Origin of the sequence: Asanoa sp. NPDC049573, from assembly GCF_040676615.1 — a bacterium.
Taxonomy (GTDB): domain Bacteria; phylum Actinomycetota; class Actinomycetes; order Mycobacteriales; family Micromonosporaceae; genus Asanoa.
Genome location: NZ_JBFAPI010000001.1, coordinates 119,850 through 175,673 on the forward strand (window position 1 = coordinate 119,850; position 55,824 = coordinate 175,673).

Genomic DNA, 55,824 nt, shown 5'->3' on the forward strand with positions numbered 1-55,824 from the left:
TTGAGCCGGCCCGACATCACCTCTCTCGGGCCGGCTCCTCCATCAGGCACGACGGTCGCGTCAACCCCACGCAGGTGCGGCCGGGCGCTCATGGCCCCGGCCGCACTGCCTTGACTGAGGGATCTCCCGGGAGAACCTGTTGCAATTCAACGAACTGATCCATGGTTTCCCGGTGCTTACGGTCACCGGGTTGACCCAGGGCGCGATCTACGCCCTGATCGCGCTGGGATACACGCTCGTCTACGGCGTGCTCCGCCTGATCAACTTCGCACACTCCGACGTCTTCATGATCGGCACGTTCGGTGCCATCTGGACCTGGTCGGCGTTCGGCTTCGACGCCAGCTCCGGACGCCCCTCGCTCGGTGAGGCCGCCGGCCTGATCATCCTGGCGATCGTGGTGGCCGCGCTCCTCTGTGGCTTCTTCGCGATGCTCGTGGAAGTGACCGCGTACCGGCCCTTGCGGGCCCGGAACGCGCCACCCCTCGCCTTCCTGATCACCGCCATCGGAGCGTCCTTCGTGCTCTCCGAAGGCATGGGTGCCTTCACCAACCGCCGCCAGTTCGGTGTGCCGGCGATGCTGCCCACCGACCCGATCGCCAAGATCGGTTCGTGGTCGATCACACCGTTGCAGCTCACCACGCTGGCGGTCGCGATCATCGCGATGCTCGGGCTCGACTGGTTCGTCCAGCGCACCCGCTTCGGCCGAGGCATCCGGGCGGTGGCGCAGGACGCGAACACCTCCGCCCTCATGGGCGTCAACAAGAACCGCGTCATCCTGCTGGTCTTCCTGATCGGCGGCCTGATGGCCGGCGTGGCGGCGGTGCTGTCCGACATGAAGGCGGCGAGCACCCGGTTCAACGTCGGCTTCCTGATCGGCCTCAAGGCGTTCGCCGCCGCCGTGCTCGGCGGCATCGGCAACCTGCGCGGCGCTGCCCTCGGCGGGATCCTGCTCGGGCTGGTGGAAAACTACGGCTCGGCATTGTTCGGCACGAACTTCCGCGACTTCATCGGGTTCCTCGTGCTGATCCTGCTTCTGATGTTCCGCCCGACCGGCCTGTTGGGCGAGTCGCTCGGGAGGGCCCGCGCATGACCGACCTCCGCACCCGCTGGCGCGACTTCCGCCATGGCATGAGCCAGCGCTGGGACCGCCAGCCCAAGGCGACCAAGATCGGTCTGATCCTGGTCTTCGTGGTCTTCCTCTACGCCTTGCCGGAGAAGGGCTTCTACGAATACCTGGGCCTGCCCCTGGGCGAATACATCCCGCTCTACACCACGCGCAACGACATGGCGACGGTGCTGTTCCAGTGTGGCTACTACATCCTGCTGGCACTGGGCCTCAACATCGTCGTCGGCTACGCCGGCCTGCTCGACCTCGGCTTCTTCGGCTTCTTCGCCGTCGGCGCCTACACGGTCGCGACGTTGACCTCGCCGACGAGCAAGATCTTCACGGAATACAACTGGCTCGACAGCCCGTGGCCCTGGCTGGTCGCGCTGCCGCTGGCGATCGCGCTCTCACTGCTGGCCGGGGTCATACTCGGCTGGCCGGTGCTGAGATTGCGCGGTGACTACCTGGCGATCGTGACGCTCGGGTTCGCCGAGATGATCCGGATCGTCGCGCAGCAGAACGACTGGATCTTCAACGGCGACCGGGGCATCTCCCAGATCGCTCACCCGCCGGGATCCAGCGGCGGCAAACCGATCTTCGCGTTCGACGCCAAGCCATACTACTGGCTGGTGCTGACCGTCATCATCGCGATGGTCTTCCTGATCCGGAACCTGGTCCGCAGCCGGGTCGGCCGGGCCTGGGTGGCCATCCGCGAAGACGAGGACGCGGCCGAGCTGATGGGTGTGCCGACCTACAAGTTCAAGCTCTGGGCGTTCGCGATGGGCGCCGGCATCGGCGGCTTCTCCGGCGCGCTCTGGGCGGGCCAGGCCAACTTCGTCAACTCCTCGACGTTCCGGCTGGAGCAGTCGATCCTGGTGCTCGCCGCGGTGCTGCTCGGCGGTGCCGGCAACATCTTCGGTGCGATCCTGGGCGGCTTCCTGGTCATCTACGTCCCGGAATGGCTGCGTTCGGTCGGCGACGTGTTCGGCCTGCCGGAGCAGGTGCGCATCGCCGGCGAGCCCTACGACGTCAGCGCGACCAACCTGCGCTACCTGTTCTTCGGCATCATCCTCATCGTGATCATGATTTTCCGACCACAGGGGTTGTGGCCCAACCGGCGGCGTGCCGCCGAGCTCAAGGACCGCGAGAAGGAGGCGATGGTCGGTGTCTGAGACGTCTCCCGAGCCACAGGACGCCAGCGAGCGCGACGTCACCAGCGAGCGCGACGCCGCGCCCGACGCCCGCACGATGGTGGGTGTGCCGCCCGAGCCGCCGACCGGCACGTTCACGCCACTGCAGACGCCGGTTGATCCGGCCGGCCGCCGGGCGCTGCTCGAGGTCGACAACGTGACGCTGCGCTTCGGCGGTGTGGTCGCGCTCGACCAGGTCAACTTCAACTTGTACGAGGGCGAGATCCTCGGCTTGATCGGCCCCAACGGCGCCGGCAAGACCACCTGCTTCAACGCCATGACCGGCGTCTACACCCCGACCTCGGGCGAGATCCGGTTCCAGGGCCAGAAGCTGAGCGGCCGCACCCGCCACAAGATCACGAAGCTGGGCATCGCGCGTACCTTCCAGAACATCCGGCTCTTCCCCGAGATGACCGCGATGGAGAACGTCATGGTGGGCGCCGACACGCACCACAAGACGAGCGTCCCCAGCGCGCTGCTGCGCCTGCCGCGCTACTGGCAGGAGGAGCGCAGCGCCCGCGAACGGTCGCACGAGCTGCTCGACTTCGTCGGCATCCGCCGGCACGACGAGGCGGCCCGGAACCTTTCCTACGGTGAGCAGCGCCGCCTGGAGATCGCCCGCGCGCTGGCGACCAGCCCGACGTTGCTCTGCCTCGACGAGCCGGCGGCCGGCTTCAACCCGGCCGAGAAAGACTCGCTGCTCCAGCTGATCCGCGACATCCGCGACACCGGCGTGACCGTGCTGCTCATCGAGCACGACATGCGCCTGGTCATGGGCGTCACCGACCGGATCGTGGTGCTCGAGTTCGGCAAGAAGATCGCCGAGGGTTCGCCGGCCGAGGTCCGCGACAACCCGAAGGTGATCGCCGCCTACCTGGGGGTGCCCGCAGATGCTGCTTGAGATCGACAACATCACGCTGCTCTACGGGCGGATCCAGGCGCTGCACGGCATCTCCATCACCGTCGACCAGGGCGAGGTCGTGGCCCTGATCGGCGCCAACGGCGCGGGCAAGACGACCACGATGCGGGCGGTCTCCGGGCTGCGCGCGATCGCGAGCGGCCGGATCCGCTTCAACGGCGCCGACATCACCAGGATGCGGGCCGACCTGCGGGTCATCCAGGGCATCTGCCAGTCACCCGAGGGCCGGGGCGTCTTCCCGGGCATGTCGGTGCGGGAAAACCTGGAGATGGGCGCCTACACCCGCCGCGACACGGCGAACATCGCGAAGGACATGGCCCACGTGCTCGACCTGTTCCCGCGGTTGCGCGAGCGGTTCAAGCAGCCCGGTGGCACGCTGTCCGGCGGTGAGCAGCAGATGCTCGCGGTCGGGCGCGCGCTGATGAGCCGCCCGAAGCTGCTGCTCCTCGACGAGCCGTCGATGGGCCTGGCCCCGATGCTGATCCAGCAGATCTTCGAGATCATCACGGAGATCAACCAGCGCGACGGCACGACCATCCTGCTCGTCGAGCAGAACGCACAGCAGGCGCTCTCCCGCGCCCACCGGGCGTATGTGCTCGAGACGGGCAAGATCGTGAAGGAAGGCCCCGGCCGGGACCTGCTCAACGACCCGGCGGTCAAGGATGCCTACCTCGGCATCGCCTGATCCGAGTTCCAGGTTCGAGGCCCGGCCCGCTACGGCGGACCGGGCCTCGTCGCGATATGCGGCTAGGAGACGGGGTTCTCGAGTCGGTCGCGGTGGTCACGGATGAAGTCGGCCAGGCTGTGCGGTTCGCGGCCGACGACCGTGGCGACGTGGTCGTTGGTGAAATCGCCCCAGCCGGAGCCGTAGGCGGACCGATACTCGGTCAGCGCCGCCGCCATCCACTCGTCGAGGCCGGCCTGCCGCAGCGCGTCGTGAGTCTGCTCCGGGCTCTGCGGCACGTAGCGCACCGGCCGCCCGAGCTCCCGCCCGATCTGCTCAGCCACCTCGTGCAGCGACAAGCTGTCCGGGCCGGTAGGCGTGTAGATCCTGCCCGCGTGCGGCTCCGGGTTGGCCAGCACCTCGGCCGCGACCGCGGCGATGTCGCGCACGTCGACCACGCCCACCCGGCCCTCGCCGAAGACGCCGTAGAGGTCGCCGCCGTTGACCGCGCCGAACAGGTTCTGCATGAAGTTGCTCGGGCGCAGGATCGTCCACGGTATGCCCGACTGCTGCAACTCGGCGTCGGAGAGGGCGTGCAGCCGGCCGTTGCGGGTGGGCGCGTCGTGGGCAGCGCCGATGGCGGAGAGCCGCACGACGTGCTTGACCCCGGCCTGGCGGGCGGCCCACAGCGCGTTCATGCTCTGGGCCGGCGCGTGCGCGCCCATCGGCGTCAGCAGGAACAGCTTGGTCACACCGGCGAAGGCCGGCCCGAGCGTGTCGGGCCGATCGAGGTCGCCGACGACGAACTCGACGCCGTCGAGGTCGGGGGCGCGCGACGCGTCCCGCACGAGCGCCCGCACCGGCTCGCTGCCGGCCACCGCCTTGAGCACCTCCCTCGACACCGTCCCGTTCGCTCCGGTCACCAGAATGGTCATGGCTGTTCCTTCCAGTTCCGCGGGCCGTGCCTCGACCACGCAGCCTCGAAGATATAGTCCAAGAGTGTGACCGTCCAATGAATGGACTAGATATGAAGCGCAGCACACGCAAGGAGCAGGACCCGGACCTCGGCATCCTGGCCGTCCAGCTCTCGGCACGCGTCCAGCGCGAGATCTTCGCGCGCGCGGCGGAGCACGGCTTCGCCGACGCCCGCCCACGACACGGCGCGGTGCTCGCCTACCTGGACGCGGAGGGCACCCGCCCGAGCGAGCTGGCCCGCCTGGCCGGCCGCAACAAACAGACAATGGGCGCGATCATCGACGAGCTGGAACGCCTCGGGTACGTCCGCCGCGCCCCCGACCCCGCCGACCGCCGGGCCAAGCTCATCGTCCCGACCGACCGCGGCCTGGCCCTGATGGAAGCCTCCGACAACCTGGTGAGCCAGATCGAACAAGACCTCGCCGGCGTCCTCGGCGACGACACCTACCGCGACTTCCGGGCCGCCCTGGGCCGGGCCACGACCAGCCTCCCGGCGAGTGGCCACGACACCGAGAGCTGAGGCTTCCGGCGGTCGCCCATGACCCCGAGGCTCGGTTGGCCTTGAGGGGCCGTCGGGCTTGAGGACCCGTCGGCCCTGAGGTTCGGTCGGTCCTGAGGTTCGGTCGGCCCCGGGGGGCCGTTGGCCTTGAGGGTCCGTTGGCCTTGAGGACCCGTCGGTCCTGAGGTTCGGTCGGCCCCGGGGGGCCGTTGGCCCCGGGGGGCCGTTGGCCCCGGGGGGCCGTTGGCCCCGGGGGGCCGTTGGCATTGAGGTTCGGTCGGCCTTGAGGTTCGGTCGGCCTTGAGGTTCGGTCGGCCTTGAGGTTCGGTCGGCCTTGAGGTTCGGTCGGCCTTGAGGTTCGGTCGGCCTTGAGGGTCCGTTGGCCTTGAGTGCCCGTCGGCCCTGAAGGTCGGTCGGCCCCGAGGGCGTCGGCCGAGACCACGAGGAGCGCAGCCTCCGGCGGTCGTCGGGCATGACGCGAAGGGCTGAGCTACCCGGGCGTTGGCCCGACAGTGAGGGACACGTGTTCGGGCCAGTACGACGTCGGTGGCTGAGCTTCCGGATGGCCTGATGCCGGGGGACGAGCGTTCGGGCCACGGCGGCGCCGGTGGCTGAGCTACCCGGGTGTTGGCCTGATGCCGGGGGACAAGTCCTCGGCCGACGATCGACGCTGACGGCCGGTTCTTGCCTCGGTCGGCCACGGCATTGAGGGCTGAGAGGAGAGGAAGCGTGCGTGTCGCGGAGGTGGCAGCGACGCGAAGCGAGCGGTCTCCGGCGGGAGCGGCGGTCCGGACCGAAGCGGACCCGGGCCAGTATCGCCCTGATCCTGACCTGATCCGGACATCGCGGATGAAACTGCTCGGGACCGGCGGACAACTTGTCGTACCCGGCGACTAGCATCGCTCGGGTGAGCGACCAACCCCGGATCCTGCTGCTCGATGGCCACTCGCTGGCCTACCGCGCGTTTCACGCCCTGCCGGTGGAGAACTTCTCCACCGCGACCGGGCAGTCGACCAACGCGGTGTTCGGGTTCACGTCGATGCTGATCAACATGCTGCGCGACGAGAAGCCGACGCACATCATCGTGTCTTTCGACGTGTCGCGGCAGTCGTTCCGCACCGAGCGTTACGCGGAATACAAGGCCGGGCGGTCCGAGACGCCCAAGCCGTTCCAGGGGCAGGTCAGCCTGGTCAAAGAGGTGCTGGCCGCGCTGCGCATCCCGGTGGTGGAGAAGCCCGGTTACGAGGCCGACGACGTGATCGGCACGTTGACCAGGCAGTCGCGCAAGGCGGGCATGGAGGTGATCATCAGTTCCGGCGACCGCGACGCGTTTCAGCTGGTCGACGAGCATGTCACCGTGCTCTACCCGGTGCGTGGCGTCTCCGAGGTCTGGCGGATGAACCCCGAGGCGGTCGAGGCCAAATACTTCGTGCCGCCGAGCCGCTACCGCGACAAGGCGGCGCTGGTGGGGGAGACCAGCGACAACCTGCCGGGCGTGCCGGGCGTGGGTGACAAGACCGCGGCCAAATGGATCAAGGAGTACGGCGGTATCGACGGGGTGATCGCCAACGCCGACAAGATCAAGGGCAAGGCGGGCGAGAACCTGCGGGCCAACCTGGCCAACGTCATGCGCAACTACGAGCTCAACGCGCTGGTCTGCGACCTCGAGCTGCCGATGGGTCCCGAAGACGCGCGCTGGCACGGGTGGGACCGCGAGGCCGTGCACCAGGTCTTCGACGCGCTCGAGTTCCGGGTGTTGCGTGAGCGGCTCTACCAATACCTCGACGCCGTCGAGCCCGAGGCCGAGTCCGGGTTCGACCTGTTCGGCGAGGTGCTGGCCGCGGGCGCGGTCGGGTCCTGGGTGGCCGAGCACGTGCGGCCCGGCGTGCCGACCGGTGTGGCCGTGGCGGGGCACTTCGGGCGGGGCACCGGCGAGCTGACCGGCATCGCGCTGGCCACCGCCGACGGGCCGGCCGCCTGGTTCGACCCCACTCAGCTCGAGCCCGACGACGAGGCCGCGGTCGCCGGCTGGCTCGCCTCCGACGAGCACCCCAAGGTGCTGCACGACAGCAAGCCGGCCCGGCTGGCGTTCGCCAACCGCGGCTGGGAGCTGCGCGGCGTCGCTCGCGACACGGCCATCGCCGCCTACCTGGCCCGCCCCGACCAGCGCACCTACGACCTGGCCGACCTCGCCCTGCGCTACCTGCACCGCGAGCTGCGGGTCGACACGCCGGAGACCGGGCAGCTCACCATCGACGGGCTGGGCACCGACGAGGGCATCGTCGAGCAGAACCTGATGTTGCACGCCCGGGCCACACTCGACCTGGCCGAGGCGATCGACGCCGAACTGTCCCGCGACGGCGAGCTCTCGATCCGCCTGATGGCCGACGTCGAGTTGCCGCTCTCCGAGGTCCTGGCCCGGATGGAGCAGGTCGGCATAGCGGCCGACACGCATTACCTCTCCGACATCGAGGCGCACTTCGCGGCCGAGGTGAAGGCGGCGGCCGAGGCGGCCTACGCGGTGGTCGGGCGCGAGTTCAACCTGGGCTCTCCGAAGCAGTTGCAGGAGATCCTGTTCACCGAGCGCGGCCTGCCGAAGACCCGGCGGATCAAGTCCGGCTACACCACCGACGCCGACGCGCTGCAGGGGCTGTTCGTGCAGACCGGCGACCCGCTGCTCGAGCACCTGCTGCGGCACCGCGACGTCGCCAAGCTCAAGTCCACGGTGGACGGGCTGCTCAAGTCGGTGTCCGACGACGGCCGCATCCACACCACCTATTTCCAGACGGTGGCCGCGACGGGTCGTCTCTCGTCGACCGACCCCAACCTGCAGAACATCCCGATCCGCACCGAAGAGGGGCGCCGCATCCGGCGGGCGTTCGTGGTCGGCGAGGGCTACGAGACGCTGCTGACCGCCGACTACAGCCAGATCGAAATGCGCATCATGGCCGACATGTCGAAAGACGAGGCCCTGATCGACGCGTTCAACTCGGGCGCCGACTTCCACGCGGCGACGGCGTCGTCGGTCTTCACCATCCCGCTCGAAGAGGTCACGGCCGACCACCGCCGCAAGATCAAGGCGATGAACTACGGCCTGGCGTACGGGCTGAGCGTCTACGGCCTCTCCCAGCAGCTCGGCATCGGCGCCGACGAGGCCCGCGGCCTGATGGACGAATACTTCGACCGCTTCGGCGGCGTCCGCGACTACCTGCGTGCCGTGGTCGACCGCGCCCGCCAGGACGGCTACACCGAGACGATCCTCGGCCGCCGCCGCTACCTGCCCGACCTGATCAGCGACAACCGCCAGCGCCGCGAGATGGCCGAGCGGATGGCACTCAACGCACCCATCCAGGGCTCGGCCGCCGACATCATCAAGGTCGCGATGCTGCGCGTCGACGCCGCGATCAAGGACGCGGGCCTGCGCTCGCGGATGCTGCTCCAGGTGCACGACGAGCTGGTGTTCGAGGTCGCGGAGGGCGAGCGCGAGCAACTGGAGGCGATCGTGCGCGAGGCCATGGGCGGCGCCTACCCGCTGGCGGTGCCGCTCGAGGTGTCGGTCGGCCTGGGCCGCGACTGGAACAGCGCCGACCACTGACGTCGCCGCCGCCGGCAAGCGGCCGCGGCCAGCGCCCGGCGCGGGAACGTTGACGCGGCTCAGGACTTGAGGGGGTCGTGGCCCCAGTTCATCAGCGAGTAGCGCCACGCCGTCTCGGTGATGTCGCCGGCCGGGCGCTGGGCCGAGTGGCGGCGCACATAACCCACCACCTTGCGCATGTGCGCGCGGTCGGCCTCGGTCAGGTCCGCCTTGTTCGTGCGCAACAGCTTGACGATCCGGCGGCCGGACGCGTGGCCGGTCGACTCGCCGCCGTCCGGCGACTTCTGGCCGACCGACCGCGAATCCTCGGTGGCCAGCCAGCGCTCCAGTTCCGCGGGAGCCATGTTGACCACCGCGCCGAACTCCGCCACCTCGTCACTCACGGCGCAGCGCCTCCTCGGTGTGGACGGCGTCCTGGCCGGTGTGGTCGCTGCGCACGCGGTACTGCGGCTCCTCCTCGGACGCGTCCACCGTGCGCCCGGCGGCCGACGTACGCGAGGTGATCTTCTCCTCGACCGTGCCCATGACCCGCTGACCATGGCTACGCCAACTGACCTTGTCACCCTTCCGAAGTCCCATGGCCCGCGGATACCCGGAAGAAAAGCGGCAAAACGTCACACCCGGTCGTGTGGCCCGGGGGCCGGGGAGACCGGGGTCGGTGCCGGCGCCTCCGACTCGCGCCGGCGACCGGCGGCGTGCATGCCGTAGCCGAAGTAGAGAATGAAACCGATCGCCATCCAGACCAGGAACCGGATCCAGGTGTCGACCGGCAGGTTGATCATCAGCCAGAGGCAGGCCAGCACGGCCACGATGGGCAGGACCGGGACCCACGGCGTACGGAACGCCCGCGGCAGGTCGGGCCGCGTCCGTCGCAGCACCACGACACCGATCGCCACCACCACGAACGCGAACAGCGTGCCGATCGAGGTGAGCTCCGACAGCTTCGACAGCGGCACGAAACCGGCGACGATCGCGACCACGGCGCCGGTGGCGATGGTGAGCAGCCACGGCGTGCCGAACCGCGGGTGGACCCGGGCCAGCGTCGGCGGCAGCAGGTGGTCGCGGGACATCGCGAACAGCACCCGCGACTGGCCGAGCAGCAGCACCAGGATCACCGTCGTGATGCCGCAGACGGCGCCCACCGAGATCACCTTCGACGCCCAGTCGACGCCGACGTCCGTGAACGCCTTCGCCAGCGGGGCGCCGGTGTCCAGCGAGGAGTACTTCGACATTCCGGTCACCACGAACGCCACCGCCATGTAGAGCACCGCGCAGATCGCCAGTGACGCCAGGATGCCGCGGGGCATGTCGCGCTGCGGGTTGCGGGTCTCCTCGGCGGTGGTCGCGACGACGTCGAAGCCGATGTAGGCGAAGAAGACGATCGACGCCGCCGCCACGATGCCGAACACGCCGAACTGTTGCGGCACCACGCCGAGCAGCGCCTGCAGCAGCGGCTCCTCGCCGCCGGACACGCCGGGAGCGGGCTGGCCCGGCGGCACGAACGGGCTCCAGTTGTCGGAGGTGATGTAGAACAGCCCGAGGCCGATCACGAACAGCACCACCGCGATCTTGATCGCGACGAGGACGCCGGTGAACCGGCCGGACAGCTTGGTGCCGATCACGCCGACGAGGGTCAGCAGGGCCACGATGAAGATCGCGCCCCAGTCGGGGATGGCGTCGTCTCCCGCGAGCCAGGTGGGCAGGCCGAAGAGCGTCTGGAGGTACGCGCTCCAGCCGCGCGCCACCACCGCCGCGCCGAGGCCGAGTTCCAGCACCAGGTCCCAGCCGATGATCCAGGCGACCAACTCGCCGAGCGTGGCGTAGCCGAACGTGTAGGCGCTCCCGGCCACCGGCACCGTCGACGCGAACTCCGCGTAGCAGAGCGCGGCCAGCGCGCAGACGATCGCCGCGAGCAGGAACGAGATGACGATCGCCGGGCCGGCGTTGCGGGCCGCCTGCTGGCCGGTGAGCACGAAGATGCCCGTGCCGACGATCACGCCCACGCCGAAGACCGTCAGATCCAGGACGCTCAGTTCGCGCTTGAGCCTGTGCCCGGGCTCGTCAGTCTCCTGAATGGACCGCTCGATGCTCTTGGTGCGGAAGACGGGGAGGGCCATGGATGCGATTCTCGACCCGCGCCGGCCGAACCGCAGCGCGAGCGGCGGACCCCGCTACGGGCGCGCGGCGACGAAGATCGCGGTGCCGGGGAAGAGGCGGCCGCGCAGCGGGCTCCACTGGCCCCAGACCTGGGTGTGGCCCTCGGGCCACTCGGGCTCGACCAGGTCCTCGAGGACGAAACCGGCGGCCACCAGCTCGCGGATCCGGTCGCCGAGCGTCCGGTGCTGTTCGACGTAGGTCGGCGTACCGCCGGGAGCCGTCTCGACGTAGGGCCGGCGGTCGAAATAGGAGTGGACGGCCACCAGGCCGCCCTCGCCCGGATCGTCCAGGAAGATCCACCGCATGGGGTGGGTCACCGCGAACACCCACCGCCCGCCCGGCCGCACCACCCGGAACACCTCGCGCATCAGAGCGGCCGAGTCGGCCACGAACGGCACGGCGCCGAAGGCGGTGAACGCGATGTCGAACGCCCCGGTGCGGAACGGCAGCGCCAGCGCGTCGGCCTGAACCAACGGCAGGCGTACGCCCGACGCTGTGTTCTGGGTCACAGCGTGCCGCAGCATGCCGCCGGACAGATCCGTGGCGACCACCTGCGCACCCTGCGTGGCGAGCCAGCGCGCGGCGGCCGCGGCGCCGGCGCCGACCTCGATGATCCGGCGGCCGCTCACCGGGCCCAGCAGGTGCGCGTCGGCCTCCCGCAATCCCTCCGGGCACCAGCGGAAATCCACCTCACCCAGGAACTCGCCGTGCTCGGCCTGGTAGGCGTCGGCGTCCTTGTCCCACCAGCCCCTGCTGGCTCGGCGGGCCTCGGCGTCGGTCACGCTCCGCGGGCCCACGGCGGGATCGTCGTCAGACACCACGTAACCCCATCACGCGGTACGAACCCGGCGCGGCTTGGGGAGGGCTTGCACGCTGTGGTAATGCGCACGGTAAGCTAGTCGATGCGCACGCGGATTGTGTGCCTCGGCAGGGAGCAGGCGTCCGCGGTCGACGGACACCATCAATGATCATGGGCGATCGTTGCGGTGTGCCCGACGACCAATTCGTGGGCGCACACAGGTCATTAGCTACCCGCATCGCAGCTGTGACACACCATCCGACCGGAGCAACCGCCCACATGACGAGCAGCATCGAGGCCACCTCGAGCGCCAACAAGGTCACCGTCGACGACCTCGGTTCCGAGGAAGCGTTCCTCGCCGCGATCGACGAGACCATCAAGTACTTCAACGACGGCGACATTGTCGAAGGCACCGTCGTCAAGGTCGATCGGGACGAGGTCCTGCTCGACATCGGCTACAAGACCGAGGGGGTCATCCCCTCTCGTGAGTTGTCGATCAAGCACGACGTCGATCCCGCCGAGGTGGTGTCGGTCGGTGATCACATCGAGGCCCTGGTCCTCCAGAAGGAGGACAAGGAGGGTCGCCTGATCCTCTCGAAGAAGCGCGCGCAGTACGAGCGGGCGTGGGGCACCATCGAGAAGATCAAGGAAGAGGACGGCGTCGTCCGCGGCTCCGTCATCGAGGTGGTCAAGGGTGGTCTGATTCTCGACATCGGTCTGCGCGGCTTCCTGCCCGCGTCCCTCGTCGAGATGCGGCGGGTCCGTGACCTTCAGCCCTACGTGGGCCGTGAGCTCGAGGCCAAGATCATAGAGCTCGACAAGAACCGCAACAACGTGGTTCTGTCGCGCCGGGCCTGGCTCGAGCAGACCCAGTCCGAGGTGCGCACCGAGTTCCTCAACAAGCTCCAGAAGGGCCAGGTCCGCAAGGGCGTGGTCTCGTCGATCGTCAACTTCGGCGCGTTCGTCGACCTGGGCGGCGTCGACGGTCTGGTGCACGTCTCCGAGCTCTCCTGGAAGCACATCGACCACCCGTCCGAGGTCGTCGAGGTGGGCCAGGAGGTCGAGGTCGAGGTTCTCGACGTCGATCTCGACCGCGAGCGGGTTTCCCTGTCGCTCAAGGCGACGCAGGAAGACCCGTGGCGTCAGTTCGCCCGCACCCACGCGATCCAGCAGATCGTGCCCGGCAAGGTCACCAAGCTGGTGCCGTTCGGCGCGTTCGTCCGGGTCGACGACGGCATTGAGGGCCTGGTCCACATCTCCGAGCTGGCCGAGCGCCACGTGGAGATCCCGGAGCAGGTCGTCCAGGTCGGTTCCGACGTCATGGTCAAGGTCATCGACATCGACCTCGAGCGCCGGCGGATCTCGCTGTCGCTCAAGCAGGCCAACGAGGGCTTCGTCGAGGGCGAGGAGCACTTCGACCCGACGCTCTACGGCATGGCGGCGACCTACGACAACGAGGGCAACTACATCTACCCCGAGGGCTTCGACCCGGAGACGGGTGAGTGGCTCGAGGGTTACGACAAGCAGCGCGAAACCTGGGAGACGCAGTACGCCGAGGCGCGCCAGCGGTGGGAGGCGCACACCAAGCAGGTGCAGTCGTCCCGCGCCGCCGACGCCGAGGCCGCCGCGGCTCCGCCCGCGCCGGCGGGCCAGGGTGGAGGCGGGGCTACGTCCTCGTCCTCCACGCCGTCCCGTCCGGCCGAGGAGCCGGCCGGCACGCTGGCGACCGACGAAGCGCTCGCCGCGCTTCGGGAGAAGCTGGCCGGCAAGTAAGCACGGCACGTCCACGACGGCCCCGCACCGCAAGGTGCGGGGCCGCTGTGTTCGCTGACCTGTCCGCCGCGCCGCGGCAGGGCATCGTGCGGTCACCTTGTTAGCCTGGCGCCCGTGTTACGTGTGGGGCTGACCGGCGGGATCGGTGCCGGCAAGAGCGCGGCGGCTGCGCGGTTCGCCGCCAACGGCGCCGTGGTGATCGACTCCGACCGGCTGGCGCGCGAGGTGGTCGAGCCCGGCACGCCCGGCCTCGACGCGGTGGTCGCGGCGTTCGGGCCGGGGGTGCTGCGCGACGGCGCCCTCGACCGGCCCGCGCTGGGCCGGATCGTCTTCGGTGACCCGTCCGCCCGCCAGCGGCTCGAAGGGATCCTGCACCCGCTGATCCAGGCCCGCAGCGCGGCCCTGGCGGCCGCGGCGCCGGCCGGGTCGATCATCGTCAACGACATTCCGCTGCTGGTCGAGGGCGGTCTCGCCGCGGCCTACCACCTGGTCGTCGTGGTCGACGCGGCGCCGGCGGTGCGGGTCGAGCGGCTCGTCCGCGACCGGGGGATGACCACCGAGGACGCGTCGGCCCGGATCGCCGCCCAGATCGACGATGCCACCCGCCGCGCGGCGGCCGACGTGGTGCTCGACAACAGCGGCGCACCGTCATCGTTGGAGGCTGCCGCCGACGCCCTGTGGGCCGAGCGCCTCGTGCCGTTCGCCCGCAACCTCGCGCAGGGGCGGCCCGCTGCCGGGTCCGCGTCCGTCGTCGACTACGACCCGACCTGGCCGGCCCAGTTCGAGCGGCTCGCGGCCAGGATCCGGCACCGCGCCGGTCAGCTCCCGATCGCCCATGTCGGACCGACCTCGGTGTCCGGGCAGCCCGCGCCGGACGTCATCGGCATGGCGCTGACGATCGGCTCGGCGGCGGAGGCCGACGCGTTGCGCTCGCCTCTCGCCGCGGCCGGGTTCCTGCCCCTCGCCGACGGCTATGCCAACGCCGACCCCGGCCGCCCCGCTGAGCTGAGTGTGCGGGTCAGCTAACTGGGCCTGCCGGCCGGGCGCTGGTCCAAGGGCTAGCCGAGGGGTGCGGTGGGCAGGGTCGGGATGGTGTCGTCGGTCAGGTTGAGCTGGGCCCAGGTGCCGGATCGGGTGCGGGCCTCCAGCCTGCGGACGGCCCCGGTCTTGTCGAGCCAGTAGCGCATCCGGGCCTGGCCGCGGCCGATGATGCCCTGCTCGGCGGGCTTCGCGATCTCGAAGACGGTCACACCGACCCCGTCGATCTTGTCCTTGCGCAGGAACGACGCGTGGTCGACGAAGTACGACGCGCTGTCCCTGGTCGTCGCCGCCGATGCCAGGGCCTCGCCGAGCAGCAGGTCGATGTCGAGGCTGCCGCGCGCGTCGGTGCGCTGGGCCCACGCCTGGAACTGCCAGCCGCTGTCCGGCGCCGGCAGGGGCGGGGTGTCCATCGCCTTACCGGTTCTGGTCTGGTAGGCCACCCCACCCACACTGGCCCGCAGGAACGCCACGTCGGTGGGCTTGGCCGTGTCGGCGACGGCCAGGTAGGCCACGGTGGAGTTCCAGTCCAGCCAGCCACCGCCGCGCAGGTCGGCGACCGGCAGCGTCGGCACGTCGATGGTCAGCCGCGCGCCGCCGCGCTCCAGGTTGCGCTGGCGCATCTTGGCCAGCAGCGCCGCCTCGGTCTTGCTCGGCGCCCGCGGCGTGATCGGCGCCCCGCCGAACGCGGCGACCGCGGTCAGCTCGGGGCGGTTCTCCCGGTCGAGGTCGGCGCGCACCGACAGGTTGCCGGGCAGCAGTGCCTCGAACCGGCGCAGCTTGGCCCCGCTGTCCAGCCAGTAGCGGACCGTGCCGCCGAGTTCGTTGAGGGCGGTCGGCGGCGCGGTCCGCGACGGGCTCGGGCTCGCCGCCGTCATCCCGGGCGAGGCGCTCGCGCTGGCCTTGGCCCGCTCGGGCTGCCGGGTGGTCTCGTCGCCGGCCGGCTCGGTGGCGCTCGGCTCGGTCGCGGTCGGGCCGTCCGTCGTCGGCTCGGCGGCGGTGCTCGACGGGGTCGACTTCGGCTTGGCGGGGGCCGGCGGGGTCACGGTCGGCAGCGGCTGTGGCGGCACCGCGGGGCCGAGCAGCACGTCGACCGTCGTACCCCCGATGCGTTCCTGGCCCATCCAGCGCGACTCCGTCCTTGCCAGCAGATCCGCCGGGTCCGGCTTGGTGCTCGCCATGACGAACATCAGCGACAGGAACGCGTCCAGCGGCTTGGCCGTCTTCCCCGACGCCGACCAGGGGCGGATCTGCCAGCCGTCGGCCGGCGGAGTCGCCGGCGGCTCGGCGACCGGCGGCGCCGGCTTCGTCGCGTCGGTCGACTGCGCGGGATCGGCCTCCTCGGCCGCCTCGCCTGGGGTGGCGGACCGGGTCGCCAGCACACCGGGTACGGCCTGCAGCAGTCCCCGCCGATCGCCGGCGCCGGGACCACCGACCCGCACGTACGCCAGCGATTTCTTCCAGTCGATCCAGCCGGCGACGCGCACCTGGGCGGCTCCGTCGCCCCAGGTGGCGTGGATGCCGGCGCGTTCGTCGCGGTAGTTGGTGACCCGCATGTCGCCGAGGCGGCTGGCCTCGCTCGCGGACAGCGGCCGGGCCTGCACGGCCTGCTTCTCCGGCGCGCAGGAGACCATGCCGCCGACCAGGCCGGCGATCGACCCGAGGGACAGACAGGAGAGTACGACCAACGCGACAACGCGCCGCCGATCGGCGGGACGACGGGAAAGGGTCACGCGTGGTTGAACGGCTGACCGTGGCAGAGGTGACGTGTGATCGGTGTGTTGGCAGCGCCCTGTGCGACCAATGAGGTCAGGGCGCTCGCGGCGGCCGGTCTGCGCATCGCGCGACCGCGTCGGGTGCGCACGCCGACGATGTGCCGGGGCTGCAACCACAGCGCCGGGGACGACCGGCCGGTGTGGAGGCCCGGTCATTGCTCCCGGTCGGCCGCCGCGAGCGGCCTACGCTCAAACGGTAGCGCGGTGACCTATCCCACACAATGACAATATCGAAGCCGATCACCTACGCGGAGTTGGCCCGTGGGAACATGTCGTACCCCCGACGTAGTTTTATTGGCATGACGCTGGACATCCCCCGCACCGACGGCCGGTTCGAGGTCGTCAGCGATTACAAGCCGGCCGGCGACCAGCCGGCTGCCATCGACGGGCTTGAGCGCCGGGTGCGTCAGGGCGACCGGCATTCGGTCCTGCTCGGCGCGACCGGCACCGGCAAGAGCGCGACGACGGCCTGGCTGATCGAGCGCCTGCAGCGGCCGGCTCTCGTGCTCGCACCCAACAAGACCTTGTGTGCCCAGCTCGCCAAGGAGTTCCGCGAGCTGCTGCCCAATAACGCCGTCGAATACTTCGTCTCCTACTACGACTACTACCAGCCCGAGGCCTACATCCCGCAGACCGACACCTACATCGAGAAGGACTCGTCGATCAACGAAGAGGTCGAGCGGCTCCGCCACTCGGCGACCATGTCGCTGCTGACCAGGCGCGACGTGGTGGTGGTCGCGACCGTCTCGGCGATCTACGGCCTGGGCACACCGCAGGAATACCTCGACCAGTCGGTCCGCCTCAAGCGCGGCGCCGAGATCGACCGCGACAAGGTGCTGCGCCGCCTGGTCGACATCCAATACACCCGCAACGACATGTCGTTCACCCGCGGCACGTTCCGGGTCCGCGGCGACACGCTCGAGATCATCCCGGCCTACGAGGAGCTCGCCGTCCGGGTCGAGCTGTGGGGCGACACGATCGAAAACCTCTACTACCTGCACCCGCTCACCGGCGACGTGATCCGCGAGGTCGACGAGCTGATGATCTTCCCGGCGTCGCACTACGCGGCCGGCGCCGAGCGGATGGAGCGGGCGATCGGCCGGATCGAGAGCGAGCTGGCCGAGCGGCTGGCCGAGCTCGAGGGGCAGAACAAGCTGCTCGAGGCGCAGCGGCTGCGGATGCGCACCACCTACGACATCGAGATGATGCGGCAGGTCGGCTTCTGCAACGGCATCGAGAACTACTCGATGCACATCGACGGGCGCAACTACGGCGACCCGCCGTTCTGCCTCCTCGACTACTTCCCCGACGACTTCGTCACCGTCATCGACGAGTCACACGTGACGGTGCCGCAGATCGGCGCGATGTACGAAGGCGACGCGTCCCGCAAGCGGCTGCTGATCGAGCACGGCTTCCGGCTGCCGAGTGCGGCCGACAACCGGCCGTTGCGGTTCGACGAGGTGCTGGAGCGGGTCGGCCAGATGGTCTTCCTGTCCGCGACGCCGGGCCCGTGGGAGATGCGCGAGGCCGGCGGCGAGTTCGTCGAGCAGGTCATCCGGCCCACCGGCCTGATCGACCCCGAGGTCGTGGTCAAGCCGACCAAGGGCCAGATCGACGACCTGATGCACGAGATCAAGGTGCGGTCCGAGCGCGACGAGCGGGTGCTGGTCACCACGCTGACCAAGAAGATGGCCGAAGACCTGACCGACTACCTGCTGGAGCACGGCATCCGGGTGCGCTACCTGCACTCCGAGGTCGACACGCTGCGCCGGGTCGAGCTGCTGCGCGAGCTGCGCAAGGGCGACTACGACGTGCTGGTCGGCATCAACCTGCTGCGCGAGGGTCTCGACCTGCCCGAGGTGTCGCTGGTGTCGATCCTCGACGCCGACAAGGAGGGCTTCCTGCGCAGCGGCCGGTCGCTGGTGCAGACCATCGGCCGGGCCGCGCGAAACGTGTCCGGCCAGGTCCATATGTATGCCGACAAGATGACCCCGTCGATGGCCGAGGCGATCGACGAGACCAACCGCCGGCGAGCCAAGCAGGTCGCGCACAACTTGGCCAACGGCATCTCGCCCGAGCCGCTCCGCAAGAAGATCCACGACATCCTCGACGACATCTACCGCGAGGCCGAAGACACCGAGGGCGCCCTCGGCCCGGCGATCGTCGGCGGTGGCGGCCGGCAGATGTCCCGGGGCAAGGGCCCGGTCCCGGAGACCCGGTCCAAGGGCAAGGCCGCGGCCGCGCGCCCGTCCCGCGAGGGCATGGCCCGGCACGACCTGGCCCGGCTCATCCAGGACCTCAACGACCAGATGCTGGCCGCGGCCCGTGAGCTGCAGTTCGAGCTGGCGGCCCGGATCCGCGACGAGGTCCACGAGCTCAAGAAGGAACTGCGGGGCATGGACGTGGCCGGGGTCAAATGACCGCCTACACCGTCGGAGCGCCGGCAACCGAGGCGCTCCGGCGGGCCGTCGGCCCCTACGTCGGCTACGCCGAGCGGGCCGCGGCGCCGCTCGCCCGTCGCGAGACGGCGGTCTCCCGCTGCGTCCTGGTGATCGGCTGGGGTGTGCCGCTCGACGTCCGCGATCCGCGCGGTCGGTCCGGAGGCGCGACCTCGGTCGCGTCGTTCGCCACGGGCGTGGCCGACTCCTACGTCGACACGCTCACCGCGCCCGGCGAGGCCCGGGGCGTGCAGGTGATGCTCGACCCGCTGGTCGCCGGCCGCATCCTCGGGCGCCCGTTCGGTGAGGTGGCCAACCAGGTGGTCTCGCTGGCCGACCTCGAGGGCGCCGCGTTGCGTGACCTTCGTGCCCTGCCGGCCCGGCTGGGCGCCGCGACCGGGTGGTCCGAGCGGTTCGCGCTGCTCGACCAGGTCTTCGACGCCCGGCTCTCGTCGACCCCGCCGCCCGACCCGCGGCTGGCGGGGGCCTGGCGGCACCTGCGCGCCACCGGCGGTGCGGTCCCGGTCGACACGCTGGCCGCGGCCGCCGACTGGAGCCGCCGCCACCTGGGCACGGTCTTCCGCCGCGAGCTGGGGTTGCCGCCCAAGGTGCTGGCCCGGCTGGTCCGCTTCGAGCGGGCCTACGCCCAGGCTTCCCGCGCCCCGTCCGCCGGGTGGGCGGCGGTCGCGGCCGACACGGGCTACTACGACCAGGCCCACCTCATCCGCGACTTCCGGGCCTTCGCGGGCGCGACGCCGGCGCGGGTCCACGCGGGTGGGCCGGCCCTGACCGCTTCAGTTGATGGGGGGAGCTGATGGCTGTCTGGTTGGTGACGGGCGCGACGTCAGGGTTCGGTCGGGCGATCGCCGAGGCGGTGGTGGCCCGGGGCGACACCGTGGTCGGCGCCGCCCGCAGGGCCGACCGGCTCGACGAGCTCGCGGCGGCCCACCCGGGCCAGGTGCACGCGATCGCCCTCGACGTCACCGACACCGACCGCTGCGCGGCGGTCGTCGACGAGGTCGCCGACCGGTTCGGCCGGATCGACGTGCTGGTCAACAACGCGGGGCGCACCCAGGTCGGCGCGCTCGAGGAGACCACCGACGACGAGCTGCGCTACCTGTTCGACCTGCACTTCTTCGGCCCGGCGGCGCTGACCCGGGCGGTCCTCCCACACATGCGCCGTTCCGGCGGCGGCGCGGTGGTGCAGATGTCGAGCACGGGCGGGCAATACAGCGGCCCGGGCTTCGGCGCCTATTCGGCGACCAAGTTCGCGCTGGAAGGCCTGACCGAGGCGCTCCGGCAGGAGGTCGACTTCGGCGTGCGGTTCCTGATCGTCGAGCCGGGCTCCTTCCGCACGGGCCTGTTCGGCCCCGACGCCGCCTACGTCTCCGAGCCACACCCGGCCTACGCCGCCACTGTCGGCCCGACCCGCGAATACCTCGGCACCCACGGCACCCAGCCCGGCGACCCGGCCAAGGCGGCCCGCGCCATCCTGGCCGCCCTCGACTCACCCGACCCACCGAAGCGCCTCGTCCTCGGCGCCGACGCCGTCGCGTCGATCGGCGCCACCCTGGCCGACCACACGGCGGAGCTGGCGAAGTGGGCCGCCGTCGGCCGCGACACCGCGATCGACGAGCCCTGACGCTGACGGCTCAGCCGTAGCGGTTGAAACCACCTTCGGTGACCCAGCCGCCGTCGGCCGAGCACAGCCAGCCGACCAGGCGGGCGGCGTCGTCGGGGGTGCCCCACCGCCAGCCGCCGCGCCACCGCCGCGCCGACGCCGATCCGCCTGCTGACACCGGTCACCAGCGCCACCCGTTCCGTGACGCCGGAGACATAATCACATTTCCGCGACCGCCGTTCGCCCTTACGATGGCGCGATGCCTGAGCTTGCGCGCCTCGACGCGGGCCACGAGCCCGCCCTGCTGCGCTTCGAGCGCGAAAACCGGGCCTACTTCACACGCTTCATCTCCGACCGCGGCGATGACTACTTCGCCGAGTTCGCCGCCCGCCACGCGGCGCTGCTCGCCGAACAGGCGGCGGGCGAACACCACCTCCACGTCCTGATCGACGACGACGGCACCGTCTTGGGCCGCTTCAACCTGGTCAACATCGCCGACGGCACGGCCGAACTCGGCTTCCGCGTGGCCGAGCGCGTGGCAGGCCGAGGCGTAGCGACCGCCGCGGTCGCCCAGATCTGCGACCTGGCCCGCGACACCTACGGACTCCAGCGCCTGGTCGCGATCGCCGCCCTGACGAACACCGGCTCGTTGACGGTGCTCCGCCGCAACGACTTCATCCCGGCCGGCGAGCTCCAATTCATGGGCAAGCCGTGCCTGCGCCACGTTCGCACCCTCATGGGCGTGGCCGCTCCCGCTCGCTGAGCCGAGCCCGCCGCCGGGACGACCGCGGCGTCGGCGATTGGTGATCGGCGCCTCGGTCCGTCGATGAACCGCCGGCATATCGCGGCCTGGGCTGGCAGCACCCTGCCCGAACGGAAAGGCGCGCGAAGCTGCAACCGGCGTGTCGCGGCAGCGGCGGGTAGGTCTTTTGGGGCGCACATGTTTTGGCATGTACGCACATGCCAAAACATGTGGCCCGCGAGAAGCCAGACCGCCGCCCGACGTCAGTGCGGCCAACCAAACCGCCGCCGCCCTAAACCAAAGCATCCGGGAATGCGATCCGCGGCGGCGTCGCCGTGCGTCCCGCGGCAGACCGCCAGCGCCGCGTCGGTCTCAGGCTCCTGGCGGCGAGCGCGGTGTCTGGGCTCCCGCGAAGGACAGGCCGGCGCCCGGCTGGTCGCTCGGGATGTGGCCGGGGCCAGCGTGGTGTCTGGGCTCCCGAATGACTGGCGAGTACCGGCGGGTCATTCGGGACGCCGCTACGGCGAGCGTGGTGTGCCGGGGCTCGCGAATGACTGGCGAGTACCGGCGGGTCATTCGGGGACGCCGCTACGGCGAGCGTGGTGTGCCGGGGCTCGCGAAGGGACCGGTCGGCGTCCGGCAGGTCGCTCGGGATGCCGCTATGCAGAGCGGCCACGCATCCGGGACCGCCCTATGTGACCCGTCGCGGTCGGAGTCAGGCGTCGGTCGGGATGTCGGTGAAGTGTTCGACGACCGGGGGAGAGGCGAAGTATGGGCCGATGTGTCCGCGCCACTGGGTGAAGCGGTCGGAGGCACGGAAGTTGTCGAGATGCGCTTCGACCGAATCCCACTCGACCAGGAGCACGAACCTCGACGGTGACTCGATGCCGCGGGTCATGCGGATGGAGCGGAAGCCGGGCGTACCCCTGACCAGTGTGTGTGCCTTCTGGTAGGCGGCGGTGAACGCCTCCTCCTCGCCGGGGCGGATGTCGATCAGAGCGACCTCTAGGACCATGCGAGGAAGCTTCCCATGATCGCCTGGAGGAGGCCGAAACGTCCTAGGACGCCGGACGGGGTGTGTCCTGATGTGCGGGATCACGGGCGGGCTGAACTGGTCGATGTGTCAAATCGGCAGGTGATGGGTGACAATGGTGCGCAGAGGAGGGGAGTATTCCCCCGCGGTGTTGTCGTCAACACGGCAGTCGTCCAGCGTCAGCTGGGCGTCGACCCGGCAACGCTGGTCACCGGGCCCACGGGCCCCGGTGGTGGAAGAGACCTCCCGACAGTCACCACCCTGCACGTCGCCTGACGGCGATTGTCGTGTGCCTGCCGGAGGTCTATTTGAACGCGCCCGCGTTGCACGTGTCCCCGCTCGTCTGGGCCATCACCCTGATCGTCATGGTCGCGGTGCTGCTGGCCGACCTGTTCATCATCGGTCGGCGCCCACACGAGCCGAGCATCAAAGAGTCGACCATCTGGGTTTCGATCTACGTGGGGCTCGCCCTGCTGTTCGGGCTCGGACTGTGGCTCACCTCGGGCGGCGTGTTCGCCGGCGAGTTCTATGCCGGCTGGCTGACCGAATACAGCCTGTCCGTCGACAACCTCTTCGTCTTCGTGATCATCATGACCCGGTTCATGGTGCCGCGGCATCTGCAACAGGAGGTGCTGCTCGTCGGCATCATCCTGGCGCTGGTGATGCGTGGCGCCTTCATCGCGGCCGGGTCGGCACTGATCAGCCAGTTCTCCTGGGTCTTCTACATCTTCGGCGCGTTCCTGGTCTACACGGCGATCAACTTCGCGCGGCAGGGTGAGCCGAGCGAGGAGGAGTTCAAGGAGAACATCGTGATCCGGTGGGTACGCCGGGCCGTGCCGTTCTCCCGAGACTTCGACGGCGCGAAGATCACCACCCGGGACGGCATGGGCAAGCGCCTGTTCACCCCGATGCTCGTCGTGATGATCGCGATCGGCACCACCGACCTGATCTTCGCGCTCGACTCGATCCCGGCCATCTTCGGCGTGACCAAGGAGCCCTATCTGGTCTTCACCGCCAACGTGTTCGCGCTGATGGGCCTGCGCCAGCTCTACTTCCTGCTCGGCGGCCTGCTCGACCGGCTGGTCTACCTCAACATCGGCCTGGCCGTCGTGCTGGCGTTCATCGGCGTGAAGCTGGTCCTGGAGGCCCTGGCCGACAACAACCTGCCGTTCCTCAACGGCGGCGAGCACATCAGCTGGGCACCGCACATCCCGATCTGGCTGTCGTTGTCGGTGATCCTCGGAACCCTGCTCATCGCGACCGTGGCCAGCCTGGCCAAATCGGCCAGCGACAAACGCAAGGAGCGCGAGCTGACCAGCGTCGGCTAGCGCTCCGGAAAGACGAAGACGCCGCCCCGGCGATCGCCGGGGCGGCGTTTCGTGTCGATGTGCAGGTCGCCTCTCGGCGAGTGGCACGACGCGGCTCCAGCCGAACGGTATTCCGCGAGGGCAATTTAGGTGAGGCCCGGGGACACTGAACACACCGACATCTAGCTCAACCACGGGCTCCCGCCGGGCATTCCCGGCGGGGCGCGGTTCAGGCGACCCGGTGCGCCGCCACCAGCGTCGCCGCCCGCGCCTGCGACAGCGGCTCCTCCACCACGCGCCGCTGGGTGTAGCAGGCGTGCAGCATCCGCCCGGGCTCCCCGGTCACGATGCCGACGTGGTGGATGCGACGCCCGGGACGGGCGAAGAAATAGAGGTCACCGGCGCGTTCCGAGCCGAGCGGCACCGGCCGCGTCGCCTCGGCCTGGTCGGCGGCGTCGCGGGGGAGGGTCACGCCGAACCGGCGCCAGGACAGATGGACCAGACCGGAACAGTCGATGCCGTACGCGGACAGCCCGCCCCAGACGTAGGGCACGCCCCGCAACCGTGACGCCACGTCGAGCGCGGCGGCCGCGGCTCCACCGTCACCGGCCAAGGTCACCACGTCGGAAGCGCGGACCCAACGCGGCTCGTCGCCGTCGAGGGAGCGCACCGGCAGCCAGCCGTCGACCGACGGCCCGGAAGAGGCCAGCCGGGTGCCGAGCACCACGTTGGCCAGCGCCACCGGCCCACCCGGGGACTCCCGCAGGTCGGTCGAGGTCGCGTCGACGACAAGGGTGGTGCCGTCGGCCGCGACCTGGGCCGCGACGGGAGCGAGCTGCGCACCCGGGATCCACCCCGGGTAACCACGGACGTCACGGACGCCGGGCTGCTGCAGCGCCACGACCCGGGCCCAACCGTCGTCACGGACCTCGTCGACCCGGACCCGCTCGCCCAGCAGCAACTGGCTCAGCACGCCCTCGCCGACCTGCTGCTCGGCCGACATCGACGCCACCCAGGAGGGGATGTCGGCGGTGCGCCCGAGCGCGCGGCTGTCGATCGGACGGACCGCGTCGGGTGTGGACCACAGAGTCGCGACGGCCACTCGCACCATCGCGTCGCTGCCCGCCCGCACCGCCCGTTGCCTGTCAGGTCGCATCGTCGCCCGCCCCCCGTCCGCACCGCCGACGGGGTACCCACCCCTCCAGTCAGGCTACGAAAATCTTCGCCGGTGCTCAATCGCCCGCTGGAACTCTCCTTCATTCTGACCGCTCGGCCGACCCCGACGGGCCGACCGTCCGGATCCTCGGCCACATGCCCCATTGACCGACCAAAGGAAGCGTCAGGACGCGGAAAGGGTCAGACCGAGCCCCGGCGAGTCCGGCAGCACCACCGACGCGGCGTCGTAGGTCAGGCCCCCGACCACCGGTGAGGACGCCAGCCACCAGGCCGCGTCGAGGTCCGGCACCGCGGTCGTACCGCAGGCGGCCACCAGGCTGGCCGCGGCACCGACGCCGACCGGGCTCTCCATCATCGTGCCGACGATCGTGCCCATGTCGTGAGCCTCGGCCAGCGCCAGCAGCGTGCGCGCGGGAGCGAGCCCGCCGCACTTGGCCAGCTTCACGTTGACCATGTCGGCCGCCCGGCTGCGGATCACGCTGACCAGGTCGCGAACGCCATACACGGACTCGTCGGCCAGGATCGGCACGTCGACCCGGTCGGTGACCCAGCGCAGGCCCTCGATGTCGCGATGGTCCACCGGCTGCTCGACCAACTCCAGGTCGGCACCGGCGTCCTGGGCGGCGCGGATGATCCGTACCGCCTCCTTCGCGGTCCAGCCCTGGTTGGCGTCGAGCCGGATGCGCGTCGCGACGCCGGCGGCGGCGCGCACGTCGCGGATCCGGGCCAGATCGGTCGACGGGTCGGCGCCGACCTTGACCTTGAGCACGGTGAAGCCCTCGGCCACCCGGGCCCGCGCCGCGCCGGCGACGCCGATCTCGTCGGCCGCGGTCAGCGTCACGTCGGTGGGCACCCGCCGGGCGCTGCCGCCGAGCAACCGCGCCAGGGGTACGCCCAACCGCCGCGCCGACAGGTCGTGCAGCGCGACGTCGACCGCCGCCTTGGCCGTCTCGTTGCCCGCGACGGCACCGGCGGTGGCCCGGCACAGGGCCACGAGGTCGTCCGGGTCGCGCCCGACCAGCAGCGGCCGCAGCATCGAGGTGACGCACGCCTCCGAGCCGGCCAGCGACGCCCCGGTGACCTGCCAGACCTGCGGCGCCTCGCCGAACCCGGAGCGGCCGTCACTGTCGACGATCTCGACGATCAGCGTCTCCACCGACGTGGCCCGGCGCAGGGCCGTCACGAACGGCGTGTGCAGCGGCGCGCGTACCCGGTGGGTCTTGACATCCTCGATCGTCACGTGCGGCACCCTATCCGGAGAAGCTGTGTGCGTCGGGAGGCTGAGTATGACGGCGGAGTGGTCGCTCACGGGTGCACCCAACGCCCGTGACCTGGGCGGGCTCGTGGGGGCAGGCGGGCGCCCGGTGCGGGCCGGTGCCCTGATCCGGGCCAGCGGCCTGGGCCGGTTGGTCGACGACGACCTGCCGACGTTGGGCAAGCTCGGCCTCGCCTGCGTGGTCGACCTCCGGGCCGCGTCGGAGATCGAGGTCGCACCGCCGGACCGGTTGGTCGGCGAGCCGAGGGTGGTGCACATCCCGGTACACGACCCGGCGCACCCCGTCTTCACCTACGTCTCGGCCGTGATGCTCGGGCACGACCTCGGTGCCTACGAGGCGCTGGCCCGGGAGGGCACCACGGGCGCGATGGAGGCGATCTACCGCTGGTTCGTCGCGAGCCCGGTGGCGGCCGAGGCGTTCACCCGCGCGGTCCGCGAGGTGGCCGAGCCGGGCAACCTGCCGCTGCTCTACCACTGCAGCGCCGGCAAGGACCGCACCGGTTGGCTCTCGGTGATCCTGTTGACCGCGCTCGGCGTCGACGCCGACGCGATCCGCGCCGACTACCTGCGCACCAACGACCTGGCCGACGGCGTCAACGAGTCGATCCTGGGCGCGATGCTGGTCCGCCGGCCGGGACTGGACCTCGATGCGGTCCGGCCGGTGCTGGAGGCCCGCGGTTCCTACCTCGACGCGGCCTACGACGAGGTCACCAGGCGGCACGGCGACATGGACGGCTATCTGCGCGATGCCCTCGGCATGGACGCCGACATGGTCAGCGGGCTCCGGGAGCGCCTGCTCGAGCCCTGACGGCCCAGGCCGCCGCGGACACGCCCGCGACGAGCGCGCACGCGGCCTCGTCGGGCAGTGCGGTCGAGGTGCAGACCACCACGGTGTACGGCGGTGCGTCTTCCGGGAACACGACGCCGGCGCCGTGCCGTACCCCGGTGATCCAGCCGTTCTTGTGTGCCACCCGGGTGCCGGCGGGCAGCCCGGCGACCAGGTCGTCGCGGTGTTCGTTGGCCTCCAGCAACGCCAGCACCTCGGCGCGGGCACCGGCCGGGACGACGTCGCCGGCCACGACGGCGCCGAACAGCGCGGCCAGGTCGCCCGCCGTGACCAGGTTGGAGACGCCGGCGACCCGGGCCGCGTCGTCTTCGATGCCGCGCGCGGTGACGCTGTGCGTCGCGCCGGCCAGCCGCCAGACCTCCTGCGCGGCCGGCAGCCCGACCGCGCCGAGGCACAGGTTCGTCGCCAGGTTGCCGGAGCGGACGATCATCTGCCGGGCCAGTGCCCGCAGGGTGCTGGTGCCGCCGAGCAGCGCCCAGGTCGCCGTGTCGCTGTCTTCGGCCGGGTCGTTGCCGTAGGGCTCGGCACCCGGCGCGGCCGACTCGTGTCTGTTGTGGACGGTGACCGGCGCGTCGAGGTCGAGCAGCCCGGCCGCGGCGGCGCGGTGCAGCGCGACCAGCACGCCCACCTTCATCGTGCTGGCGGCGTAGTGGGTCGCGGCGGCGAGCCGGGCGTAGGCGGGCGGGCCGCCGACCGGGCCGATCCACGCGGACGCGACTCCGGGCGCGGCGGCCAGGGCGCGGTCGACGTCGGCAAGGCTGTCCATCGCGCCGACGATAGTGTGCGCTGTCCGCGAACACCGACCCACCCGCCCGGGCGTACGAGCTAGCGTGCCGGGATGACCGCCCCGGCCTATGACGCGCACGCCGACTGGTACGAGACGTACACGCGGGATGTCTCGGTCTTCATGGACCGGGTCCGCGGGCACCTGGCCGACCTGCTCGGCCCCGGCCGGGGCACCTGCCTCGACCTGTGTTGCGGCGGGGGAGCGCACGCCGCGACGATCCGCGGCCTCGGCTGGACGCCGGTCGGCGTCGACCTGTCTCAGGGCCAACTTCGCTGGGCCCGCGGCCGGTTGCCGGTCGCCGCCGGCGAAGCGACCGGGTTGCCGCTGGCCGGCGGCGCCGTCCCGGCGGTGGCCTGCGTGCTGGCGCACACCGACCTGCCGGACTACGCCGCGGCCCTGCGCGAGGCGGCGCGGGTGCTGGCCCCGGGCGGCCGGCTGGTGCACGTCGGGGTGCACCCGTGCTTCGTGGGCGCGTTCGCCGACCGCTCCGACGCCGAGAAGATCACGATCGACGCCCGCTACGCCGACCGATCGCACACGTTCGACGCCTGGGCGCCGCACGGCGTGCGGGCCCGGGTCGGCGCGTGGCACGTGCCGCTGGCCGACCTGCTCAACGCGGTCACCGGGGCCGGCCTGCGGATCGAGCGGGTGGCCGAGTCGGGGCCGAACGGCATCGCCGACCTGTTCGCCTTCCGCGCCCGGAAACCGGTCACCAGTTGAGGCACTCGCAGTTGGTCATCAGCGACCGCACGTTGTCGACGTATTGCGGGTTGGGGATCTTCAGGCCCGCATCGGTGTCGACCGCCCCCGGGCCGAAGTTGTAGGCCGCGATCACGGCGTTGAGCAGGCACAGGTCGCTGTGGTCGGCGCAGTCGGCCGGGTCGGCCGAATAGTCGCCCTCGAAATAGACGTCGCCGAAGTATTTGATCAGCCAGGCCAGGTAGTTGGCGCCGAGCGCGGCGTTGTCGCGGTATTCGTCGATGTCGTAGCTCTGGTCGAAGCGCTGGTTGACGAATGTCGCGGTGTCGGCCATGACCTGCATCAGCCCGACGCCGCCGTCGCAGGCGACGATGTTGGACTGCCAGCCACTCTCCTGATAGGCGGTGGCCTTGACCAGGTTGAGCGGCACCCGCAGGCTCGGCGCGCTGCTCGGCCAGTAGGTGCGGCTCGCGGCGTCGGTCAACGCGGCCTTGGCGTCGGCCCGGCTCGCCTGCGTGCCGACGTAGCGCGGCTTGGTGCAACCGGCGGCGGGCTTCGGCGGGGCGGGCGGCAGCTTCTCGGTGGTCGCGTGCCGCGGCGGGCTCTTCTTCTTGACGGTCTTCCTGGGTGTCGGCGCCTTGGTGGTGCTCGGCGGCTTCGTCGGCGCGGCTCCGAGGCCGACCGAGCCAGCGTCGGCGGCGGGCCCTTCCACCGGCGCGTCGGGCGACTCGGCCACGTCGCCGCCGGCTTGGACCCCGCTGGCGGTCGTGCCGGTGCTGGCATCGGCGGACCGGCCGCACCCGCCCGCGAGCAACAGCGCGCCGACGGCGCAGAGCGTGACCACATGACGGCCGAACCTGACCATCGCACCTCCCCCGTAACGGGAGCGAGGCTATCAGCCGGCCAGGTTACCGACCGTCCCGCTCTGCGCGGGCTGTGCGCTGACGACGGCCGGCAGCTCCTCGCTCTCACCGTCGTCGCGGCTGGCCCAGGCCACCATGAAGAAGAGCGTCCACATCACGCCGAGCAGCACCGACGTCGCGGTCTCGCTGGCTGTGCTCCAGCCCAGGTAGAGCCGGGCGCCGCTGAGGCTGACCAGCGCCGCGGCCGCCACCGTCCACAGCGCCACCCGCAGCGGCCAGTGCCGCCGCCGGGAGAGCAGCCAGGCCAACGTGCAGAAGCCGGCCGTCAGCACCGCGTTCTGGCTCGGGAACAGGCCGGAGACCGAGGCGCTGGCCGGGGTCAGGTCGCCGCCCCGGGTCACGTCGGAGATCACCGCGAGCACCACCAGCGGTACGAACGCGAAGCCGGTGCTGAGCAGGGTGACCAGGTCGCCCCGCCAGGACCGGTGCCGCCAGGCCAGCAGCAGGGCGACCAGCGCGACCACCAGGATCAGCAGCGAGCCGCGCAGCACGCCGAGGGTGTCGCGGGCGATGTCGACGACGTGGTCGGTGCGGCGGGGCGCGAACCAGCCGGCGATGTTGTCGTCGATGATGCTCAGCCCGCTCTGGTCGACCGCCCACTTCATCACGAAGGCCAGGCCGAAGCCGATGCCGAACAGCAGGGCGACACCGGCGACCAGGTTGGCGACCAGCGCCCAGCGGCGGCCGACGCGCATGGTGAGCAGGAAGAACAGCACTCCGAAGCGTTGGTTGACCCAGCGTAGCGGCGGTAACGCCCCGGCCCGGGCGACCAGTGCCCGCCACGGGTCGGGGTTGCGGCCGAGCCAGCGGCCGACCAGCACGATCGCGATGATCGTGGCGACCAGGATCAGCACGGCGCCGGTGGCCTTGCCGAAGTATTCGGAGACCGTCTCGTACGACTCGCCGGCGGCGTAGCCGACCAGCACCGAGGCGCCGACGAACAGGGTCACGCCGGGTGCGTTCCAGGCCGCGAAACGGCGGTAGGGCATCTCGGCGGCGCCGGCCAGGCGCGGGGTGAGCGTGCGTGCGAAAGCAACAAATCGGGCTACGAAGACGCCACGGCCGCCGAGGCGGTGCAGCAGGCCCTCGGCCTTGGCCCAGCGTTCCGGGCCGACCCGGCCACCCCAGCGCCCCTCGCGCAGCCGCTCGCCGTAGCGGCGACCGGCGCGGAACGCCAGCGAGTCGCCGAGCAACCCGGCGACGACCATCAACCCGATTGTCAACGGCAGGTTGAGCGTCCCCCGGAACGCGAGAAACCCCACCAGCAATAACGTCGCCTCGGCCGGAAACACCAGCCCCAGCAACACCGCGGTTTCACCCGCGATCAAGATGAATGCGACCACGTAGATCACGGCAGGTGGCAGATCTGCCAGCCGTGTCAGTAGATCGACCATTGCGTCCCCCGGCCCACGGGACCAGCATGCCAGTGCGGGACTGCTCGAAAACAGGCAATAAGCAGAGATCCGGGCCACCTCGGGGATACCCCGACGGGGTCGGAGTTGGCGCGACCGGGAGGATGGACACATGCCGACCCGTTCCGATCTCCGCAACGTCGCCATCGTGGCCCACGTCGACCACGGCAAGACAACTCTTGTCGACGCGATGCTGCGCCAGGGCGGCCAGTTCCATGCCCGCAACGAGCTCACCACCGACCGCATGATGGACTCGATGGATCTCGAGCGCGAGAAGGGCATCACCATTCTCGCCAAGAACACCGCCATCACGTACGCGCCGACCGACGGCGAACCGGTGGTCATCAACATCATCGACACCCCGGGCCACGCCGACTTCGGCGGCGAGGTCGAGCGCGGCCTGACCATGGTCGACGGCGTGGTGCTGCTGGTCGACGCGAGTGAGGGCCCGCTGCCGCAGACCCGGTTCGTGCTCCGCAAGGCGCTCAAGGCCCGGCTGCCGATCATCCTGGTGATCAACAAGGTCGACCGCCCGGACGCGCGGATCAAAGAGGTCGTCGACGACACCTACGAGCTGTTCCTCGACCTCGACGCCGACGACGCCCAGATCGACTTCCCCATCGTGTACGCGTGCGCCCGCGACGGCATCGCCTCGCTGACCCAGCCGGCCGACGGCTCCGTACCCGGCGACAGCGACTCTCTCGAACCGCTCTTCCGCACCCTGCTCGACACCATCCCGGCCCCCTCCTACGAGGAAGGCCATCCGCTGCAGGCGCACGTGACCAACCTGGACGCCTCGCCGTTCCTCGGCCGCCTGGCGCTCTGCCGGGTGCGGGAGGGCCAGATCCGCAAGGGTCAGACGGTGACCTGGTGCAAGACCGACGGCAGCACCGAGCGGGTACGCATCTCCGAACTGCTGATGACCGAGGGCCTGGAGCGCAAGCCGGCGGAGTCGGCCGGACCGGGCGACATCATCGCGGTCGCCGGCATCCCGGAGATCATGATCGGCGAGACGCTGGCCGACGCCGACGACCCGCGGCCGCTGCCGCTGATCACCGTCGACGAGCCGGCGATCTCGATGACCATCGGCACCAACACCTCGCCGCTGGTCGGCCGGGTCAAGGGCGCCAAGGTCACCGCCCGGATGGTCAAGGACCGGCTCGAGCGCGAGCTGGTCGGCAACGTGTCGCTGCGGGTGCTGCCCACCGACCGGCCCGACGCCTGGGAGGTGCAGGGCCGCGGCGAGCTGGCGCTGGCCATCCTGGTCGAGCAGATGCGCCGCGAGCAGTACGAGCTGACCGTCGGCAAGCCCCAGGTGGTGACCCGGGAGATCGACGGCAAGATCTGCGAGCCGGTCGAGCGGTTGACCATCGACGCCCCGGAGGAATACCTCGGCGCGATCACCCAGCTGCTCGCGACCCGTAAGGGTCGGATGGAGCAACTGGTCAACCACGGCACCGGCTGGATCCGGATGGAGTGGCTCGTGCCGGCCCGCGGCCTGATCGGCTTCCGCACCGAGTTCCTGACCGACACCCGGGGCACCGGCATCCTGCACCACGTGTTCGAGAGCTACGAGCCGTGGTTCGGGGAGCTGCGTACCCGCGCCAACGGTTCGTTGGTGGCCGACCGCACGGGCGCGGTGACCGGGTTCGCGATGATCAACCTGCAGGAGCGCGGGTCGCTGTTCGTCGAGCCGGGCACCGAGGTCTACGAGGGCATGATCGTCGGCGAGAACTCCCGCTCCGACGACATGGACGTCAACATCACCAAGGAGAAGAAGCTCACCAACATGCGCTCGTCGACGGCGGACGAGACCGAGAAGGTCATCCCGCCGCGCAAGCTCTCGCTGGAGCAGGCGCTGGAGTTCTGCCGCGAAGACGAGTGCGTCGAGGTCACCCCGGTCGCGGTGCGCATCCGCAAGGTCATCCTCGACCAGACCACCCGCGGCCGCGCGGCCGCCCGCCGCAAGCACGCCGGCTGACCGTCTCTTGCGCGGCTCCTCGGCCGGGGAGCCGCGCGGGTCAGGCGATCGAGCCCGGCGCGGCGACCCAGACCGCGGGCTGGTTGGTGATCCGCACAATCTCGTCGAAGTCGTGGTCGTAGTGCACCAGCGCGAGCCCGGTGAGCTCCGCGGTCGCGGCGAGCAGCAGGTCGACGGCGCCGGCGGAGCGATGGGTGCCGCGCGCGGTCATCGCGCTCTGCACCTCGGCCGCCCGCAGGAAGGCGCGGTCGGGCACGGCGACCCAGGTGAAGGTCGCGGCCAACAGCCCCAACAGCTCCTCGCGGTCGGCCTTGGACCGCGCGCTGTGCAACAGCTCCAGCTCTGTGATCGGGCTCAGACCCACCACGCCGGCGGTGATCTGCGGCTGCCACCGCTCCCGGATGTCGCGGATCCGCAGCAACCGGACCAGTGCGCTGGTGTCGACCAGGAAGCGCGCCGACGTCATCCGCGGTAGGCGGACTTGTCCAGCAGATCGTCGAACGCGCCGGACTCGCCGAGCTCGGCGAGTCGTGCCAGGGCCTTGGCCCGGCGTAGCTGGTTGGCCGTCTCCCGCAGCGCGGTGTTGACCGTGTCCTTCTTGGTCTTGGTGCCGAGCAGCGCGGACGCCTCGGCGAGGGCATCGTCGTCGACGTCGATAAGTACCTTGGTCATGCCACACCATCCCGTATATACGCACCCGGCTTCCAGTATATCCGTCAGCAGGTGTGCGGACGGAAAAATCAGCGGTTGCGCGACCGGGCTGGCCCGATGAGGATCGATGGATTCCCGACAAAGGAGTCGTCGATGTCTGATCTTGATCGTCGCAGTGTGTTGCGCGGGGCCGCGGCCGCGGCCGGTGGGGTCGTGCTGGGTGGGCCGTTCCTCGGCTTCGTCAACCGCGACACCGCCGCCGCCAACGGCCCGCAGCGGGCGCCCCTCGTCGACACGGTCGCCGACCTGCGGGACGGCAAGGTCCGGCTGCACGTGCCGGCCGGCTTCCAGTACCGGTCCTTCCACGACACCGAGGCGCCGGTCGTGCTCGACGACGGCACGGCGCTGCCCGGCCGGCACGACGGCATGGGCGCCTTCCGCGACCGCGGCGACGACGTCGTGTTGATCCGCAACCACGAGGTCAACAACCCCGGACCGGCCTTCGGCCCGCGGGAGCCCTACGACCCGCAGGCCCGCGGCGGCACGACGACCGTGCACGTCAGCCGCACCGGCGAGGTGCGCCGCGCTTACACCAGCATCAACGGCACGATGATGAACTGCTCCGGCGGCCGGATGCCGTGGGGTTCCTGGGTCACCTGCGAGGAGACCGTCAACGGGCCGGACGTCGGCCCGGACTTCACCAACGCGTCCAACGTGCCGCTGACCCAGCCGCACGGGTATGTCTTCGAGGTCCCGGTGCACGGCGAGGCCAGCGGCGAGCCGATCACCGCCGCCGGGCGGTTCACCCACGAGGCGGTCGCCTACGACCCGCACTCGGGCTATCTCTACCTGACCGAGGACAGCTTCGAGTTCCCGTCGGGTTTCTATCGCTACAAGCCGCGCCGCGACCCGATGCGGCTGGGTCACCTCGACAACCGGGGCCGGCTGCAGATGCTGGCCGTCCGCAAGCGGCCCAACATCCATCTCGAGGGCATGCAGCGGCGCGGAGCCACGTACGACGTGAAGTGGGTCGACATCGACGATCCGGCGCCGCGCTTCCCTTACACGCCCGGCGAGACGGCACCGACCACGAACGACGATGCGACGGTGTACGTGCCGAAGCAGGGTTGGGCGCAGGGCGCCGCCTACTTCTCCCGGCTGGAGGGCGCGGTCTACGACGACGGGGTCGTCTACTTCACCTCGACCCAGGGTGGCGGCGAACCGGAGACCGAGATCGGCCCGCACGCCACCGACGGCTACGGCAACGGGTACGGCCAGGTCTGGGCCTACTACCCCAAGCACCAGGTGCTGCGCGCGATCTACCAGTCGCCGGGTCCGGACACGTTGGACTTCCCCGACAACGTCACCACCAGCCCCCGCGGCACGCTCGTGGTCTGCGAGGACCACACCGACGACAACTACCTGCGCGGCCTGACCCCGCACGGTGAGCTCTTCGACATCGCGGTCAACCGGCTCACCTCCAGCACCGGCACGCCCCGGTTCGACGACGAGTTCGCCGGTTCGACGTTCAGCCCCGACGGGCACACGCTGTTCGTCAACATCCAGGCCAGCGCCGGGATGACGTTCGCGATCTGGGGCGACTGGCGCAGGATCGGCGTCTGAGCCCGCGACGGGCGGCGGCTGGGTACGGTGAGGGCGTGCTCGCCCAGGTCGCGACCTTCGCCGCCACCCGTGCGCTGCGCCTTCCGCCGGCCGTGTCCGGCAAGGTCAGCTACCGCCGTCACCAGCGGGTCCGGGCCCGTGACGGCGTCATCCTGATGACCGACCACTACGCCACCGACGTGCCCGGCGCCGGGACGGTGCTGATCCGCACGCCCTACGGGCGCGGCGGGCCGGTGACGCTGTTCGGGCGGCTGATCGCCGAGCGTGGGCTGCACACGGTGATCCAGTCCTGCCGGGGCACCTACGGCAGCGGCGGCACCTTCGACCCCATGCGACACGAGCGCACCGACGGCATCGACACGGTCGACTGGTTGCGCCGCCAGCCCTGGTACAACGGCGACCTGGCCATGTTCGGCTCCAGCTACCAGGGCTTCGCCGAGTGGGCGGTAGCGCCCTACGTGGGCGACGAACTGCGGGCGATGGTGCTGGTCTGCACCACGTCCTCGGCCCGCGACTCGACCTACGCCGGTGAGGCGTTCTCGCTCGACACGGTGCTGACCTGGGCCGAGTTGCTCAGCGCCGAGGGCCAGCCGTTCTTCACCCGGCAGCGCGAGCTCAAGCGCGGCCAGCCCAGGCTGCTGCGCGGCCTGGCCACCCTGCCGCTGGACACGGCCGACCGGGTCGCCGTCGGCACGGCGGTGCCGTTCTACCAGGACTGGCTGCGCGAGGTCGAGCCCGAGGCCGCGTACTGGGCCGACCGGGTGTTCGACGACGGTGTCGCGACGGTGCGCGCGCCGATCGCGATGATCACCGGGTGGCACGACATCTTCCTGCCGGCCCAGTTGCGCGACTACGCGGCGCTGACCGCGGCGGGGGCCGAGCCCTACCTGATGATCGGGCCGTGGACGCACGGCAGTCCCGGCCTGTTCGGCGCCTGGATGCGGGAGGGGCTGGCGTTCCTCTGCGACCGGATGCCCGGCGGCACCGACGCCGCGGCCACGCTGCGCCGGTCGGCGACCGCGCCGCGCCCGGGCGGCGTCCACCTGCACGTGGCCAACGACGGGTGGCGGTCGCTGCCGAGTTGGCCGCCGCCCGGCACACCCGGCGAGATCTTCCTGCACCCGGGCGGCGGCCTGGGCGGGGGCCCCGCGAGCGGCGAGCCGTCGGCGTTCTACTACGACCCGGCCGACCCGACGCCGTCGCTGGGCGGGGCGGTGCTCGCCGCCAACAAGGCCGGCCGGGTCGACAACCGGCCCGTCGAGGAGCGGCCCGACGTGCTGCTGTTCACCGGCGAGCCGCTGGAGACGCCGCTGGACGTGCTCGGCGAGGTGTCGGCGACCATCCACCTGCACGGTGAGCCGGAGTTCTTCGACGTGTTCGTGCGGCTGTGCGACGTCGACCCGCGGGGCCGGTCGTGGAACGTCTGCGACGGGCTCGTCCGGGTGGTGCCGGGCCGCTTCCCGCGGGACGCCGACGGGGTGACCAGGGTGCCGGTGCCGATGTATCCGACGGCCTACCGGTTCCGGCCGGGACACCGGATGCGGGTGCAGGTGGCCGGCGGGGCGCATCCGCGCTGGGCCCGCAACCCGGGCACGGGTGAGCCGCTGGGCAGCGCGGTCGCGCTGCGCGGGGGCCGGCGTTGGGTGTTCCACGACGCGGCCCGGCCGTCGTCGCTGCGGTTCACCATCGGCTGACCCGGTCTCGCGAATCAGACAAAGCGGATTAACGCGACGATGATTCGCGCCTTTCTCACTTTTCCCACGGGTCTCATTTCCGGCAAATAGCCTGAATCCGGCCGATGGCGTCGGGTCCGTCGGCGATCTGGCGGAAGGGGACCGGACGGTGAAGTCTGCTCTGACGCGCGCGCTCGTCACCGGTGTGCTGGCCGGCGCGGCGGCGGTCGCCCTGCTGCCCGGTGTGGCCCTGGCCGCGCCGACCGCCACGGTGGTCGCCGGCGGCCCGCTCAACCTCCGCGGTGGACCGTCCACGGCGGACACCCGCACCGGCTCGGTGCCCGACGGCAGCGAGGTCGCGGCGGTCTGCCAGGAGTTCGGCGAACAGATCAAGGGCACACAGCGGACCACACCGTACTGGGACAGGCTGAGCAACGGCGGCTATGTCGCGGACGCGTACCTGCGCTGGTCGCCGTCGCGCCCGGCGCTGCCCTGGTGTGCGACAAAGGGCGCCAGCGTGGCCACCGTCAGCAGCGGCGGGGGCCCGGCCAACATCCGGGCCGGGGCGAGCACCGGCACCGCTCGGATCGGGACCGTGGCCAACGGCCACTCGCTCGACATCAACTGCCAGGTGTGGGGCGCGAAGGTGGTCGGGCACGTGCGCACCACCAACGCCTGGGACCTGCTGACCGACGGCCGCTACATCTCCGACGCGCTGGTCGCGTACAGCAAAGGCATGCCGGTCCTGCCCTGGTGCGGCCAGGTCCCGCCGGTGGTGCCGCCCGCGGGCACGGCGCAGTTCCTCGCCCGGGTCGCCGAGCCGGCCAGGCTCGGCTTCACGAAATACCGCGTGCCGGCCTCGGTGACCATCGCACAGGCGATCCTGGAGTCCGGCTGGGGCCGGTCCTACCTGTCCCGGCGCGACCACAACTATTTCGGCATCAAGTGTTTCGGCGACCCGGGCACGATCGCGCTGGGCTGCCGCTCCTACGCGACCCGCGAGTGCGAGGGCACCCGTTGCTATGACACGACGGAGGTGTTCCGGACCTACCGGAACGTGACCGCGTCGTTCGCCGACCACGGCTACTTCCTGACCGTGAACGACCGCTACGACGAGGCATTCCGCTACAGCACCAACCCGAACCAGTTCGCCAAGGAGATCGCCAAGGCCGGCTACGCGACGACTCCGTCGTACGCCGAGGACCTGATCGACCTGATGAAGGAGTACGACCTCTACCGCTACGACCCGGCCTCGCGTGCCTAGATGTGCCGGCTGGTGTCGCGGACCCGGTGTTGTTTGAGTCTGGCCCGCTCGACGGCCGCCTGGCGGGCCTCGCGGCGCCGGGTCTCGTAGGCGACCTCGCGGCTCAGCCGTTGCCAGCTCTCCCAGCGGCGCGGGCTCAGGTCACCGGACTCGAGCGCCGCGCGGATCGCGCAGCCGGGCTCGGCCTGGTGTGCGCAGTCGGCGAACCGGCACGCGGCGACCATCTCGGCCACGTCGGCGAACGCCCGGTCGAGCCCGGCGGCGCCGTCGAGCAGGCCGACCTGGCGCATGCCGGGCGTGTCGAGCACCGCGCCACCGCCGGGGATCGGGATCAGGGCCCGGTAGGTGGTCATGTGCCGGCCCTTGCCGTCGGTCTCGCGGACCGCGCGGGTGCCCATCACCTCGGCCCCGGCGAGCGCGTTGACCAGCGTCGACTTGCCGGCGCCGGACGGGCCGAGCAGGCCCAGCGTGCGGCCCGGCGCGACCAGCGGCCGGATCTGGTCGAGGCCGGTGCCCAGCCGGGCACTGACCGCGAGCACGTCGACGCCGGGTGTGGCCCGGGACAGGTCGGCCGCCACCGCCGCCGGGTCGCGCACGGCGTCGGCCTTGGTGAACACCACCAGGGGGCGGGCGCCGGAGTCCCAGGCCAGGGCGAGCAGGCGCTCGACGCGGCCGACGTCGGGCGCCGGGTCGAGCGGTTCGACCACCGCGGCGACGTCGAGGTTGGCCGCCAGCACCTGGCCGGACGAGTCCTTGTCGGCGGTGCGCCGGACGATCGCGGTGCGCCGGGGCAGCACCGCCTCGATCGTGACCCGGTCGTCGGGCCAGGTGCGCACCAGCACCCAGTCGCCCGCACAGGGCAACCGGACCGCGTCACGGGACGCGGCGGCGAGCACGGCGCCGGCCAGGCTGGCGCGGACCGGGCCGCCGGCGACCAGCACCGTGCAGACGCCGCGGTCGACCCGGGCCACCCGGCCCGGAACCACGTCGGCGTCGAGCACCGGCAGGTCGGCGGAGAACGCGGCGTCCCAACCGAGGGACGCGAGATCAAAGGTCATGGGTGCCTTTCGTCGTTGGCATCGACGGTAGGCCGCGCTCGGTGGGGCCGAAACCGAATTCCGGAACAGCCAACGGCTAGGGTGGTCCTGCGCGTCGTTAAGGGGGCCTTTGTGAGCACGGATCCGCTGTCACTCATGGCGGAGGTCGACCGGGCGACCCGGCGATTGATCGCGACCGCCGAGGGCTTCGATGACGCGGCCGTGGCGGCGCCGTCCGCCCTGCCCGGCTGGACCCGCGGCCACGTGCTGGCCCACGTCGCCCGCAACGCCGACGGCCTGCGCAACCTGCTGACCTGGGCACGCACCGGCGTGGTGACCCCGCAATACCAGCCCGGCCAGCGCGAGGCCGACATCGCCGCGCACGCCGGCCGGCCGGCCGCGGTGCACCTGGCCGACATCCGGGAGTCCGCGGCCGCCTACGCCGCCGCGGCCGACGCGCTCACCCCGCGGCAGTGGGCGACGATCCTCGACGTCCCCGGCCAACCGCAGGCCGCCGTGTTCGGGGTCTGGCGCCGGCTGCGCGAGGTCGAGGTGCACCACGTCGACCTGGCGGCCGGCTACAGCCACGACGACTGGCCCGACTGGTTCGGGCACCGGCTGCTGCACGAGGTGACCGGCGGCCTCGGCGACGCGCCACCGCTGGTGCTGCGGCCGACCGGCGCCGGCCACCCGCTCGAGGTGGGCACCGGCGGCCCGGTCGTGTCCGGGTCGGCTTGCGCGCTCGCGGCCTGGCTCGTCGGCCGTTCCGACGGCGCCGGCCTCACCGTCTCGCCCGACGGCCCGCTGCCCACCCCGCCCGCCTGGATCTGACTGGAGACCGCGCCATGTCCTCATACACCGGAAACGTCGAGCCCGGCGGTGCGCCGGCCGTCCGCGAGCTGCCCGGCCTGCGCATCACCAAGGTCTCGGTCGGCCCGATGGACAACAACGCCTACCTGCTGGAGTGCCTGGGCACCGGCGACCTGCTGCTGATCGACGCGGCCAACGAGGCGCCCCGCCTGCTGGAACTGATCGGCGACCGGCCGCTGTCGGCGGTGGTCACCACCCACCAGCACATGGACCACTGGGTCGCGCTGGAAGAGGTGGTGGCCGCGACCGGCGCCCGCGCGCTGGCCCACCCCGACGACGCCGAGGGCCTGCCGATCCCCACGACGCCGGTGTCCGAGGGCGACCGCATCCCGGTCGGCGACTGCGAGGTCGAGGTCATCCACCTGGTCGGCCACACGCCGGGATCGATCGCCCTGGTCTACCGCGACCCATCGGGTACGCCCCACCTGTTCACCGGCGACAGCCTGTTCCCGGGCGGCGTCGGCAACACCCACGACGACCCGGCCGCATTCGCGTCGCTGGTGAACGACGTGGAGCACAAGCTCTTCGACGCCCTCCCCGACGACACCTGGTTCTACCCGGGCCACGGCAAGGACTCCACCTTGGGCGCCGAGCGCCCGTCGCTGCCGGAGTGGCGCAAGCGCGGCTGGTAGGCGCTAGAGCAGCGCGGCGAACGCCTTCAGTTCCTCGACGAACAGCGCCGGCTGTTCCCAGGCGCCGAAGTGGCCGCCGCGGGGTGGTTCGCCCCAGTGGACGATGTTCGCGAAGCGGCGTTCGGCCCAGCGGCGGGACGGGCGCGGTACCTCCTTGGGGAACACCGTGCAACCGGTCGGAACGCGTACGACATCGGCGGTTTCGGTGGTGAACCAGCGCGACACCTCCGCGATGCTCTCCCGGTAGAGGCGGGCCGACGACGCCCCGGTGCCGGTCAGCCAGTAGAGGGTGACGTCGTCGAGAACCTGGTCGCGGGTGAGCACCGTGGCCAGGTCGCCGTCGTGGTCGGACCAGGCCCAGATCTTCTCCACGATCCAGGCGCACAGGCCGGCGGGAGAGTCCACAAGGGAATAGCCGAGCGTCTGGGGTCGGGTGGCGTGCACGGCCGAATAGCCGCTGCCGTCCCGCTCCCGCTCGGCCAGGTCGTGCAGGGCTCTGGTCTCCGCCGGCGTCTGGTCGGTGCGGACGGGCGCCACCAGCGGGGGTACGAGATGGATGCCGAGCAGCCGCTCCGGCGCCTGGAGGGCGAGGCTGGTCGAGACGCTGGTGCCCCAGTCGCTGCCGACCGCGACGAAGCGGGGATAGCCGAGCGCGGTCATCAGGTCGGCCCACGCGCGGGCGATCCGGTGGATGTCCCAGCCCGGCGTCGTGGGCTTCCCGCTGAAGCCGTAGCCGGGCAGCGAGGGCACCACGACGTCGAAACCGGCCGCGGTCAAGGGCTCCAGCACGGCCTCGTACTCGAAGAAGGATCCGGGCCAGCCGTGCGTGAGGATGACCGGCAGTGCGCCACCGGCGGTGCGGTGCAGGACGTGGATCTCCAGGCCGTCGACGGTCACGCGGTGCTGGGGAATCCGGTTGACCCGCGCCTCGGTCGCGCGCCAGTCATAGGTGTCGGCCCAGTGACCGACCAGATCGTGCAGATAGTCCAGGGGTACGCCCTGCGCCCAGCCCGCGACCGGCGCCGGCTCCGGCCATCTCGTGGCGCGGAGCCGGCGGCGCAGGTCGTCGAGCGCCGCCGGCGGCGTCGCGATCCGGAACGGAGTGGGCATGGCCGTCAGAAGCCGGGGAACACCCGGCGCAGCTCGTCGAGGGTCAGCGGGCCGTCGAGCTTGACCGGGGCCGCGGCGAACTCCGGCTTGAGCCGGCCGGTGACCAGCCGCAGCCAGGTCTCGGCAGGCAGGCGCAGGGTGCCGTCCGGGTCGGCCGGTGTCTCGGCCAGGGCGATCTCCGGGCCGAGGACCAGGCCGAACGACTCCGGGATGTCGGTCAGCTCGACCGCGAGCGTCGCGGTCTTGCCGTCGAGGTGCTCCGGCTTGGCGACCCAGGCGAACATGCCGGCCATCTGGCCGAGCAGCAGCGGCGCCGCGTCGGCCGCGACGGTGGCCGCCGGGTCGAACGCGACGGCGACGTCCCAGGCGTGCAGCGCGAACTCGGAGAGCCGCATCGTCGCGGACGCCACGACCGGGACCGGTGCCGGCATCCAGGCGTAGCTGATCCGCACCGACTCGCGCTCGGCGTCGCTGAGCGACTCGTAGCGCCGGACCAGGGCCTCGTTGGCCGTGACGACCCACGCGGCGCGCTCCTCGCGGGACGCGTTGTCCCACTTGGCCCAGACGCCCTTGTTGAACTCGCCGTCCGGTGCGGCGCCGCCGCTGATGCCGGCTTCCAGCGTGGCCAGGTTGATCTCGGCGCCGCTGCCGAGGTGGCTGAGCACCTGGGAGACGTCCCACTCGCTGGCGCCGGAGGGGCGGGCGAGGTCGGCGGGGGTGAACCGGGCGACGGCGGCCGTGAGGTCGTCGTGGCCGTTGCGCAGCACCGCGATGACGCGGTCAGCGGAGGATGCCATGCGGATTGCTCCAAACACGAGGGGTGCGTTCGCGATCGAGACTATGTCGCCATCGCGGCGACCCGGAAATGTCGGGGGCCGCCGATAGCGTCGGCATCGACACCGACGAAAGGGGTGGAGCGATGCTCCGGGGGATCGCGACGATGAGCTACTGGACCGACGACCTGGCCGCGGCCACGCGGTGGTACTCCGACCTGCTCGGCATCGAGCCCTATTTCCAGGTCCCGGGCGGTTACGCGGAGTTCCGGCTCGGTGACTACCAGCAGGAGCTGGGCCTGATCGACCGCGCGTTCGCTCCCGACGGCACGGCGACCAGGTCCGGCGGCGTCGTGGCCTACTGGCACGTCGACGACGTCGACGCGGCCCTCGACCGGCTGACCTCCCTCGGTGCGACGGTCCGCGAGCAGCCGCGCGACCGGGGTGAGGGCTTCATCACGGCCACGGTTACCGACCCGTTCGACAACATCCTGGGGATCATGCACAACCCGCACTATCTCGACGTGCTGGGCGGCAGGAGCTAGCCGAATGTGGCGAAGACCGTCGCGGCGATCTCCTCGGGCGCCGGCATCGCGGCGATCTCGGCCGACACCTCGGCGGCCGCGGCGCGCAGGCCGGCGTCGTCGACCAGGCGCTGCAGGGTCGGGGCGTCGATCTTCCTGGTGGCCACGGCCAGGCCGGCGCCGCGGGCGGCGACAAGCTGGCCGTTGTGCGTGCGGTCGCCCGGGCCGGGCGCCAGCAGTTGCGGCACGGCGGCCGCCAGCGCCGCGAAGATGGTGCCGGCGCCGCCGTGGTGCACGATCGCGCTCGCCATGCCCAGCGCCTCGGGTAACGGCGCCCATCCGATCGCCCGCACGTTCGGCGGCAGGGCCCGGCCGCTGAGCCGGTCGGCGGCCCGCAGCAGCACGAAATCGGCGTCCACGGCCGGTGCCAGCCGCACGATGCGGTCCAGCACCGCGGTCGACCCGGGTCCGGCGATCGTGCTGTGGCTGACCAAGATCCGGGGGCGTTTCCCCGGTTCCCGCAACGACGAGGGGAGGCTCAAGCCGCCGCCATACCCGACCGGCCGCATCGGCTGACCGCTTGCACCGGGCACGAGGCTGTCCGGGCTGATCCGCAGCACGGCGGCGCTGGCCGGCACGTCGACCCGCGGGCGCATCTTGGCGATCGTGACGCCGAGCAGCAGCGCGTCGTCGAAGAGCGTGTTGCCGTGCAGCACGGCCGGCACGCCGTGCCGGGCCGCGGCGACCGCCCCGGCGGCGGCCAGCGGCTCGTGCACCACCACGTGCGGGCGCCAGCGGGCGATCAGTTCCGCGGTGGCCTCGACCAGTTGCTCGTTGACCGCGCCGAAGATGTGCCCGACCGCGTCGGTGCCGGCCTTGCCGACGATCTCCTTGGCCATCACCCGCGGGTGGCGCAGCATGGCGGCGATGGCGATGCGCCCGAAGTTGAACGGCCCGGCGACGTCTTCGACCGGGAAACCGGCCGGCGGCCGGGTCACGGCATCACCGCCGGATGCGACCATGACCTGATGCCCGGCCCCGCGCAGGGCCTCGGCCAACGGGATCATCGGGTAGAGGTGGCCGATCAACGGGGCTGCGACGAACAGGATCCGCACGGATGGTCCTCTTCTCGGGTCGGGCCGGCTCCTTCACATATTGCCCCCTGATCGCCAACGGGCCGGGGAACGGGTCGGTGAACAACCGGGTCGCCCCTGCCGCGCTGGTAGGTTCGAGCCCATGGCCAGGGTGATCTTCGGAATGACGGTGTCGATCGACGGCTACGTGGCCGACGCCGACGGCAGCGCCGCCCCGCTCTATCCCGACCTGCCTGAACTGCGGCCCACCCATTACATGACCGAGATGATCGACGAGACCGGCGCCGTGCTGATGGGCCGGCACACGTTCGCGATGGGCGATCCCGACGGTTACGCCGGCCGCTACGAGTTCCAGGTGCCCATCTTCGTCGTCACCCACGAGCCGCCGGAGGCGCGCCCGCGCGAGTCCGACCGGTTGACGTTCACGTTCGTCACCGACGGCATCGAGGCCGCGGTGCGCGCGGCCCGAGCGGCGGCCGGCGAGCGCGACGTCACCTGCGTCGGCGGCGTCGACCTGGGCCGCCAACTGCTCACCGCCGGCCTGGTCGACGAGTTGCGCCTCGACCTGATGCCGGTGTTGCTGGGCGGCGGCCGGCGGCTCTTCGAGCCCGACACCGACCTGGCCGCCCTCGGGCTGCGCAAGAAGTCGGTGCTCGAGGTTGGCCCGCGCACGTCGCTGCGGTTCACGGTGACCCGATGAGGCACCTGCCCTTCGAGCGGCTGCACAACTTCCGCGACGTCGGCGGCTATTCCACATCGGATGGCTCGACTGTCCAATGGCGGCGGCTCTACCGTTCCGACGGCCTGGGCAAGCTGGCCGGCGCCGACTGGGTCGCGTTCCAGGCGCTGGGCGTCAGAACGGTGATCGACCTGCGCAACCCGGAGGAGATCGCCCGGCGCGGCCGGGTGCCCGACCATCCGGGGCTGGCTTACCACAACCTGTCCATCGAGCACCGCCCCTTCAAGCAGGCGACGCTCGCCCCCGATGTGGAGCCGGTGCGGTTCCTGGCCGACCGCAACGCCGAGGTGCTGGTCGACGGGGCGGCCGAAATCGCTCAGGCCCTGGCGGTGATCGCTCTCGCCGAGAACACCCCTGTGGTGATCCACTGTGCCGCGGGCAAGGACCGCACCGGCCTGCTCGCCGCCCTGGTGCTGTCGCTGGTCGGCGTCGGCGACGAGGACATCGTGGCCGACTACGCCCTGACCGGACTCGCGGCGGAGAAGTTCGTCGCCGACTGGCACGCCAACCCGGCCAACCCGCGGATCACCTGGCCCGCCTACGGCCACGCCCCGGCGGAGGCGATGCGCCTGACCCTCAAGGAGTTGGCCGCGACACACGGTTCGGTGCACGACTACGCCCGCGACCGGCTCGGTGTCGACGACGCGCTGCTGGTCGCGCTGAGGGCCACCCTGCTCGACCCGTAGGGTGGGCGGTATGCGGGTGGCGTACGGAGCCGATGACGCGAACGAGACCACACGGGCGGTGCGGCAGGCCCTGGCCGACCGGTCGATCGAGGTCGTCGACGTGACCGCCGACCGGGCCTGGCCCGACATCGGTGCCGCGGTGGGCCGCGCGGTGATCGGCGGCGACGCCGACCTGGGCGTGGTCCTCTGCTGGACCGGCACCGGCACGGCGATCGCCGCCAACAAGGTGCCCGGCGTCCGCGCCGCGCTGGCCTGGGACCCGTGGATCGCGGCCGGCGCCCGCAGGTGGAACGACGCCAACGTGCTGGCGATGAGCCTCAAACGCCTGGCCCCCGACGTGGCGGTAGAGGTGCTGACCGCCTTCCTCGACACCACCGGGCCCGACCCCGACGAGGCCGCGAACATCGCCCGCCTAGGCGCCCTCGATGCCTGAACTCCGCCGCGCCACACCGGGCGACCTGGCCGCGATCCTGGCCGACCTCCCGGCCTACTGGGGCGACCGCGACGTGCGCCACCTGCACCACCCGATGTTCGTGCGCGAGTTCGGCGACACCGCCTTCGTGGCCGGCACCGTCGACGGCTACCTGTTCGGCTTCGTGGCCCCGGCCCACATCGGCTACATCCACGCGGTGGCCGTCCACGAACGCCGCCGCGGCACCGGCCTGGGCCGCCAGCTTCACACGGCGTTCGCCGCGGCCGCCCGCGCCCGCGGCGCCACCCGCCTGAAGGCGATCACCGGACCCGCCAACACGGAATCGATCCGCTTCCACGAACGCCTCGGCTTCACCGCCTGCCTGACTCCCGACTACAGCGGCCCCGGCGACGACCGGATCGTGCTGATCCGCGACCTGCCCTGAGACGTCGCCCCTTCGCGTGAGCGTCATTCGCCGTGATGGGTGATATAGACGGGTTCTCCTGGGTCCTATGCTCCCCAGATGGATCAACCATCGACTACCTTCGTTGTGCTGACGTTTTTCCTCGGCCTGCTGTGCTCGGTCTTCTGGCCGGCTACGAAACACTTGATCACCATGGCCCACGAGGGTTCGCACGCGATCGCCGGGTCGGTGACCGGTGGCAAGGTCGTGTCCGTGGCGATGCGGCCCGACGGCAGCGGGGTCACGACAACCACGGGTGAGGGGCCGTTTCTCACGGCCCTCTCCGGTTACGTCGGCCCGTCCGTCTTCGGCATCGTGAGCGCGACGGCGCTGGCGAACGGCATGGACCCGAACGTCGTCATCTGGGTGACGGTCGTGCTCATGGCGGTCATCTTCCTGCGGGTCAGGAACCTCTTCGGCTGGCTCTTCATCCTCGCCGCGGGCACCTTGTTCGTCATGGTCGCCGTCAACGGCTCACCGACCGCGCGCCAGGTGTTCGTCTACACCTGGACCTGGTTCCTGCTGCTCGGCGGTTTCGTCCACACCGTGGAGACCAACCTGAAGAGTGTCGGTTGGTCCGGCGACGCCAGCGCGTTGCGCAAGCTCACGAAGCTGCCGCGCGGCTTCTGGGGCGGCCTGTGGTGGCTCGCGACCATAGCCGCACTGCTCTACGGTGGCGGCCTCCTGATCGGCGTGATCGATCCCCCGATCGGTTCGCATCTCCGCTAGACGCCGGGCGGACGGGTCAGGTGACCGCCGCTCGGGCCGTAAGCGGGTCTTCGGCGGCGAGCACCGCGGTGGCCAGGCGCTCGCATTCCGCCCGGGTGTGTGCGGCCAGCGCGTCGCGGACGGCCGGAATCGCGCGAGCCGGCATCGAGAGGCTGCTGATGCCCAGACCCGCGAAGACCGGCGCCAACCCCGGATCGGCCGCCGCCTCGCCGCAGATGCCGACCGGTTTGCCGGCCGCGCGGCCCGCTCGGGCGCAGGCGGCCACCAGATCGAGCAGCGCGGGCTGCCAGGGATCCAGCAACTCGGCCAGCTCACCGCACATCCGGTCGGCGGCGAACGCGTACTGGCTCAGGTCGTTGGTGCCGATGCTGACGAAGTCGACCTCCCGCAGCAACGCCCGGATGCGCAGCGCCGCCGCGGGGACCTCGACCATCACCCCGGCCGACGCGAGACCGGCGGCGCGGGCGCGCGTGACGAAGTCGCGGGCCTCGGCCGGGGTCGCGATCATCGGTGCCATCACCCACGCGGTCGCGCCCGTGCGCGCCGCGGCCGCGGCGATCGCGGCCAACTGCCCGTCGAGCAGGCCCGGGTCGCGGCGGGCCAGGCGGACGCCGCGGACGCCCAGGGCCGGGTTGGGCTCGCCGGACTGGTCGAGGAAGGGCAGTGGCTTGTCGGCGCCGGCGTCCAGGGTGCGGACCACGACCTTGCGGCCGCCGAGCGCGGCGAAGACCGCCGAATAGGCCTCGACCTGCTCGTCGTGGCCGGGCGCCTGGTCGCGGTCGAGGTAGAGCAACTCGGTGCGGAACAGGCCGACGCCCTCGGCGCCGGTGACCAGGTCGGCGGCCGAGCCGACGTTGGCGAGCAACTCAACGGCCCAGCCGTCGGCCGTGCGGCCGGGGCCGGTCGAGGCGGCCGCCCGGGCCCGACGCTCCCGCTCGCGCCGGCGGGTGTCCTCGACCGTGGCCTCGTCGACACCGACCCGCACCGCGCCGGCGGTGCCGTCGACGGCGACGAGCGTACCGTCGCGAAGGGTTGTCGCCCCCGCACATCGGACGACCGCCGGGATGCCCAGGGAGCGGGCCAGGATCGCGGTGTGGCTGGTCGGGCCGCCGGCCTCGGTCACCAGCGCGAGCACCTGCTCGGGGTCGAGGCCCGCCGTGTCGGCGGGGGCCAGGTCGGTCGCGACCAGCACGAACGGGTGACCGGGCGACGGGATGCCGGGCATCGGCGCGCCGCTGGAGACGGCCACGGCGCGGTCGCGGAGGTCGTCGAGGTCGGCCACCCGCTCGGCCAGGTAGCCACCGGCCTCCAGGAACGCCTGCCGGTGCACGGCGAACGCGGCGTCGATCGCGTGCGGTGCGTCGGAGCCGGCCCGGATCGCGTCGGCCACCGCCTCGTCGAGCACCGGGTCCTCGGCCATCATCACCTGGGCGCGGAGGATCTCGGCGGCGGTGGCGTCCGGCGTCGCGTCGGCCCGCCGGGCCAACTCGGCACCCACGACCCGCAGCGCCGACGCGGCCGCCGCCAACTCGGCGTCGACGTCGGAGCCGGCGCGGGGCTCCGGCACCCGCGGCGCGGCGCCGGCCCGGCACACCGGCCCGGCCGCGAAACCCGGTGACACGCCGATACCGTGCAGCGGCTGGGCGGTCGGGCCGTGCGGCGGCTCAGTCATCGGCGGCGTCGAGGTCGCGGGCCAGCAGGGTGGCCAGGTCGTCGAGGACCGTGTCGGCGTCGACGCCGTCGGCGGTGATCGTCACCTCGGTGCCGCACTTGGCACCGAGGGAGAGGACCGACAGCATGCTGTTGGCGGGTACCGGCTTGCGACCCTCGACATTGATCTTCACGGGCAGCGGTGCGGCGCTGGCGGCGGCGACGAACAGGGCCGCCGGCCGGGCGTGCAGGCCGCTGCTCGAGCCGACGGTCACGGTGCGGGACGGCATGGTCAACCCCCTTCAGGGCTCGATGGTGACCTTGATCGCGGCGCCGCGCGCGACGATGTCGAACGCGTCCAGCGCCGCCGTCACGGGCAGCCGGTGGGTGATCAGGTCGGCGACCGGCACCGCGCCCGAGGCGATCAGGTCGAGTGCCTGCTTGTTGTGCGCCGGGCTGGAGCCGTTGGCGCCGACGACGGTCAGCTCCTGGTAGTGCACGACGTTGCTGTCCACCCGGATCACCGGGTCGTCCTTGGGCAGGCCGCCGAAGAAGCTGATCCGGGCCTGCCGCGCGCACAGGGCGAACGCCTGCTCCTGCGCGGCCTTCGACGCCGCGGCCGTGATCACCACGTCGGCGCCCCGGCCGTCGGTCAGCTTGCGGATCTCGTCGACCACGTCGACGTCGGCGCCGCGGATCGCGGCGTCGGGCCGGACGCGGTCGGCCGACAAGGCGAGCCGCTCCGGGTTGAGGTCGACGAGGAAGACCCGCCGCGCGCCCCGGGCCCGGGCCAGCCGCACGTGCAGGCAGCCGATCGGGCCGGCGCCCATCACCACGACGTCGTCACCCTCGCCGACCCGGGCCAGGTTCTGCCCGTTGAGCACACAGGCGAGGGGTTCGACGACGGACGCTTCGGCGTACCCGATGCCGTCGGGGATCTTGTTGAGGCCGTCGACGGCGAGGACCTTCGCGGGTACGAGCATCAGTTCGGCGAAACCGCCGTCGTAGTGGTAGCCCATCGACTCCTGGTTGGGACAGACCGTCATCCGGCCGCGCCGGCATTCCGTGCACTGTCCACAAGGGATCGCGGCGATCACCTGGACCCGGTCGCCCGGGCGCCAGCCGGTGTCGCCGCCGTCGACGACCTCGCCGGCGATCTCGTGGCCCATCACCCGCGGCGGCCGGATGTGGTGGTGCCCGAACCGGAAGATCTTCACGTCGGTGCCGCAGGTGGAGCAGTTGTGCACCCGGATCAACACGTCGCCGCCGGTGCGGTTGGGTTCGGGCGCGTCCTCGACGCGGACGTCGCCGGGCGCGTGGAAGCGCACGACCTTCATGCGGTCTCCTCGATCGGGGTCAACAGGTCGTACACCGTGGCGCTGTCCGTGGCCGCGCGCAGCGCTGCGGCCCGGTCGGGGTCGAGCAGGATCTGGGCCAGCTCGCCGAGCACCTCGACGTGCCCGTCCCCGCAGGCCGCGATGGCGACGCAGACGGCGACCGGCTGGCCGCCCCAGTCGACGCCGTCCGGGAAGCGCACCACGGCCAGCGCGTCGCGCAGCACGGTCTCCTTGCCGGCGAGGGTGCCGTGCGGGATCGCGACACCTTCGCCGACGTACGTGGAGATCGACCGCTCGCGGGCCAGCATCGCCTCGACGTAGGCCGGTGCGACCGCGCCCACCTCGACCAGCACCTCGCCGCAGCGGCGGATCGCGGCGTCGCGGTCCGCCGCCGCCTCGCTGAGCCGGATGGCCCGCGGGTCGAGCAGTGCGCCGAGCCCCTCAGCCATTGAGCTCGCCACCGGACTCGACCACCTTCACCAGCCGGGTGATCGCCGGGTCGCCGATGAACACCTGCACCGGCACGATCACCGTGTCGGGCGCGCTGCCCCGGGCCCGGGCGGCCAGGCCGGCGTGGCAGACCACCACGTCGGCGTCGGCCGGGATCGAGTTGACCGGCGTGTGTTCGACGGTCACCCGGTGCTTCTTGAGCTGCCGCCGGAGCTGGCTGGCGAGCATGACGCTGCTGCCCATGCCGGCGTCGCAGGCCACGACGACCTTCTGGATGTCGGTGCCCTTGATGGTGGCCATGTCGTGAACCTTTCGGGGGTGGGGATGGCGCAGGGTCAGGGGTTCGCGGTGCGTTGCTCGGGGGCGCTGCTGGCGACAGCGGGCTCGCGCTCGCGTACCGGCTCGGGCTGCGTGCCCGGCTGTGGGTCGGCGTCCGGCGCGATCACGGCTGCGTCGCCGTCGGCGGCCAGCGGATCTTCCTTGGGTTCGAGGCGCCCGAAGCCGAGCAGCGCCGCGGCGACCGCGAACGTCACGCCGGCCGCGATCAGCACGCCGAGGATCATCGGGATGTAGCCGCCCCGCGGCGTGACCGCGAAGTAGGCGAAGATGCTGCCCGGCGACGGCGTCGCGGTCAGCCCGGCGCCGGTGATCATGAAGGTGCCGACGCCGGCCGCGCCGCCCACGATCATGGCGATGATCAGGCGGGGCTTCATGAGGACGTACGGGAAGTAGATCTCGTGAATGCCGCCGAGGAACTGGATGATCATGGCGGCCGGGGTGCTGGCGCGCAGGTTGCGCGGGCCGAAGAAGAAGAACGCCAGGAGCAGGCCGAGCCCGGGCCCGGGGTTCGACTCGATCATGAACAGGATCGACTTGCCCTTCTCCGCGGCCTCGGCGACGCCCAGCGGCCCGAACACGCCGTGGTTGATGGCGTTGTTGAGGAACAGCACCTTGGCCGGCTCGACCAGCACGGACGCCAGCGGCAGCAGTTCGCGGTCGACCAGCCAGCTGACCGCGTCACCGGCGGCGTTGGTCACCGCCCGCATGATCGGCCCGATGCCCCAGGCGCCGAGCAGCGCCATCGCGCCGCCGATGATGCCGGCGGAGAAGTTGTTGACGAGCATCTCGAACCCGGGCCGGATCCGCTCCTCGACCAGCGCGTCGAACTGCTTGAGCAACCAGGCGGTGGCCGGCCCGATGATCATCGCGCCAAGGAACATCGGCGACGCGTTCTCGAGTTCGGTGCCCATCACGGCGCCCGCACCGACGGCGATGCCGACGGTGGCGACCGCCCCGACCACGGCGCCGCGCTGACCGTGCACGAGCCGGCCGCCGGTGTAGCCGATCAGGATCGGCAGCAGGAAGAAGATCATCGGGTTGACCAGCTGGGCGAAGTCCTCGTTGGGTATCCAGCCGGTCGGGATGAACAGCGAGGTGATCAGGCCCCAGGCGATGAACGCGCCGATGTTGGGCATCACCATCGCGGCCAGGTTGCCACCGAACCGCTGCACGGTGGCGCGGAATCCGGTGCCCTGCACCGGAGGCGTGTAGCCGGTTTCCTCGGTCGTTGTCACCGAACGCTCCCTTCGGGGGTGGGGGAGGGGTCCGTCACCCCGGCTGAGCCAGGGTCCGGACGAGATCGGAATCGCTTTCGGTATGGATCACGACGGCGTCCCGCCGCAGGTCGGACGGCCCCGGCATGCGACTGCCGGGCAGGCTGACCGCCGCCGCACCCCACGCCAGCCCTTCGGCGAGCGCGGCCACCAGTTGGGACCGCCAGCTATCGGACCGCCCGTCAGCCCCGCGGGCGGCGACGTCCGCGTCGCCCGACGGCCTGGCCGCACCGTAGGTCGCGCTCGGGCCGCCTTCGCCGTTGCTGGCCGTGGTTGCCGTTGTGGCGGTTCGCTCCTTGGTCGCGGTCGGGTCGGCTTCGCCGTTGGTTGCGGTGGTTGCCGGTGTGCCGGTTCTGTCTGCGGCTATGGCGTTGGCTTCGGGCGTGGGCCTGGCCGCACCGTCGGTTGCGGTCGCGTCGGCTTCGCCACTGGTGGCGGTGGTTGCTGATGTGCCGGTTCGTTCCGTGGTCGCGGTCGTGCCAGCGTCACCGTTGGTGGCGATGGTTGCTGACGTGCCGGTTCGCTCGGTGATCGCGGTCGGGTCGGCTTCGGCGTTGGTTGCGGTGGTTGCTGACCTGCCGGTTCGCTCGGTAATCACGGTCGGGTCGGCTTCGCCGTTGGTTGCGGTGGTTGCCGGTGTGCCGGTTCTGTCTGCGGCCATGGCATTGGCTTCGTGCGTGGGCCTGGCCGCACCGTCGGTTGCGGTTGGGCCGGCTTCGCCGGCGGGGGCCGGCGCCGGACCGTCGGCGCCGGGTGTCGCGGTTCGGTCATGGAGCGCGGCCGTAGGGGCGGCTCGGTCGCCGGTCGGCCTCCGGACCGCGGCCCGACCGAGGCCCGGCCTGGTCAAGGCGGCCAGGAACCCCGCCAGCAGGGCGTCGCCGGCGCCGACCGAGCTGCGGGGGTGGGTGACCGGTGCGGTGCCGCTGACGACGGTGTCGGCGGTGACCAGGACGGCGCCGTCGGCGCCGAGGCTGGCCAGGACGGCGCCGGCGCCCCAGGTGCGGACCCGGTTGGCCGCCTCGACCACGTCGGCGCGGGACGTGAGGTCGCCGCCGACCACGTCGGACAACTCTTCGCGGTTGGGCTTGACCAGGTGTGCGCCGGCCTCGGCGGCCGCGCGCAACGCCGGGCCGCTGGTGTCGACCGCGAGCTTCACGCCGGCCGCCACGATGCGCCGGCAGAGGCGGCCGAACGCCTCGGTCGTGACGCCCGGTGGCAGGCTGCCGCAGACCACCACCCAGCCGGCGCTGCCGGCCGCGGCCAGGGCTTGGCCGGTCACCGCGTCGAACTCGACCGCGGACAGCGTCGGGCCGGGTTCGTTGACCTTGGTGACCGTGCCGTCGGGTTCGGCCAGGGTGATGTTGGAGCGGGTGCGGCCGCCGATCGGGACGGCTACCAGGTCGACGCCCTCGGCCGCCAGGAGGCGGACCAACTGCGCGCCCTCGTCGCCGCCGCACGGCAGGACGGCGCGGGAGGCCACTCCGTTCGCGAGCAGCGCGCGTGAGACGTTGACGCCCTTGCCGCCGGGGTCGAGGTGGCCCGAGCGGGCGCGGATCACGTCACCCCGGGCCAGGGCGTCGATCTCGATCGCCCGGTCGAGGCTCGGGTTGAGCGTGACGGTGACGATCATGCGCGGACCACCCGTACGCCCGCCGCTTCGATGTCTCCACCCAGGTCGGCGTCGAGGCCGGTGTCGGTGATCAGCACGTCGAGGTCGGTCAACGCGCCGAACCGGGCCAGGTAGTCGTTGCCGATCTTGGTGTGGTCGGCCAGCAGGACCACCCGGCGGGCCGCGGCGATCATCGCCCGCTTGACCGTGGCCTCGGCTGGGTCGGGCGTGGTCAGTCCACGTTCGACCGAGCAGCCGTTGGTGCCCATGAACGCGACGTCGACATACATGTCGGCGAGCGGGCGCAGCGCCCAGTCGTCGACGGTGGCCAGCGTCTTGCCCCGGACCCGCCCGCCGAGCAGCAGCACCGTCAGGTTGGCGCGGGTGCCCAGCACGGTGGCCAGGACCGGCGAGTTGACCACCACGAACAGTTCGCGGTCGGTGGGCAGCGCCTGTGCCAACCGGGCCGTGGTGCTGCCGGCGTCGAGGATCACCGCACCCTCGTCGGGCAACTCGGCCAGCGCCGCCTTGGCGATCCGCTCCTTCTCGGTGATCAGCACGGAGTCGCGGGCCGCGAGGGCCGGCTCGAAGCCGATCCGCTCGACCGGGATGGCGCCGCCGTGCACCCGGCGCAGCACGCCGGCCCGCTCGAGCACGGTCAGGTCGCGGCGGATGGTCTCGGCGGTGACCCGGAAGTCGTCGGCCAGCGCGGTCACGTCGACCCGCCCCTGTGCCCGGGCGACCCGCAGGATCTCCTCTTGCCGCTCCTCCGCGTACATGTTGCTTTGCCTCCGTATCATTTTGTTTCGCTTCTGTTTACGCTTGACTATGTGGGAAGTCAAGACATGGAAATGCCCCGACCTCCGCGAGGCCGGGGCGGTGGGCGCGAACGGACTATGTGGACGCGGCAAGCGAGCCGAGCAACGCGAGCGAGCGGGCCGACTCGCTGCCCGGTTCGGCGTGGTAGATGCCGAGCAGCAGGCCGTCGGTGCCGCCGATCATGAGCTTCTCGGCGAAGAGGTCCAGGTCGCCCACCTCGGGGTGGCGCATCAGGCTGAACCGGCCCTCCTGGCGACGCACGTCGTGCCGGGCCCAGAGCTGGCGGAACTCGTCGCTCTCGCGTGACAGCTCACCGACCAATGCGGCCAGCCGCTGGTCGTCGCGGTGCCCGATCGCGTCGGCGCGCAGGCCGGCGACCACGCGGGCGACCGCTTCCGGCCAGTCGCGGTGGAAGGTGCGCTCGGCCGGGTCGAGGAAGGCCGCGCGCAGCCGGTTGACGCCGGGGGAGAGGTTGGGCGACAGCGCCACCGCCATCCGGTTGGCGGCGAGCACGTCGAGCCAGCGGGTCTGCACGAACGCGGGCGAGACGATCTCGTCGAGCAGATGCCGCACGCTCTCCGGGACGGTGGCGGGGGCGGCCGCCGGGCGCGTGGCGGTGCGGGAGGAGGGCTGACTGAGACTGATCATGTACGCCGTCGCGTCGGCGTCCAACCGCAGCACCCGGGCGAGCGCGTCGAGCACCTGCATCGACGGGCGCCGGTCGCGGCCCTGCTCCAGTCGCAGGTAGTAGTCGGAGCTGATGCCGGCGAGCATCGCGACCTCTTCACGGCGCAGCCCGGGCACCCGCCGCACGCCCACGCCCTTGCTCAGGCCGACGTCTTCGGGCGTGATCCGTTCGCGGTGGGCGCGCAGGAACTCACCGAGCGCGTTGCTGGTCTCCACACCGCCGACGATATGCCGACCCGCCCGGCTGGTCAGTTGGGGCTGACGGGCGCCAGGGGCCAGCGCAGGGCGCGCGAGGCCGGTGCCGGGCGACCGAGGTGGAAGCCCTGCGCGTAGGGCATGCCGAGGGCGGCCAGGGTACGCACCTCGAGGGCGCTCTCCACGCCCTCGGCGATGATGTCGGTGACTCCGGCGCCGGCCGCGAGCAGGCGGACCGCGCGTACCACCGTCGGGTCCGGCAGTCCTGGCTCTTCGTCGTGGAGCAGTTCGCGGGAGATCTTTATCCCGTCGATCGGCAGCCGGCGGACGCTGGCCAGCGACGAGAAGCCCGTGCCGAAGTCGTCGACGAGCACCCGGATGCCGGCCCGCCGCAGCTCGATCAGCTGGGCGCGGGACCGGGCGGAGGCCAGCAACGCCGACTCGGTGACCTCG

55 protein-coding genes and 2 pseudogenes (1 of these 57 cut by a window edge) are annotated in these 55,824 nt (G+C 71.5%); 27 read left to right on the top strand and 30 right to left on the bottom strand.

Annotated features, from left to right (window positions below; all coding sequences use genetic code 11):
* Positions 1–139: 139 nt before the first annotated feature.
* The 4 genes from AB0J74_RS00510 (at position 140) to AB0J74_RS00525 (ending at position 3,899) form a co-directional block, all read left to right on the top strand.
* Positions 140–1,090: a branched-chain amino acid ABC transporter permease gene (locus AB0J74_RS00510; RefSeq protein ID WP_363442669.1), complete on the top strand. Its 951-nt coding sequence runs from the start codon at positions 140–142 to the stop codon at positions 1,088–1,090.
* Positions 1,087–2,277, top strand: coding sequence for a branched-chain amino acid ABC transporter permease (locus AB0J74_RS00515; RefSeq protein ID WP_363442672.1), 1,191 nt, complete (start codon positions 1,087–1,089; stop codon positions 2,275–2,277). Before AB0J74_RS00510 ends, AB0J74_RS00515 begins: the two co-directional genes overlap by 4 nt.
* 121 nt (positions 2,278–2,398) lie before the next feature.
* A complete protein-coding gene (locus tag AB0J74_RS00520; protein ID WP_363443995.1) occupies positions 2,399–3,196 on the top strand; it encodes an ABC transporter ATP-binding protein in 798 nt (265 codons plus the stop codon).
* Positions 3,186–3,899 (top strand): ABC transporter ATP-binding protein, encoded by a 714-nt coding sequence (locus AB0J74_RS00525; protein WP_363442675.1) that lies wholly within the window; start codon positions 3,186–3,188, stop codon positions 3,897–3,899. The genes AB0J74_RS00520 and AB0J74_RS00525 overlap by 11 nt, the downstream gene beginning before the upstream one ends.
* Positions 3,900–3,961: 62 nt before the next feature.
* Here AB0J74_RS00525 and AB0J74_RS00530 read toward each other — a convergent pair whose 3' ends face one another.
* A complete protein-coding gene (locus AB0J74_RS00530) occupies positions 3,962–4,813 on the bottom strand; it encodes an SDR family oxidoreductase (RefSeq protein ID WP_363442678.1) in 852 nt (283 codons plus the stop codon).
* 92 nt (positions 4,814–4,905) lie between these two features.
* Here AB0J74_RS00530 and AB0J74_RS00535 point away from each other — a divergent pair, with 92 nt between their 5' ends.
* Together AB0J74_RS00535 and polA are read left to right on the top strand one after the other, a co-directional pair.
* On the top strand, positions 4,906–5,373 hold the full coding sequence (locus AB0J74_RS00535) for a MarR family transcriptional regulator (protein ID WP_363442681.1): 468 nt from the start codon (positions 4,906–4,908) through the stop codon (positions 5,371–5,373).
* An 886-nt stretch (positions 5,374–6,259) separates the two neighbouring features.
* Positions 6,260–8,947: a DNA polymerase I gene (gene polA / locus AB0J74_RS00540; protein ID WP_363442684.1), complete on the top strand. Its 2,688-nt coding sequence runs from the start codon at positions 6,260–6,262 to the stop codon at positions 8,945–8,947.
* A 59-nt stretch (positions 8,948–9,006) separates the two neighbouring features.
* Here the strand turns inward: polA and AB0J74_RS00545 are convergent, their stop codons facing one another.
* The 4 genes from AB0J74_RS00545 to AB0J74_RS00560 are packed head-to-tail and all read right to left on the bottom strand — an operon-like array spanning position 9,007 to position 11,922.
* Positions 9,007–9,330, bottom strand: coding sequence for a DUF3140 domain-containing protein (locus tag AB0J74_RS00545; RefSeq protein ID WP_363442687.1), 324 nt, complete (start codon positions 9,328–9,330; stop codon positions 9,007–9,009).
* On the bottom strand, positions 9,323–9,526 hold the full coding sequence (locus tag AB0J74_RS00550) for a DUF2945 domain-containing protein (protein ID WP_363442690.1): 204 nt from the start codon (positions 9,524–9,526) through the stop codon (positions 9,323–9,325). Before AB0J74_RS00550 ends, AB0J74_RS00545 begins: the two co-directional genes overlap by 8 nt.
* A gap of 35 nt (positions 9,527–9,561) precedes the next feature.
* Complete coding sequence (locus AB0J74_RS00555; protein WP_363442693.1) at positions 9,562–11,064, bottom strand: amino acid permease; 1,503 nt, start codon at positions 11,062–11,064, stop codon at positions 9,562–9,564.
* 54 nt (positions 11,065–11,118) lie between these two features.
* On the bottom strand, positions 11,119–11,922 hold the full coding sequence (locus tag AB0J74_RS00560) for a class I SAM-dependent methyltransferase (protein WP_363442696.1): 804 nt from the start codon (positions 11,920–11,922) through the stop codon (positions 11,119–11,121).
* A gap of 260 nt (positions 11,923–12,182) precedes the next feature.
* Here AB0J74_RS00560 and rpsA point away from each other — a divergent pair, with 260 nt between their 5' ends.
* Positions 12,183–13,676, top strand: a complete 1,494-nt coding sequence (gene rpsA / locus AB0J74_RS00565; RefSeq protein WP_363442699.1) for a 30S ribosomal protein S1 — start codon at positions 12,183–12,185, stop codon at positions 13,674–13,676.
* A gap of 114 nt (positions 13,677–13,790) precedes the next feature.
* The gene (gene coaE, locus AB0J74_RS00570) at positions 13,791–14,702 is read left to right on the top strand and encodes a dephospho-CoA kinase (protein WP_363442702.1); all 912 of its coding nucleotides are present in this window, start codon (positions 13,791–13,793) and stop codon (positions 14,700–14,702) included.
* Between the two features lie 32 nt (positions 14,703–14,734).
* Here the strand turns inward: coaE and AB0J74_RS00575 are convergent, their stop codons facing one another.
* Positions 14,735–16,402: a hypothetical protein gene (locus tag AB0J74_RS00575; protein WP_363442705.1), complete on the bottom strand. Its 1,668-nt coding sequence runs from the start codon at positions 16,400–16,402 to the stop codon at positions 14,735–14,737.
* A 386-nt stretch (positions 16,403–16,788) separates the two neighbouring features.
* Between AB0J74_RS00575 and uvrB the strand changes: the two genes are divergently transcribed.
* From uvrB to AB0J74_RS00590, 3 genes are read left to right on the top strand one after another with little or no spacing between them, the layout of a single operon-like run.
* Positions 16,789–18,909, top strand: a complete 2,121-nt coding sequence (gene uvrB / locus AB0J74_RS00580; RefSeq protein WP_363442708.1) for an excinuclease ABC subunit UvrB — start codon at positions 16,789–16,791, stop codon at positions 18,907–18,909.
* The gene (locus AB0J74_RS00585) at positions 18,906–19,742 is read left to right on the top strand and encodes a helix-turn-helix domain-containing protein (RefSeq protein WP_363442711.1); all 837 of its coding nucleotides are present in this window, start codon (positions 18,906–18,908) and stop codon (positions 19,740–19,742) included. Before uvrB ends, AB0J74_RS00585 begins: the two co-directional genes overlap by 4 nt.
* Positions 19,742–20,569 (top strand): SDR family NAD(P)-dependent oxidoreductase, encoded by an 828-nt coding sequence (locus AB0J74_RS00590; RefSeq protein WP_363442714.1) that lies wholly within the window; start codon positions 19,742–19,744, stop codon positions 20,567–20,569. The genes AB0J74_RS00585 and AB0J74_RS00590 overlap by 1 nt, the downstream gene beginning before the upstream one ends.
* 10 nt (positions 20,570–20,579) lie before the next feature.
* Here AB0J74_RS00590 and AB0J74_RS00595 read toward each other — a convergent pair whose 3' ends face one another.
* Complete coding sequence (locus AB0J74_RS00595; protein WP_363442717.1) at positions 20,580–20,726, bottom strand: hypothetical protein; 147 nt, start codon at positions 20,724–20,726, stop codon at positions 20,580–20,582.
* 81 nt (positions 20,727–20,807) lie between these two features.
* On the opposite strand from AB0J74_RS00595, the gene AB0J74_RS00600 reads away from it, so the two are divergent.
* Positions 20,808–21,311, top strand: coding sequence for a GNAT family N-acetyltransferase (locus AB0J74_RS00600; protein WP_363442720.1), 504 nt, complete (start codon positions 20,808–20,810; stop codon positions 21,309–21,311).
* Between the two features lie 694 nt (positions 21,312–22,005).
* Here the strand turns inward: AB0J74_RS00600 and AB0J74_RS00605 are convergent.
* A complete protein-coding gene (locus tag AB0J74_RS00605) occupies positions 22,006–22,305 on the bottom strand; it encodes an antibiotic biosynthesis monooxygenase family protein (RefSeq protein ID WP_363442723.1) in 300 nt (99 codons plus the stop codon).
* Positions 22,306–22,646: 341 nt separating this feature from the next.
* Between AB0J74_RS00605 and AB0J74_RS00610 the strand changes: the two genes are divergently transcribed.
* Positions 22,647–23,651, top strand: a complete 1,005-nt coding sequence (locus tag AB0J74_RS00610) for a TerC family protein (RefSeq protein WP_363443998.1) — start codon at positions 22,647–22,649, stop codon at positions 23,649–23,651.
* Between the two features lie 208 nt (positions 23,652–23,859).
* Here AB0J74_RS00610 and AB0J74_RS00615 read toward each other — a convergent pair whose 3' ends face one another.
* On the bottom strand, positions 23,860–24,786 hold the full coding sequence (locus AB0J74_RS00615; protein WP_363442725.1) for a C40 family peptidase: 927 nt from the start codon (positions 24,784–24,786) through the stop codon (positions 23,860–23,862).
* Between the two features lie 183 nt (positions 24,787–24,969).
* On the bottom strand, positions 24,970–26,046 hold the full coding sequence (locus AB0J74_RS00620) for a dipeptide epimerase (protein ID WP_363442728.1): 1,077 nt from the start codon (positions 26,044–26,046) through the stop codon (positions 24,970–24,972).
* Between the two features lie 46 nt (positions 26,047–26,092).
* On the opposite strand from AB0J74_RS00620, the gene AB0J74_RS00625 reads away from it, so the two are divergent.
* Positions 26,093–26,890, top strand: coding sequence for a tyrosine-protein phosphatase (locus AB0J74_RS00625; RefSeq protein WP_363442731.1), 798 nt, complete (start codon positions 26,093–26,095; stop codon positions 26,888–26,890).
* Here AB0J74_RS00625 and AB0J74_RS00630 read toward each other — a convergent pair.
* Complete coding sequence (locus AB0J74_RS00630; RefSeq protein WP_363442734.1) at positions 26,856–27,695, bottom strand: serine hydrolase; 840 nt, start codon at positions 27,693–27,695, stop codon at positions 26,856–26,858. The two genes, AB0J74_RS00625 and AB0J74_RS00630, sit on opposite strands and share 35 nt — an antisense overlap.
* A 72-nt stretch (positions 27,696–27,767) precedes the next feature.
* On the opposite strand from AB0J74_RS00630, the gene AB0J74_RS00635 reads away from it, so the two are divergent.
* Positions 27,768–28,436 carry a methyltransferase domain-containing protein gene (locus tag AB0J74_RS00635; protein ID WP_363442737.1) on the top strand — a complete coding sequence of 223 codons (669 nt, stop codon included), beginning with the start codon at positions 27,768–27,770 and terminating at the stop codon, positions 28,434–28,436.
* Here AB0J74_RS00635 and AB0J74_RS00640 read toward each other — a convergent pair.
* Together AB0J74_RS00640 and AB0J74_RS00645 are read right to left on the bottom strand one after the other, a co-directional pair.
* Positions 28,426–29,280, bottom strand: a complete 855-nt coding sequence (locus AB0J74_RS00640; RefSeq protein WP_363442740.1) for a lytic transglycosylase domain-containing protein — start codon at positions 29,278–29,280, stop codon at positions 28,426–28,428. The genes AB0J74_RS00635 and AB0J74_RS00640 overlap by 11 nt on opposite strands.
* Before the next feature lie 30 nt (positions 29,281–29,310).
* Entirely contained in the window at positions 29,311–30,681 is a 1,371-nt protein-coding gene (locus AB0J74_RS00645) for a VTT domain-containing protein (RefSeq protein ID WP_363442743.1), read from the bottom strand.
* Between the two features lie 181 nt (positions 30,682–30,862).
* Here AB0J74_RS00645 and typA point away from each other — a divergent pair, with 181 nt between their 5' ends.
* Positions 30,863–32,731, top strand: coding sequence for a translational GTPase TypA (gene typA / locus AB0J74_RS00650; protein ID WP_363442746.1), 1,869 nt, complete (start codon positions 30,863–30,865; stop codon positions 32,729–32,731).
* A gap of 40 nt (positions 32,732–32,771) precedes the next feature.
* Here typA and AB0J74_RS00655 read toward each other — a convergent pair whose 3' ends face one another.
* Both AB0J74_RS00655 and AB0J74_RS00660 read right to left on the bottom strand, forming a co-directional pair.
* Positions 32,772–33,197 carry a PIN domain nuclease gene (locus AB0J74_RS00655; protein WP_363442749.1) on the bottom strand — a complete coding sequence of 142 codons (426 nt, stop codon included), beginning with the start codon at positions 33,195–33,197 and terminating at the stop codon, positions 32,772–32,774.
* The gene (locus AB0J74_RS00660; RefSeq protein ID WP_363442752.1) at positions 33,194–33,403 is read right to left on the bottom strand and encodes a type II toxin-antitoxin system VapB family antitoxin; all 210 of its coding nucleotides are present in this window, start codon (positions 33,401–33,403) and stop codon (positions 33,194–33,196) included. The genes AB0J74_RS00655 and AB0J74_RS00660 overlap by 4 nt, the downstream gene beginning before the upstream one ends.
* 132 nt (positions 33,404–33,535) lie before the next feature.
* On the opposite strand from AB0J74_RS00660, the gene AB0J74_RS00665 reads away from it, so the two are divergent.
* The 3 genes from AB0J74_RS00665 (at position 33,536) to gsmA (ending at position 37,942) form a co-directional block, all read left to right on the top strand.
* A complete protein-coding gene (locus AB0J74_RS00665; protein ID WP_363442754.1) occupies positions 33,536–35,005 on the top strand; it encodes an alkaline phosphatase PhoX in 1,470 nt (489 codons plus the stop codon).
* A gap of 35 nt (positions 35,006–35,040) precedes the next feature.
* On the top strand, positions 35,041–36,699 hold the full coding sequence (locus AB0J74_RS00670; RefSeq protein WP_363442757.1) for a CocE/NonD family hydrolase: 1,659 nt from the start codon (positions 35,041–35,043) through the stop codon (positions 36,697–36,699).
* A gap of 148 nt (positions 36,700–36,847) precedes the next feature.
* On the top strand, positions 36,848–37,942 hold the full coding sequence (gene gsmA, locus AB0J74_RS00675; RefSeq protein WP_363442760.1) for a sporangiospore maturation cell wall hydrolase GsmA: 1,095 nt from the start codon (positions 36,848–36,850) through the stop codon (positions 37,940–37,942).
* Here gsmA and rsgA read toward each other — a convergent pair.
* Positions 37,939–39,000 carry a ribosome small subunit-dependent GTPase A gene (rsgA, locus tag AB0J74_RS00680; protein ID WP_363442763.1) on the bottom strand — a complete coding sequence of 354 codons (1,062 nt, stop codon included), beginning with the start codon at positions 38,998–39,000 and terminating at the stop codon, positions 37,939–37,941. The genes gsmA and rsgA overlap by 4 nt on opposite strands.
* 111 nt (positions 39,001–39,111) lie before the next feature.
* Here rsgA and AB0J74_RS00685 point away from each other — a divergent pair, with 111 nt between their 5' ends.
* Complete coding sequence (locus tag AB0J74_RS00685; RefSeq protein WP_363442766.1) at positions 39,112–39,810, top strand: maleylpyruvate isomerase family mycothiol-dependent enzyme; 699 nt, start codon at positions 39,112–39,114, stop codon at positions 39,808–39,810.
* 14 nt (positions 39,811–39,824) lie between these two features.
* A complete protein-coding gene (locus AB0J74_RS00690; protein WP_363442769.1) occupies positions 39,825–40,481 on the top strand; it encodes an MBL fold metallo-hydrolase in 657 nt (218 codons plus the stop codon).
* Between the two features lie 3 nt (positions 40,482–40,484).
* Here the strand turns inward: AB0J74_RS00690 and AB0J74_RS00695 are convergent, their stop codons facing one another.
* The gene (locus AB0J74_RS00695; protein WP_363442772.1) at positions 40,485–41,591 is read right to left on the bottom strand and encodes an epoxide hydrolase family protein; all 1,107 of its coding nucleotides are present in this window, start codon (positions 41,589–41,591) and stop codon (positions 40,485–40,487) included.
* 5 nt (positions 41,592–41,596) lie between these two features.
* Positions 41,597–42,388: a maleylpyruvate isomerase family mycothiol-dependent enzyme gene (locus AB0J74_RS00700; RefSeq protein ID WP_363442775.1), complete on the bottom strand. Its 792-nt coding sequence runs from the start codon at positions 42,386–42,388 to the stop codon at positions 41,597–41,599.
* Between the two features lie 122 nt (positions 42,389–42,510).
* Here AB0J74_RS00700 and AB0J74_RS00705 point away from each other — a divergent pair, with 122 nt between their 5' ends.
* On the top strand, positions 42,511–42,909 hold the full coding sequence (locus AB0J74_RS00705; protein WP_363442778.1) for a VOC family protein: 399 nt from the start codon (positions 42,511–42,513) through the stop codon (positions 42,907–42,909).
* Here AB0J74_RS00705 and AB0J74_RS00710 read toward each other — a convergent pair.
* Positions 42,906–44,003: a glycosyltransferase gene (locus AB0J74_RS00710; RefSeq protein ID WP_363442781.1), complete on the bottom strand. Its 1,098-nt coding sequence runs from the start codon at positions 44,001–44,003 to the stop codon at positions 42,906–42,908. The two genes, AB0J74_RS00705 and AB0J74_RS00710, sit on opposite strands and share 4 nt — an antisense overlap.
* A gap of 121 nt (positions 44,004–44,124) precedes the next feature.
* On the opposite strand from AB0J74_RS00710, the gene AB0J74_RS00715 reads away from it, so the two are divergent.
* From AB0J74_RS00715 to AB0J74_RS00735, 5 genes are all read left to right on the top strand, one after another.
* The gene (locus AB0J74_RS00715; protein WP_363442784.1) at positions 44,125–44,682 is read left to right on the top strand and encodes a dihydrofolate reductase family protein; all 558 of its coding nucleotides are present in this window, start codon (positions 44,125–44,127) and stop codon (positions 44,680–44,682) included.
* Positions 44,679–45,407, top strand: a complete 729-nt coding sequence (locus tag AB0J74_RS00720) for a tyrosine-protein phosphatase (protein ID WP_363442787.1) — start codon at positions 44,679–44,681, stop codon at positions 45,405–45,407. Before AB0J74_RS00715 ends, AB0J74_RS00720 begins: the two co-directional genes overlap by 4 nt.
* A gap of 10 nt (positions 45,408–45,417) precedes the next feature.
* The gene (locus AB0J74_RS00725; protein ID WP_363442790.1) at positions 45,418–45,840 is read left to right on the top strand and encodes an RpiB/LacA/LacB family sugar-phosphate isomerase; all 423 of its coding nucleotides are present in this window, start codon (positions 45,418–45,420) and stop codon (positions 45,838–45,840) included.
* Positions 45,833–46,264 carry a GNAT family N-acetyltransferase gene (locus AB0J74_RS00730; RefSeq protein ID WP_363442793.1) on the top strand — a complete coding sequence of 144 codons (432 nt, stop codon included), beginning with the start codon at positions 45,833–45,835 and terminating at the stop codon, positions 46,262–46,264. The genes AB0J74_RS00725 and AB0J74_RS00730 overlap by 8 nt, the downstream gene beginning before the upstream one ends.
* Positions 46,265–46,342: 78 nt before the next feature.
* Positions 46,343–47,011: a M50 family metallopeptidase gene (locus AB0J74_RS00735; RefSeq protein ID WP_363442796.1), complete on the top strand. Its 669-nt coding sequence runs from the start codon at positions 46,343–46,345 to the stop codon at positions 47,009–47,011.
* 16 nt (positions 47,012–47,027) lie between these two features.
* Here the strand turns inward: AB0J74_RS00735 and ptsP are convergent, their stop codons facing one another.
* The 11 genes and pseudogenes from ptsP to AB0J74_RS00790 all read right to left on the bottom strand — a co-directional run.
* Positions 47,028–48,683 (bottom strand): phosphoenolpyruvate--protein phosphotransferase, encoded by a 1,656-nt coding sequence (gene ptsP / locus AB0J74_RS00740; RefSeq protein WP_363442799.1) that lies wholly within the window; start codon positions 48,681–48,683, stop codon positions 47,028–47,030.
* Entirely contained in the window at positions 48,676–48,951 is a 276-nt protein-coding gene (locus tag AB0J74_RS00745; RefSeq protein WP_363442802.1) for an HPr family phosphocarrier protein, read from the bottom strand. Before AB0J74_RS00745 ends, ptsP begins: the two co-directional genes overlap by 8 nt.
* A 12-nt stretch (positions 48,952–48,963) precedes the next feature.
* Positions 48,964–49,998, bottom strand: coding sequence for a zinc-dependent dehydrogenase (locus tag AB0J74_RS00750; protein ID WP_363442805.1), 1,035 nt, complete (start codon positions 49,996–49,998; stop codon positions 48,964–48,966).
* The gene (locus tag AB0J74_RS00755) at positions 49,995–50,447 is read right to left on the bottom strand and encodes a PTS sugar transporter subunit IIA (RefSeq protein ID WP_363442808.1); all 453 of its coding nucleotides are present in this window, start codon (positions 50,445–50,447) and stop codon (positions 49,995–49,997) included. The genes AB0J74_RS00750 and AB0J74_RS00755 overlap by 4 nt, the downstream gene beginning before the upstream one ends.
* Positions 50,440–50,748, bottom strand: a complete 309-nt coding sequence (locus AB0J74_RS00760) for a PTS lactose transporter subunit IIB (RefSeq protein WP_363442811.1) — start codon at positions 50,746–50,748, stop codon at positions 50,440–50,442. The genes AB0J74_RS00755 and AB0J74_RS00760 overlap by 8 nt, the downstream gene beginning before the upstream one ends.
* A 35-nt stretch (positions 50,749–50,783) precedes the next feature.
* Positions 50,784–52,022, bottom strand: coding sequence for a PTS mannitol transporter subunit IICB (locus AB0J74_RS00765; RefSeq protein WP_363442814.1), 1,239 nt, complete (start codon positions 52,020–52,022; stop codon positions 50,784–50,786).
* Positions 52,023–52,056: 34 nt separating this feature from the next.
* Positions 52,057–52,206 (bottom strand): annotated as a pseudogene (locus AB0J74_RS00770) (1-phosphofructokinase); the annotation flags it as partial.
* Positions 52,207–52,908: 702 nt separating this feature from the next.
* Positions 52,909–53,691, bottom strand: a pseudogene (locus AB0J74_RS00775) (1-phosphofructokinase family hexose kinase); the annotation flags it as partial.
* Entirely contained in the window at positions 53,688–54,449 is a 762-nt protein-coding gene (locus AB0J74_RS00780) for a DeoR/GlpR family DNA-binding transcription regulator (RefSeq protein ID WP_363444001.1), read from the bottom strand. The gene AB0J74_RS00780 and the pseudogene AB0J74_RS00775, both read right to left, overlap by 4 nt.
* Positions 54,450–54,564: 115 nt before the next feature.
* Complete coding sequence (locus AB0J74_RS00785; RefSeq protein WP_363442817.1) at positions 54,565–55,392, bottom strand: helix-turn-helix transcriptional regulator; 828 nt, start codon at positions 55,390–55,392, stop codon at positions 54,565–54,567.
* 32 nt (positions 55,393–55,424) lie between these two features.
* Positions 55,425–55,824, bottom strand: partial view of a GGDEF domain-containing phosphodiesterase gene (locus AB0J74_RS00790; protein ID WP_363442820.1) — the 3' end only. Its footprint extends 869 nt past the window's final position; only the last 400 of its 1,269 coding nucleotides appear in the window; the start codon falls outside the window, past its right edge; its stop codon occupies positions 55,425–55,427.

Bases quoted from the DNA above. Each gene is read 5' to 3' on its own strand.
- AB0J74_RS00700 (WP_363442775.1), bottom strand. From the start codon at position 42,388: ATGGCATCCTCCGCTGACCGCGTCATCGCGGTGCTGCGCAACGGCCAC.
- AB0J74_RS00640 (WP_363442740.1), bottom strand. From the start codon at position 29,280: ATGGTCAGGTTCGGCCGTCATGTGGTCACGCTCTGCGCCGTCGGCGCG.
- rpsA (WP_363442699.1), top strand. From the start codon at position 12,183: ATGACGAGCAGCATCGAGGCCACCTCGAGCGCCAACAAGGTCACCGTC.
- AB0J74_RS00630 (WP_363442734.1), bottom strand. From the start codon at position 27,695: ATGGACAGCCTTGCCGACGTCGACCGCGCCCTGGCCGCCGCGCCCGGA.
- rsgA (WP_363442763.1), bottom strand. From the start codon at position 39,000: ATGACCTTTGATCTCGCGTCCCTCGGTTGGGACGCCGCGTTCTCCGCC.
- AB0J74_RS00605 (WP_363442723.1), bottom strand. From the start codon at position 22,305: ATGGTCCTAGAGGTCGCTCTGATCGACATCCGCCCCGGCGAGGAGGAG.
- AB0J74_RS00550 (WP_363442690.1), bottom strand. From the start codon at position 9,526: ATGGGACTTCGGAAGGGTGACAAGGTCAGTTGGCGTAGCCATGGTCAG.
- AB0J74_RS00615 (WP_363442725.1), bottom strand. From the start codon at position 24,786: ATGCGACCTGACAGGCAACGGGCGGTGCGGGCGGGCAGCGACGCGATG.
- AB0J74_RS00755 (WP_363442808.1), bottom strand. From the start codon at position 50,447: ATGGCTGAGGGGCTCGGCGCACTGCTCGACCCGCGGGCCATCCGGCTC.
- AB0J74_RS00655 (WP_363442749.1), bottom strand. From the start codon at position 33,197: ATGACGTCGGCGCGCTTCCTGGTCGACACCAGCGCACTGGTCCGGTTG.
- AB0J74_RS00720 (WP_363442787.1), top strand. From the start codon at position 44,679: ATGAGGCACCTGCCCTTCGAGCGGCTGCACAACTTCCGCGACGTCGGC.
- AB0J74_RS00745 (WP_363442802.1), bottom strand. From the start codon at position 48,951: ATGCCGTCCCGCACCGTGACCGTCGGCTCGAGCAGCGGCCTGCACGCC.
- AB0J74_RS00665 (WP_363442754.1), top strand. From the start codon at position 33,536: ATGTCTGATCTTGATCGTCGCAGTGTGTTGCGCGGGGCCGCGGCCGCG.
- AB0J74_RS00600 (WP_363442720.1), top strand. From the start codon at position 20,808: ATGCCTGAGCTTGCGCGCCTCGACGCGGGCCACGAGCCCGCCCTGCTG.
- AB0J74_RS00695 (WP_363442772.1), bottom strand. From the start codon at position 41,591: ATGCCCACTCCGTTCCGGATCGCGACGCCGCCGGCGGCGCTCGACGAC.
- AB0J74_RS00525 (WP_363442675.1), top strand. From the start codon at position 3,186: ATGCTGCTTGAGATCGACAACATCACGCTGCTCTACGGGCGGATCCAG.
- AB0J74_RS00535 (WP_363442681.1), top strand. From the start codon at position 4,906: ATGAAGCGCAGCACACGCAAGGAGCAGGACCCGGACCTCGGCATCCTG.
- AB0J74_RS00515 (WP_363442672.1), top strand. From the start codon at position 1,087: ATGACCGACCTCCGCACCCGCTGGCGCGACTTCCGCCATGGCATGAGC.
- AB0J74_RS00725 (WP_363442790.1), top strand. From the start codon at position 45,418: ATGCGGGTGGCGTACGGAGCCGATGACGCGAACGAGACCACACGGGCG.
- ptsP (WP_363442799.1), bottom strand. From the start codon at position 48,683: ATGACTGAGCCGCCGCACGGCCCGACCGCCCAGCCGCTGCACGGTATC.
- AB0J74_RS00555 (WP_363442693.1), bottom strand. From the start codon at position 11,064: ATGGCCCTCCCCGTCTTCCGCACCAAGAGCATCGAGCGGTCCATTCAG.
- AB0J74_RS00735 (WP_363442796.1), top strand. From the start codon at position 46,343: ATGGATCAACCATCGACTACCTTCGTTGTGCTGACGTTTTTCCTCGGC.
- AB0J74_RS00750 (WP_363442805.1), bottom strand. From the start codon at position 49,998: ATGAAGGTCGTGCGCTTCCACGCGCCCGGCGACGTCCGCGTCGAGGAC.
- AB0J74_RS00585 (WP_363442711.1), top strand. From the start codon at position 18,906: ATGACCGCCTACACCGTCGGAGCGCCGGCAACCGAGGCGCTCCGGCGG.
- AB0J74_RS00625 (WP_363442731.1), top strand. From the start codon at position 26,093: ATGACGGCGGAGTGGTCGCTCACGGGTGCACCCAACGCCCGTGACCTG.
- AB0J74_RS00730 (WP_363442793.1), top strand. From the start codon at position 45,833: ATGCCTGAACTCCGCCGCGCCACACCGGGCGACCTGGCCGCGATCCTG.
- AB0J74_RS00660 (WP_363442752.1), bottom strand. From the start codon at position 33,403: ATGACCAAGGTACTTATCGACGTCGACGACGATGCCCTCGCCGAGGCG.
- AB0J74_RS00635 (WP_363442737.1), top strand. From the start codon at position 27,768: ATGACCGCCCCGGCCTATGACGCGCACGCCGACTGGTACGAGACGTAC.
- AB0J74_RS00715 (WP_363442784.1), top strand. From the start codon at position 44,125: ATGGCCAGGGTGATCTTCGGAATGACGGTGTCGATCGACGGCTACGTG.
- typA (WP_363442746.1), top strand. From the start codon at position 30,863: ATGCCGACCCGTTCCGATCTCCGCAACGTCGCCATCGTGGCCCACGTC.
- uvrB (WP_363442708.1), top strand. From the start codon at position 16,789: ATGACGCTGGACATCCCCCGCACCGACGGCCGGTTCGAGGTCGTCAGC.
- AB0J74_RS00705 (WP_363442778.1), top strand. From the start codon at position 42,511: ATGCTCCGGGGGATCGCGACGATGAGCTACTGGACCGACGACCTGGCC.
- AB0J74_RS00760 (WP_363442811.1), bottom strand. From the start codon at position 50,748: ATGGCCACCATCAAGGGCACCGACATCCAGAAGGTCGTCGTGGCCTGC.
- AB0J74_RS00530 (WP_363442678.1), bottom strand. From the start codon at position 4,813: ATGACCATTCTGGTGACCGGAGCGAACGGGACGGTGTCGAGGGAGGTG.
- AB0J74_RS00590 (WP_363442714.1), top strand. From the start codon at position 19,742: ATGGCTGTCTGGTTGGTGACGGGCGCGACGTCAGGGTTCGGTCGGGCG.
- AB0J74_RS00690 (WP_363442769.1), top strand. From the start codon at position 39,825: ATGTCCTCATACACCGGAAACGTCGAGCCCGGCGGTGCGCCGGCCGTC.
- AB0J74_RS00780 (WP_363444001.1), bottom strand. From the start codon at position 54,449: ATGTACGCGGAGGAGCGGCAAGAGGAGATCCTGCGGGTCGCCCGGGCA.